General features: G+C 68.4%; 37 protein-coding genes (1 of these 37 running past the window's edge). 20 read left to right on the top strand and 17 right to left on the bottom strand.

Annotation, left to right across the window (positions count from 1 at the left end):
* The 3 genes from vioA to FJV41_RS05150 form a co-directional block, all read right to left on the bottom strand.
* On the bottom strand, nucleotides 1-467 hold the start of the coding sequence (vioA, locus tag FJV41_RS05160; protein WP_246137008.1) for a flavin-dependent violacein biosynthesis tryptophan-2 monooxygenase VioA. Its footprint begins 895 nt before the window's first position; only the first 467 of its 1,362 coding nucleotides appear in the window; its start codon is at nucleotides 465-467; its stop codon lies beyond the left edge, outside the window.
* A 240-nt stretch (nucleotides 468-707) separates the two neighbouring features.
* Nucleotides 708-1,001, bottom strand: coding sequence for a hypothetical protein (locus tag FJV41_RS05155; protein ID WP_141641275.1), 294 nt, complete (start codon nucleotides 999-1,001; stop codon nucleotides 708-710).
* A gap of 168 nt (nucleotides 1,002-1,169) precedes the next feature.
* A complete protein-coding gene (locus tag FJV41_RS05150; protein ID WP_246137007.1) occupies nucleotides 1,170-2,117 on the bottom strand; it encodes a pirin family protein in 948 nt (315 codons plus the stop codon).
* A 69-nt stretch (nucleotides 2,118-2,186) separates the two neighbouring features.
* Here FJV41_RS05150 and FJV41_RS05145 point away from each other — a divergent pair, with 69 nt between their 5' ends.
* The 4 genes from FJV41_RS05145 (at nucleotide 2,187) to FJV41_RS05125 (ending at nucleotide 24,089) form a co-directional block, all read left to right on the top strand.
* On the top strand, nucleotides 2,187-5,132 hold the full coding sequence (locus FJV41_RS05145; protein ID WP_246137006.1) for a hypothetical protein: 2,946 nt from the start codon (nucleotides 2,187-2,189) through the stop codon (nucleotides 5,130-5,132).
* Nucleotides 5,133-5,310: 178 nt separating this feature from the next.
* Entirely contained in the window at nucleotides 5,311-17,439 is a 12,129-nt protein-coding gene (locus tag FJV41_RS05140) for a non-ribosomal peptide synthetase (protein WP_141641274.1), read from the top strand.
* A 62-nt stretch (nucleotides 17,440-17,501) separates the two neighbouring features.
* Nucleotides 17,502-18,803, top strand: coding sequence for a hypothetical protein (locus tag FJV41_RS53475; protein WP_246137005.1), 1,302 nt, complete (start codon nucleotides 17,502-17,504; stop codon nucleotides 18,801-18,803).
* A gap of 207 nt (nucleotides 18,804-19,010) precedes the next feature.
* Complete coding sequence (locus FJV41_RS05125; protein WP_141641273.1) at nucleotides 19,011-24,089, top strand: tetratricopeptide repeat protein; 5,079 nt, start codon at nucleotides 19,011-19,013, stop codon at nucleotides 24,087-24,089.
* Between the two features lie 24 nt (nucleotides 24,090-24,113).
* Here FJV41_RS05125 and FJV41_RS05120 read toward each other — a convergent pair whose 3' ends face one another.
* Entirely contained in the window at nucleotides 24,114-24,851 is a 738-nt protein-coding gene (locus tag FJV41_RS05120; protein ID WP_141641272.1) for a competence/damage-inducible protein A, read from the bottom strand.
* 163 nt (nucleotides 24,852-25,014) lie between these two features.
* Here FJV41_RS05120 and FJV41_RS05115 point away from each other — a divergent pair, with 163 nt between their 5' ends.
* Complete coding sequence (locus tag FJV41_RS05115; protein ID WP_141641271.1) at nucleotides 25,015-25,638, top strand: hypothetical protein; 624 nt, start codon at nucleotides 25,015-25,017, stop codon at nucleotides 25,636-25,638.
* A gap of 9 nt (nucleotides 25,639-25,647) precedes the next feature.
* Here the strand turns inward: FJV41_RS05115 and tmk are convergent, their stop codons facing one another.
* Together tmk and FJV41_RS05105 are read right to left on the bottom strand one after the other, a co-directional pair.
* Nucleotides 25,648-26,304, bottom strand: coding sequence for a dTMP kinase (tmk, locus tag FJV41_RS05110; protein WP_141641270.1), 657 nt, complete (start codon nucleotides 26,302-26,304; stop codon nucleotides 25,648-25,650).
* Nucleotides 26,301-26,639 (bottom strand): hypothetical protein, encoded by a 339-nt coding sequence (locus FJV41_RS05105; RefSeq protein ID WP_217440105.1) that lies wholly within the window; start codon nucleotides 26,637-26,639, stop codon nucleotides 26,301-26,303. The genes tmk and FJV41_RS05105 overlap by 4 nt, the downstream gene beginning before the upstream one ends.
* A 214-nt stretch (nucleotides 26,640-26,853) precedes the next feature.
* On the opposite strand from FJV41_RS05105, the gene ribB reads away from it, so the two are divergent.
* Nucleotides 26,854-28,008 carry a 3,4-dihydroxy-2-butanone-4-phosphate synthase gene (gene ribB, locus FJV41_RS05100; protein WP_141641268.1) on the top strand — a complete coding sequence of 385 codons (1,155 nt, stop codon included), beginning with the start codon at nucleotides 26,854-26,856 and terminating at the stop codon, nucleotides 28,006-28,008.
* Nucleotides 28,009-28,077: 69 nt separating this feature from the next.
* Here the strand turns inward: ribB and thrC are convergent, their stop codons facing one another.
* The 5 genes from thrC to greA form a co-directional block, all read right to left on the bottom strand.
* Nucleotides 28,078-29,415, bottom strand: coding sequence for a threonine synthase (gene thrC / locus FJV41_RS05095; protein WP_141641267.1), 1,338 nt, complete (start codon nucleotides 29,413-29,415; stop codon nucleotides 28,078-28,080).
* Nucleotides 29,412-29,972 carry an MBL fold metallo-hydrolase gene (locus FJV41_RS05090; RefSeq protein WP_141641266.1) on the bottom strand — a complete coding sequence of 187 codons (561 nt, stop codon included), beginning with the start codon at nucleotides 29,970-29,972 and terminating at the stop codon, nucleotides 29,412-29,414. Before FJV41_RS05090 ends, thrC begins: the two co-directional genes overlap by 4 nt.
* 117 nt (nucleotides 29,973-30,089) lie before the next feature.
* On the bottom strand, nucleotides 30,090-30,734 hold the full coding sequence (locus FJV41_RS05085; RefSeq protein WP_141641265.1) for a protein-L-isoaspartate(D-aspartate) O-methyltransferase: 645 nt from the start codon (nucleotides 30,732-30,734) through the stop codon (nucleotides 30,090-30,092).
* A gap of 156 nt (nucleotides 30,735-30,890) precedes the next feature.
* On the bottom strand, nucleotides 30,891-33,893 hold the full coding sequence (gene recG / locus FJV41_RS05080; RefSeq protein WP_246137003.1) for an ATP-dependent DNA helicase RecG: 3,003 nt from the start codon (nucleotides 33,891-33,893) through the stop codon (nucleotides 30,891-30,893).
* 101 nt (nucleotides 33,894-33,994) lie between these two features.
* On the bottom strand, nucleotides 33,995-34,513 hold the full coding sequence (greA, locus tag FJV41_RS05075; RefSeq protein ID WP_141641263.1) for a transcription elongation factor GreA: 519 nt from the start codon (nucleotides 34,511-34,513) through the stop codon (nucleotides 33,995-33,997).
* Nucleotides 34,514-34,698: 185 nt separating this feature from the next.
* Here greA and FJV41_RS05070 point away from each other — a divergent pair, with 185 nt between their 5' ends.
* From FJV41_RS05070 to FJV41_RS05030, 9 genes are all read left to right on the top strand, one after another.
* A complete protein-coding gene (locus tag FJV41_RS05070) occupies nucleotides 34,699-35,229 on the top strand; it encodes an FHA domain-containing protein (RefSeq protein WP_141641262.1) in 531 nt (176 codons plus the stop codon).
* Between the two features lie 54 nt (nucleotides 35,230-35,283).
* Nucleotides 35,284-35,694, top strand: coding sequence for an MGMT family protein (locus FJV41_RS05065; RefSeq protein ID WP_141641261.1), 411 nt, complete (start codon nucleotides 35,284-35,286; stop codon nucleotides 35,692-35,694).
* A 96-nt stretch (nucleotides 35,695-35,790) separates the two neighbouring features.
* Complete coding sequence (locus FJV41_RS05060; protein ID WP_141641260.1) at nucleotides 35,791-36,333, top strand: M15 family metallopeptidase; 543 nt, start codon at nucleotides 35,791-35,793, stop codon at nucleotides 36,331-36,333.
* A gap of 186 nt (nucleotides 36,334-36,519) precedes the next feature.
* Nucleotides 36,520-37,395, top strand: coding sequence for a TIGR04222 domain-containing membrane protein (locus FJV41_RS05055; protein WP_181790402.1), 876 nt, complete (start codon nucleotides 36,520-36,522; stop codon nucleotides 37,393-37,395).
* On the top strand, nucleotides 37,392-38,237 hold the full coding sequence (locus tag FJV41_RS05050) for an MbnB/TglH/ChrH family RiPP precursor modification enzyme (RefSeq protein WP_181790400.1): 846 nt from the start codon (nucleotides 37,392-37,394) through the stop codon (nucleotides 38,235-38,237). The genes FJV41_RS05055 and FJV41_RS05050 overlap by 4 nt, the downstream gene beginning before the upstream one ends.
* Nucleotides 38,234-38,698, top strand: a complete 465-nt coding sequence (locus FJV41_RS05045) for an SCO6045 C-terminal-like domain-containing protein (protein WP_141641258.1) — start codon at nucleotides 38,234-38,236, stop codon at nucleotides 38,696-38,698. The genes FJV41_RS05050 and FJV41_RS05045 overlap by 4 nt, the downstream gene beginning before the upstream one ends.
* 109 nt (nucleotides 38,699-38,807) lie before the next feature.
* The gene (locus tag FJV41_RS05040) at nucleotides 38,808-41,051 is read left to right on the top strand and encodes a DUF4139 domain-containing protein (RefSeq protein WP_141641257.1); all 2,244 of its coding nucleotides are present in this window, start codon (nucleotides 38,808-38,810) and stop codon (nucleotides 41,049-41,051) included.
* Complete coding sequence (locus FJV41_RS05035; protein ID WP_141641299.1) at nucleotides 41,051-42,613, top strand: mucoidy inhibitor MuiA family protein; 1,563 nt, start codon at nucleotides 41,051-41,053, stop codon at nucleotides 42,611-42,613. The genes FJV41_RS05040 and FJV41_RS05035 overlap by 1 nt, the downstream gene beginning before the upstream one ends.
* Nucleotides 42,614-42,625: 12 nt before the next feature.
* A complete protein-coding gene (locus FJV41_RS05030) occupies nucleotides 42,626-43,330 on the top strand; it encodes a hypothetical protein (protein ID WP_141641256.1) in 705 nt (234 codons plus the stop codon).
* 34 nt (nucleotides 43,331-43,364) lie between these two features.
* Here the strand turns inward: FJV41_RS05030 and FJV41_RS05025 are convergent, their stop codons facing one another.
* Entirely contained in the window at nucleotides 43,365-45,593 is a 2,229-nt protein-coding gene (locus tag FJV41_RS05025; protein ID WP_141641255.1) for an MltF family protein, read from the bottom strand.
* A gap of 188 nt (nucleotides 45,594-45,781) precedes the next feature.
* Here FJV41_RS05025 and FJV41_RS05020 point away from each other — a divergent pair, with 188 nt between their 5' ends.
* The gene (locus tag FJV41_RS05020) at nucleotides 45,782-46,375 is read left to right on the top strand and encodes an HD domain-containing protein (protein WP_141641254.1); all 594 of its coding nucleotides are present in this window, start codon (nucleotides 45,782-45,784) and stop codon (nucleotides 46,373-46,375) included.
* Nucleotides 46,376-46,391: 16 nt separating this feature from the next.
* On the opposite strand, the gene FJV41_RS05015 is transcribed toward FJV41_RS05020, so the two are convergent.
* The gene (locus tag FJV41_RS05015) at nucleotides 46,392-47,240 is read right to left on the bottom strand and encodes an MBL fold metallo-hydrolase (RefSeq protein ID WP_141641298.1); all 849 of its coding nucleotides are present in this window, start codon (nucleotides 47,238-47,240) and stop codon (nucleotides 46,392-46,394) included.
* Nucleotides 47,241-47,289: 49 nt separating this feature from the next.
* Here FJV41_RS05015 and FJV41_RS05010 point away from each other — a divergent pair, with 49 nt between their 5' ends.
* Nucleotides 47,290-48,147, top strand: a complete 858-nt coding sequence (locus FJV41_RS05010) for a hypothetical protein (RefSeq protein ID WP_220137831.1) — start codon at nucleotides 47,290-47,292, stop codon at nucleotides 48,145-48,147.
* A gap of 47 nt (nucleotides 48,148-48,194) precedes the next feature.
* Nucleotides 48,195-49,052 carry a DUF3396 domain-containing protein gene (locus FJV41_RS05005; RefSeq protein ID WP_246137002.1) on the top strand — a complete coding sequence of 286 codons (858 nt, stop codon included), beginning with the start codon at nucleotides 48,195-48,197 and terminating at the stop codon, nucleotides 49,050-49,052.
* A 12-nt stretch (nucleotides 49,053-49,064) separates the two neighbouring features.
* On the opposite strand, the gene FJV41_RS05000 is transcribed toward FJV41_RS05005, so the two are convergent.
* Together FJV41_RS05000 and def are read right to left on the bottom strand one after the other, a co-directional pair.
* Entirely contained in the window at nucleotides 49,065-49,706 is a 642-nt protein-coding gene (locus FJV41_RS05000; protein ID WP_141641251.1) for a glutathione S-transferase N-terminal domain-containing protein, read from the bottom strand.
* Nucleotides 49,707-49,794: 88 nt separating this feature from the next.
* On the bottom strand, nucleotides 49,795-50,409 hold the full coding sequence (gene def / locus FJV41_RS04995; RefSeq protein ID WP_141641250.1) for a peptide deformylase: 615 nt from the start codon (nucleotides 50,407-50,409) through the stop codon (nucleotides 49,795-49,797).
* An 870-nt stretch (nucleotides 50,410-51,279) separates the two neighbouring features.
* Between def and FJV41_RS04990 the strand changes: the two genes are divergently transcribed.
* Together FJV41_RS04990 and FJV41_RS04985 are read left to right on the top strand one after the other, a co-directional pair.
* Complete coding sequence (locus tag FJV41_RS04990; protein WP_246137001.1) at nucleotides 51,280-52,224, top strand: energy transducer TonB; 945 nt, start codon at nucleotides 51,280-51,282, stop codon at nucleotides 52,222-52,224.
* Between the two features lie 53 nt (nucleotides 52,225-52,277).
* Nucleotides 52,278-52,778 carry a hypothetical protein gene (locus FJV41_RS04985; RefSeq protein ID WP_141641249.1) on the top strand — a complete coding sequence of 167 codons (501 nt, stop codon included), beginning with the start codon at nucleotides 52,278-52,280 and terminating at the stop codon, nucleotides 52,776-52,778.
* A 19-nt stretch (nucleotides 52,779-52,797) separates the two neighbouring features.
* On the opposite strand, the gene FJV41_RS04980 is transcribed toward FJV41_RS04985, so the two are convergent.
* Together FJV41_RS04980 and carB are read right to left on the bottom strand one after the other, a co-directional pair.
* Nucleotides 52,798-53,955: a fatty acid desaturase family protein gene (locus tag FJV41_RS04980; RefSeq protein ID WP_141641248.1), complete on the bottom strand. Its 1,158-nt coding sequence runs from the start codon at nucleotides 53,953-53,955 to the stop codon at nucleotides 52,798-52,800.
* A 211-nt stretch (nucleotides 53,956-54,166) separates the two neighbouring features.
* Nucleotides 54,167-57,421, bottom strand: coding sequence for a carbamoyl-phosphate synthase large subunit (gene carB / locus FJV41_RS04975; protein WP_141641247.1), 3,255 nt, complete (start codon nucleotides 57,419-57,421; stop codon nucleotides 54,167-54,169).
* Between the last annotated feature and the right edge of the window lie 250 nt (nucleotides 57,422-57,671).

The following is a 57,671-nucleotide window of genomic DNA, read 5'->3' as shown; positions in this document are numbered from 1 at the left end:
ATCTTCCTGGCCTCCCCTTCCCCCAGATAGTGGCTGACGAATTCCAGGAATGAGGCCTGGGGGTGTTCATCCAGCATGGGGAGCAGGCCGAGCAAGGTCGTCCTCAGCGTCCCCTGCATGTCGTCTTGAAATATGGCCTGAGTGAATGGGTAGGTCTCATGTTGATGTTGGAAACAGTGCATGAGCGCCTGGAAGCGTGGATGCAGCTGCGGCGAGTAGCGAGCGGCGCCCAGTTCGGTGATTTCCCCACCGTCCAGCTTTCTTGACTGGATGCGGCCTCCCACGCGGGCATTCAAATCAAACACTCTGACGCGCAGACGGTTGCTCAGGGGGGAAGTCGCCAATCCGGTGGCGCAGGTCAGCCCTCCGATTCCGGCACCAACAATGCAGACATCTGAATGATGTGTCATCTCAAGGTTCTGGACAGAAGAGGGACCGCTGGGGCGGATCCTCATCGTGCTGAGCAAGAAGCATGGCTCAACCCTCGGAATCCAGCCGACGAAGATTTGATGGTCCCTGGAGTAAGTCATGCTCGCCGGCTGGATACAATCGACCAGGCAGTACTAGGAGAATGTTGATAAACGCCGCCCCGATAGTTAACGGGCTTTGCCAATCACTCTCGACTGCTCAGGAAGCGGAAATGCGACGGCCCGCCCTGGAGACATTCCGGGGCGGGCCGTTTTCTATTCACGACGACGTCTGCTCACTCAGACCTCGGGCGGGTACTCCTTGGGGCACAGATCCGTGGCGGAGGAGTAGCTCGACGTCTGTCCCCATCGCGTCCAGCGACCACAACCGCAGCCCATGTATCCCACCATCGCCGTGTGCGCCGCGTTGGAGTAGTAGATGGTCCCCGCCGTGGAACCCGTACAATCGGGAACCAGGGCCTCGTGCGAAGTGAGGTCTGGTGCCTCGGTGGCTTCCACTGTCGGGCCACCACAACCAGCCAGCATCAATCCCACCGCAAGCAACGCACCGCTGACATACTTTCCAGCCTGCATTCGTGCCTCCAGGGACAGCTTATGGGTTGTACGGCCTTCCCAGACTGACATAGCGGGAGCGGCCTTCCCATTCCCCTGAGAGGGAATGCGACAGGGAGTCAGAAGCGAGACAGTCCGCTGCCTCCCCGGCATGACAAGGAATAGGTGGTCCCGAGCCCGCCATTAGTGTCAGGGATAGCGGGGGACGTTTGGCTCGGGCTCCGGGAGCGGAATGAATTCCGTCTCACCCGGGACCTGGCCGATGCGCCCCGCGAGCCAGTCTTCCTTGGCCTGCTCGATGCGCTCCTTCGAGCTGGAGACGAAGTTCCACCAGATGTGACGCGGCCCATCCATGGGCTCGCCGCCAAAGAGCAACAAGCGCGAGCGCGTGGCCCCGCCGCCCCGGGCGACGACGTCCGCGCCCGGACGCAGCACCAGGAGCTGACCGGGACCGAAGCTCTCGCCGCCGACCTCCACCTGCCCCTCCGCGATGAACAGGCCCCGCTCCTCATGCACTGAAGGCACGGGAAGCCGGGTGCCCACGTCGAGCTTCACGTCCGCGTAGAACAGCTCTGACTGCGTCTTCGCCGGAGAACGCTCGCCGAACAGCTCGCCTGCGATGAGCCTCAGCTCCAGGCCGTGGTCCTGGATGACCGGAAGCGCCTCCACCGGCGTGTGTACGAAGGACGGCGCGTCCTCCTCGTGCTTGCCGGGCAGCGCCACCCAGAACTGGATGCCGAACAGCCGGTTCGCCTTCACGCGCGCCTCCGGCGGCGTGCGCTCCGAGTGGACGATGCCGCGTCCCGCCACCATCCAGTTCACCGCGCCGGGCCGGATGGTCTGCACCACGCCCAGCGAGTCCCGGTGCAGGACCTCGCCGTCGAACAGATACGTCACCGTGGCCAGGCCAATGTGCGGATGGGGCCGCACGTCGAGCCCCTTGCCCGCCTGGAGCACCGAGGGCCCCATCTGGTCCAGGAAGATGAACGGGCCCACCATCCGCCGCCGCGACGACGGCAGCGCCCGGCGGACCTCGAAGCCATCCCCCAGGTCCCGCGTGCGCGGAACGATGACGGTCTCCAGCGCGGAGCCAGGCTCCGCGTCGACATAGGGTTCCTCGGGCATCTTCCAGGCCATCGGCGCACACTCCTGTAAAAATTCGCTCCGTCCGGACATGCCATGGGTAGGTCCGGACACTCCAGACCCATGAGACTGCGTCACCGTCACGGGCATTTCCACGAAAGCGAATGCCAGTATTTACGGCTCACACCGTATCCACGGAAGATTCCGCATTCCCTTCCAACCGTCACTCCCTCGACGGAGGGAGGGAAGAGTCCCTCTCCCCTGGAGGATGATGTGAAACCCCGGTGCACTGCCGTTCGAGCTGGTTCGCTGAGAAGCGTTGTCTTGACGTTGCTGCTGGCGGGAGTCTTTTCAAGCCGAGAAGCCGTGGCGGCGCCTTTCACGCTCTTCGAAAGCGGACAGGTGCGGCCCCTGGCCCTCTCCCCTGACGGCAGGCTGCTGTTCGCCGTCAACACGCCGGACAACCGCCTGGAGATCTTCCGCGTCGGCAACAGTGGCCTCAGCCACCGGGGCTCGGTGCCGGTGGGCCTGGAGCCCGTGGCCGTCGCCGCGAGGACGAACGACGAGGTCTGGGTCGTCAACCACCTGTCTGACAGCGTCAGCATCGTCCGCGTGGACGGTGAGGGAAACAGCGGCATCGTGACGCGCACGCTGCTCGTGGGTGACGAGCCTCGCGACCTGGTCTTCGCGGGCCCGGGCCGGCGGCGCGCGTTCATCACCGCGGCGCATCGCGGACAGAACGCGCCGTTCGACCCCCAGCTCACCACGCCGGGCGTGGGCCGGGCCGACGTCTGGGTCTTCGACTCGGACCACCTGGGCAGCTCGCTGGGCGGCACGCCGCTCACCATCCTGTCGCTGTTCGCCGACACGCCCCGGGCCCTGGCGACGACGCCCGACGGCTCGCGGGTGTACGCGGCGGCCTTCCACTCCGGCAATCGCACCACGGTGCTGCATGAGGCGGCCATTCCCAACGGTGGAGAGGCCGCGGGCGGCGTTCCGAGCCCCAACACCAACTTCGCGGGTGTCCCCGCCCCGGAGGTCTCCGTCATCGTCAAGTACAACGGGCAGGACTGGGTGGACGTGGTGAACCGCTCGTGGACGCCGCAGGTGCGCCTGTCCCTGCCGGACAAGGACGTCTTCGCCATCGACGCCACCTCCAACCCGCCCGCGCCGCTCACCGGCAGCGGGAGCGTCTACGCCGGCGTGGGCACCATCCTGTTCAACATGGTGGTCAACCCCGCCAACGGGAAGGTGTACGTCAGCAACACCGAGGCCCGGAATGACCTGCGCTTCGAGGGGCCCGGCACCTTCGCCAACACCACGCTGCGCGGCCACATCCACGAGAGCCGCATCACCGTGCTCGGCCCCACCAGCGTCACGCCGCGCCACCTCAACAAGCACATCAACTACGGCACCTGCTGCGCGCCCACGCCCAATCCGGAGAGCGAGAAGAGCCTCGCGCAGCCGCTGGGCATGGCGGTGACCTCCGACGGCGCCACGCTGTTCGTCACGGCCTTCGGCTCCTCGAAGCTGGGCATCTACTCCACCGCGGCGCTGGAGGCGGACACCTTCGTGCCGAACGCCGCGAACCAGATTCAGCTCACCGGCGGCGGCCCCACGGGGCTGGTGCTGGACGAGGCGCGGCGGCGGCTCTACGTGCTCACCCGCTTCGACAACGCCATCTCCGTCATCAACACGACGACTCGCCAGGAGATCGCCCACCTGCCCATGTACAACCCGGAGCCCTCGAGCGTGGTGGAGGGCCGTCCGTTCCTCTACGACGCCCGGAACAGCTCCAGCCACGGCGACTCCTCGTGCGCCAGCTGCCACATCTTCGGCGACTTCGACAGCCTGGCCTGGGACCTGGGCAACCCGGACGGCGCGGTGAAGAACAACCCCAGCCCCGTCGTCCCCATCATGCCCGAGTTCGGCAGCGATCCGACGTTCGGTCAGAGCACGGCCTTCCACCCGCTGAAGGGCCCGATGACGACGCAGAGCCTCCGAGGCATGGCCAACCACGGCCCCATGCACTGGCGAGGAGACCGCAACGGCGGAGACAGCGCGGCGAACGCCCAGCCCAACAACGGCTCCTTCAATGAGTCGGAGGCCTTCAAGCAGTTCAACCCGGCCTTCATGGACCTGTTGGGCCGCAACGCCCAGCTCACGCCGCAGCAACTCCAGAAGTTCACCGACTTCGCGCTTCAGGTCGTCTATCCGCCCAACCCCATCCGCAAGCTGGACAACTCCCTCACGACCACGCAGCAGGCGGGCCGGGACTTCTTCCTGAACACGACGACGTTCTTCCACGGGCCCTGCGGCTCGTGCCACACGCTCGACCCCAACGCGAACCCTGGCGAAGGTGTCTTCAAGGGCTTCTTTGGCACGGACGGTCGGTCGTCGTTCGACGTGGTGCCGCAGTTTCCCAAGGTGCCGCACCTGCGCAACGCGTACCAGAAGGTCGGAATGTTCGGCGCGCCTTTCGCCACGGGCAATCTGCCCGTGGACCCCTTCATGGGAGACCAGGTGCGCGGCTTCGGCTTCAACAGCGACGGCACCGTTCCCACCCTCTTCGCGTTCAACAGCGGCTTCGACTTCCACCCCATCTTCAACTCGGTGGGCATCCCGAATACGCCGGAGGGCGTCGCGGCGAAGAAGAACATGGAGCAGTTCATCTTCGTCTTCGACACGAACCTGGCGCCCATCGTCGGCCAGCAGGTGACGCTGACGGCAGCCCAGGCCGCCGTGGTGGCGCCGCGCATCAACCTGCTGGTGGCGCGAGCGAACGCGGGTGAGTGCGACCTGGTCGCCAAGGGCCGGGTGGGCCCACATGATGCGGGCTTCCTCTACGTGGGAGGAGGTCAGTTCATCGTCGACCGACAGGGTCTGCCAGGAGTGTCGGATGCGAACCTTCGCGCCGCCACCACGGCGAGCAACGGCGTGCTGACGTACACGTGCGTGCCCCCGGGCTCGGGAACGCGCATCGGCATCGACCGGGACCTCGACGGCTTCCGCGATGGCGACGAGCGGTCCGCCGGCACGAACCCGGCGGACCCGACGAGTCACCCGTAATAAACTGAAACACAACTCAACGGGGATCCGCCTCATCAGGGCGGGGAGGACCAGCCAATCTTGCGCATGTCTTGGCAAGCCTCCTAGATATGACTCACGCGTTCCGCCCCGTCTCATCGGCTGCCGTGCCCCCCGCGGCAGCCGTCGCTTTCTCATCCTGTGAGGGCGACGCGTTGACATGCTCGACGCCCTCTCCTTGTCGGCTCCCTCTCCGGCTTCTCTTCCCTCCAACATCGCGGACGCCTTCGAAGCCCAGGTGGCGCTGCGGCCTCACGCTGTCGCGGTCAGCAGCGACAGCGTGAGCCTGACGTATGCGGGACTCGACGCGCGGGCGAACCAGCTCGCGTGGCGCCTGCGCGCCCAGGGCATCTGTCGAGAGCATCCCCAGGTGGGCGTCTGTCTCCCGCGCTCGGCGGAGCTGCTGGTCACCCTCCTCGCCATCGTCAAGGCGGGCGGCGCCTATGTTCCGCTCGATCCCGACTACCCGTCCGAGCGACTGCGGTTGATGGCGGAGGACGCGGGGGTCCACGCCATCGTCACGCAGACGGGCCTGCGCTCCCGCCTGCCGTCGGGCGGTGTACCCACGCTGTGCCTGGACGCGCTGGAGGCGGAGCTGGACGCGCTTCCCGCGCATCCGCCCGAGCGGGAGGTCTGCCCGGACGACCTCGCCTACGTGGTCTTCACATCGGGCTCCACGGGCAAACCCAAGGGCGTCTGTGTTCCCCACCGGGGCGTGTTGCGGCTGGTGCTGGGCGCCAACTACGTGGACGTGGGCCCCGACGACGTGCTGCTGCAGCTCGCGCCCGTGGCCTTCGATGCGTCGACCTTTGAAATCTGGGGAGCGCTCCTCAATGGCGCGCGGCTCGCCGTGTTCACCCAGGGCGCCGCGGGGCTGGACGAGCTGGGTCCCTTCCTGGAGGCGCAGGGAGTGACGGTGGTCTGGGTGACGACGGGCCTCTTCCATCAACTCATCGAGCTCGGCCTGCCTGGAATGGGCCGCGTGCGCGAGCTGCTCACGGGAGGCGAGGTCCTCTCCGTGCCCCATGCGCGCAAGGCGCTGGAGCAGCTTCCGCACATCCGGCTCGTCAACTTCTACGGGCCCACCGAGAACACGACGTTCACCAGCTTCCACCCGATGCGCGGAGCACTGGAGACAGATGACACCACGGCCGTCGCCATTGGCCGCGCCATCTCCGGGACGCGGATGTATGTGCTGGACGAGTCGCTGCGGCCCGTTCCCGTCGGAACCGTGGGTGAGCTGTACACGGGGGGCCTGGGCCTCGCGTGGGGATACTGGGAGCGCGCGGACCTGACGGGAGAGCGCTTCCTGCCCGATCCCTGGAGCGATACGCCCGGTGGCCGGATGTACCGCACCGGAGATCTGGTGCGGCAGCGCGTCGATGGAGTCATGGAGTTCATCGGCCGTCGCGACCACCAGGTGAAGCTGCGTGGCTTCCGAATCGAGCTGGGGGAAGTGGAGAGCGCGCTGCGCCAGCATTCCTCCGTGCTGGAGGCACTCGCGCTCGTGCGAGAGGACTTACCGGGAGACCGGAGGCTGGTCGCGTACGTCGTCGCGCGAGCGTCCTCCGTCGAGCTGCGCGAGCACGTGCAACGCCTGCTCCCCGGGTACATGGTGCCCGCCGCCATCGTGGTGCTGGACGCACTGCCACTCACGCCCAACGGCAAGGTGGACCGCGCGTTGCTGCCCACACCCCAGGCGCACTCCGAGGACTTCATCGCGCCGGAGTCGGCCCTCGAGACCGCCGTCGCGCGCATCTGGGCGGAGGTGCTGGGCATGGACGCCGTGAGCGCCACCGCGAACTTCTTCGACCTGGGGGGCCACTCGCTGCTCGCCACGCAGGTCATCACCCGGATGCGCGAGGAGACACGGTTCCACCTTCCGCTGCGTGCGCTCTTCGATAGGCCCGTCCTTCGCGAGCTGTGCGCCAATCTCGAGGAGACCACGAGCGCGTTCTCCGAGGACCTCATCCGACCCGCCCAGGGCGAGGCGCGCCTGAGCCCATCGTTCGCGCAGCAGCGCCTGTGGTTCCTCGACCGGTGGATGCCGGACACGGCCGTGTACTCGCTGCCCATGGCGTTCCGGTTGGAGGGGCCTCTCGACGTCACGGCCCTGGAGCAAAGCCTCCAGGCACTGGTTGACCGTCACGAGTCCCTGCGCACGACCTTCCCGGGCGAAGGCGCTCCCGTGCAACTCGTGGCGGAGTCCGTGTCCGTGCGGCTGGAGCGGAGCGCCGTGAGTTCAGTCGAACAGGCCCACGCCCTGCTGCATGCCGCGGCGGAACGACCGTTCGACCTCGCACGCGGTCCGCTCTTTCGAGCGCTGCTGGTGACGACCGCTGCTCACGAACATGAGCATCTGTTGCTGCTCAACCTCCACCACATCATCTCTGACGGCTGGTCCTTCGGCGTCCTCTACCAGGAGCTCTCCGCCGAGTACCTCGCTCGCCTCCAGGGTGTGGCCTCACCTCTGCCCCCGCTCTCCATCCAATACGCCGACTTCTCCTCCTGGCAGCGTCACTGGCTCTCCGGCGACACCCTCTCCTCCCAGCTCTCCTTCTGGACTCTCCTCCTCGACGGCGTCCCTCACGTCCTCTCTCTTCCCTCTGACTTTCCTCGTCCCTCTCTTCAATCCTTCGAGGGCTCCACTCACCGCTTCTCTCTTCCCCTCCACCTTCGCGACTCCCTCGATTCCCTCTCTCGTCTCCACGGTGCCACCCTCTTCATGGCACTGCTCTCCTCCTTCCAGCTCCTTCTCTCCCGCTACTCCGGCCAGCTCGACTTCCTCGTCGGCTCTCCCATCGCCAACCGCACCCGTCCTCAGCTCGAATCCCTCATCGGCTTCTTCGTCAACACACTCCCTCTCCCCGCTCGCCTCTCCGGCAACCCTTCCTTCCTCGACGTCCTCCTTCGCACTCGCGACTCCTGCCTCGGGGCCTACTCCCACCAGGAGCTTCCCTTCGAGAAGCTCGTCGAGGAACTCCACGTCCAGCGCGAGCCCGGACGCAGTCCGTTGGTCCAGGTCCTGTTCGCGCTCCAGAACGCTCCCGGGGGACAGCTTCAGCTTCCAGGGCTCCAGGTCGCTCCGCTGGAGCTGGGAACACGGACGTCGCGGTTCGAGCTGTTCCTCGCGCTGGAGGAATCCCCCGAGGGACTCCGGGGCTCCATCGAGTACTCCACCACGCTGTTCGCTCCGCGCACCATCGAACGGATGGCGGAGCACTTCGTGCGACTCGTCGAGGCGTTCGTCCGGGAACCCGAGCGTCCTTGCGGACAAGTGCCGCTCCTCTCCGACGACGAGCAACGCCAGTGGCTCATCGACTGGAACCACACGGCGCGCGCCTACCCGTCCGAGTCGTCTCTCGTGCGCCTCTTCAATGCACAGGTGGCGCTGCGGCCCGAAGCCGTGGCGGTTCGACATGGAGAGAGCGCGCTCACCTATGCCCAGCTCGATGGGCGCGCCAATGCGCTGGCCCGGGTGCTGCGAGCCCAGGGCGTCAACCGCCGGCATCCGCAGGTGGGCGTGTGCCTGCCTCGGTCCCCGGAGCTCATCGTCGCGTTCCTCGCGAGCCTCAAGGCTGGCGGAGCGTACGTTCCGCTCGACCCCGAGCACCCCACGGAGCGACTGGCCTTCATGGCCCATGACGCCCGACTCGCGACCATCGTCTCTCACGATGCGCTGAGCACGCGGCTTCCCGAGGGACCGTGGCACGTGGTGAACCTGGATCGGCTCGGGGATGCGCTGGAGGGTTCGGCGTCAACCCCGTGGGTGGATGACAGCACCGCCGATGACCTGGCGCACATCATCTACACCTCCGGGTCCACGGGGCGTCCCAAGGGTGTCTGCATTCCACACCGGGGTGTGGTTCGCATGGCGCTCGACCCGGACCAGGTCCGCCTGGGGCCGGACGACCGGGTCGCCCAGGTGACCACGGTGACGTTCGACCTCTCCACCTTGGAGATCTGGGGTGCGCTGCTCAACGGCGCCGCTCTCGTCATCTTCGACAAGGAAGACGTCATCCAGCCCGACGTCTTCGCGCGCCGACTGCGGGAGGAGCGCATCTCCGCGCTGGTCGTCGCGACCGCCATCTTCCACCACACCGCGCGCACGCACCCTGATGCGTTCGCGGGGTTGCGCTGGGTCATCTTCGGAGGAGAGGCCGCCGACGCAACGACTGTTCAACGCGTGCTCACGCACGGAGCACCGGTCGCATTGGTGAACGGCTACGGCCCCACCGAGAACACCACGTACAGCACCTGGTATCAGGCCCAGCCCTCCACCGAGCTGTCGGTCCCCATTGGAAGGCCTGTCTCCAACAGCACCGCCTATGTGCTCGATGCGAATCTGCAACCTGTTCCTCAGGGTGTCGCGGGTGAGCTGTTCGTCGGAGGCGACGGCCTCGCCTGGGGCTATTGGGACAGACCCGACCTCACCGCCGAGCGCTTCATTCCCCATCCCTTCAGCACGACTCCGGGTGCGCGCCTCTATCGCACGGGCGACCTCGTTCGCTTCCGTCAGGACGGAGAGCTGGACTTCATCGGCCGCCGCGACAACCAGGTGAAGCTGCGCGGCTTCCGCATCGAACTGGGTGAAGTCGAGGCCGCGCTGCGTGCCCATCCCGACGTACGCGACGCCGTCGTGCTCGTGCGAGAGGACTCGCCGGGTGACAAACGATTGGTCGCATACGTCGTGACGCGAAGCGCCGGGACACTGTTGCGTGAGCACCTGGGACAACAGCTTCCCAGCTACATGGTGCCCTCGGCGGTCGTCGTCCTCGACGCGCTTCCACTCACACCCAATGGCAAGGTGGATCGCCGCGCATTGCCGGCGCCTGAGTTCGGAGCGTTGGAGACGGACTCGTTCGTCGCTCCACGCACGGAGCTGGAGTCGCGGCTCGCGGCCATCTGGGCCGCTGTGCTTCAGCTCGACAGCGTCAGCGTCACCGCGAACTTCTTCGACCTGGGCGGGCACTCATTGCTCGCCACCCAGGTCATCTCTCGCATCCAGGAGCACCTGGGCACGCTGATTCCCGTTCGCGCGCTATTCGAGGCACCCTCCATCGAGGCCCTTGCTCGCGTCGTCGAGCAGCGCCGAAACGCCGTTTCTGCTCCGACAGACGTGGCCCTCGTCCCGACGGTGAGCAGAGATGCGCCGCTACCGCTCTCCTTCGCGCAGGAGCGTCTCTGGTTTCTCAGCCAGCTCCATGAGCAGCAGGCCGTCTACAACATGCCTTTCGCGCTTCGTCTGGAGGGCGCTCTCGACGTCGCCGCGCTCCACGACAGCCTCCGCGCGCTCGTCCTTCGTCACGAGGCTCTCCGCACTCACTTCCCCGGCGAGGGAGCTCCCTTTCAGCACATCTCCGACGCTCCCGACTTCGACTGGGGACTCGTCGACCTCTCGTCGTCTCCCAACCCCGACGACGAAGCCTTTCGCCTGCTCCAGTTCGATGCCGAGGCTCCCTTCAACCTCGCCCTCGGTCCTCTCTTCCGTGCGCGCCTCTTCCTCCTCGCGCCTCAGCGGCATCTGCTGCTGCTCAACCTCCACCACATCATCTCCGACGGCTGGTCCTTCGGCGTCCTCTACCAGGAGCTCTCCGCCGAGTACCTTGCTCGCCTTCAGGGCGTGGCCTCTCTTCTGCCTCCTCTGTCCATTCAGTACGCCGACTTCTCTTCCTGGCAGCGTGACTGGCTCTCTGGCGACACCCTCTCCTCCCAGCTCTCCTTCTGGACTCGTCTCCTCGACGGCGTCCCTCACGTCCTCTCTCTTCCCTCTGACTTTCCTCGTCCCTCTCTCCAATCCTTCGAGGGCTCCACTCACCGCTTCTCTCTTCCCCTCCACCTTCGCGACTCCCTCGACTCCCTCTCCCGTCTCCACGGTGCCACCCTCTTCATGGCACTGCTCTCCTCCTTCCAACTCCTCCTCTCCCGCTACTCCGGCCAGCTCGACTTCCTCGTCGGCTCCCCCATCGCCAACCGCACCCGCCCTCAGCTCGAATCCCTCATCGGATTCTTCGTCAACACACTCCCTCTCCCCGCTCGCCTCTCCGGCAACCCTTCCTTCCTCGACGTCCTCCTTCGCACTCGCGACTCCTGCCTCGGTGCCTACTCCCACCAGGAGCTTCCCTTCGAGAAGCTCGTCGAGGAACTCCACGTCCAGCGCTCCTTGAGCCATGGCCCTCTCGTCCAGGTCATGTTCGCTCTCCAGAACGCGCCCGGTGCACCGCCGTCCTTCCCGGGACTCCAGGTCGAACACGTCGAACTCCATCCCCGAACTTCCAAGTTCGACCTCACGCTCTCCTTGGAGGAGTCCTCGGATGGCCTTCACGGCGTTTTCGAGTTCGCCACCGCGCTCTTCGCGCCAGCCACCGTCGCGCGCATGGCGGACCACCTTCGCAGGCTGATGGAGCAGGTCGTCCGGACTCCGCACGTCTCCATCCACTCACTGGACCTGCTCTCCGCCGACGAGCGTCGCCAGTGGCTCGTCGAATGGAACGACACCGGCCGGCCGTATCCGGCCCACTCGTCCATCGTCGAATGCTTCGCCACCCAGGCCGCGCTGCGTCCCGACGCCATCGCCGTGCAGTACGGCTCCGACTCGCTCTCGTACGGCGAGCTGGATGCTCGCTCGAACCAGCTCGCTCGCATCCTTCGTGCTCACGGAATTGGCAGGGCGAGTCCTCAGGTCGGGGTCTGCCTGCCCCGCTCTCCCGAGCTGATTGTCACGCTGCTCGCCATCCTCAAGGCGGGCGGAGCCTACGTCCCGCTCGATCCGGATTACCCCTCCGAGCGTCTCGACTTCATGGCTCGCGACGCACAAGTCGTCGCCGTCGTCACTCACGAGTCGCGCAGAGAGAGCGTGCCTTCGGGTGATTGGCGACTCCTGTGTCTTGACCTGCTTCGCGAAGCGCTGAGTGCGAGCAGCAAGGCGCCGTTGGAGTGCGACCTCGGTCCAGATGACCTGGCGCACATCCTCTACACCTCGGGTTCGACGGGCCGCCCCAAGGGTGTCTGCATCCCCCACCGAGGCGTCCTCCGCCTCGTCCTCAACTCCGACGACGTGCAAATCGGCCCCGACGACCGCGTCGCCCAGGCCGCCACCGTCGCCTTCGACGCCTCCACCTTCGAAATCTGGGGCGCCCTCCTCAATGGCGCCGCCCTCGTCATCCTCGACAAGGATGACGTCATCGACCCGGCTGTCCTCGCCCGTCGTCTCCGCGACGAGCGCATCTCCGCCCTCGTCCTCACCACTTCTCTCTTCAACCTCGTCTCCCGCTCCGAGCCTTCCGCATTCTCTCGCCTCCGTTTCGTCCTCATCGGCGGGGAGAACGCGGACCCCTCCTGCATCAACCGCGTCCTCTCCTCCGGGCCTCCTCAGCGACTGGTCAACGGCTACGGCCCCACCGAAAACACCACCGCCAGCACGTGGCACCCCGCCCTCTGCCACCAGGAACTCTCCGTCCCCATCGGCAGGCCCATCGCCAACAGCACCGCCTATGTGCTCGACGTGCATTTTCAGCCCGTGCCCATGGGCGTCACAGGGGAACTCTTCGTCGGAGGTGATGGCCTCGCCTGGGGCTACTGGAACAAGCCCGACCTCACCGCCGAGCGCTTCATTCCCCATCCCTTCAGCGCGGCTCCCGGCGCTCGCCTCTACCGCACTGGTGACCTCGTCCGGCTTCGCACTGACGGTGCTCTCGACTTCATCGGCCGCCGCGACAACCAGGTGAAGCTGCGTGGCTTCCGCATCGAGCTGGGTGAAGTCGAGTCCGCCATCCGGGCTCACCCCGACGTGCGCGACGCCGTCGTACTCGTGAGGGAGGACGCGCCAGGTGACAAGCGACTGGTCGCCTACGTCGCGACGGAGCTCGCCGGCTCCGTGTTGCGCGAGCACCTGGGGAAACAACTTCCCAGCCACATGGTTCCCTCGACGGTCATCGTCCTCGCCGCGCTGCCCCTCACGCCCAACGGGAAGATCGACCACCGCGCACTCCCCACGCCCGAGGCGAATCGCCTCGACGGTGAGGCGTTCGTCGCTCCACGCACGGAGCTGGAGTCGCAGCTCGCAGTCATCTGGGCAGCGGTGCTTCAGCTCGACAAGGTCAGCGTCACCGCGAACTTCTTCGACCTCGGTGGGCATTCCTTGCTCGCCACGCAGATCATCTCGCGGAGCCAGGAACGTCTCGGTGTTCCGCTGGCCGTGCGGATGCTCTTCGAAGCACCGACCATCGAGTCCTTCGCACAGGCCGTCGAGCAGCGCCTCCAATCAGCGCAGACGGTTCAGAACACCTCGCTCATTTCGACGGTGAGCAGGGATGCGCCGCTGCCGCTCTCCTTCGCGCAGGAGCGTCTCTGGTTTCTCAGCCAGCTCCATGAGCAGCAGGCCGTCTACAACATGCCCTTCGCGCTGCGTCTGGAGGGCGCTCTCGACGTCGCAGCACTCCACGACAGCCTCCGCACGCTCGTCCTTCGTCACGAGGCTCTCCGCACTCGCTTCCCGGGCGACGGCGAGCCTTCCCAACGCATCTCCGACGATCCCGACTTCGACTGGGAACTCATCGACCTCTCGGCCGCTCCCAGCCCCAACGACGAAGCCCTTCGCCTCCTCCAGCTCGATGCCGAGGCTCCCTTCAACCTCGCCCTCGGTCCTCTCTTCCGCGCGCGTCTCTTCCTCCTCGCGCCTCAGCGGCATCTGCTGCTGCTCAACCTCCACCACATCATCTCCGACGGCTGGTCCTTCGGCGTCCTCTACCAGGAGCTCTCCGCCGAGTACCTCGCTCGCCTTCAGGGCGTGGCCTCACCCCTTCCCCCTCTCTCCATCCAGTACGCCGACTTCTCCTCCTGGCAGCGTCATTGGCTCTCTGGCGACACCCTCTCCTCCCAGCTCTCCTTCTGGACTTGCCTCCTCGACGGCGTCCCTCACGTCCTCTCTCTTCCCACTGACTTTCCTCGTCCCTCTCTTCAATCCTTCGAGGGCTCCACTCACCGCTTCTCCCTTCCCCTCCACCTTCGCGACTCCCTCGATTCCCTCTCTCGTCTCCACGGTGCCACCCTCTTCATGGCACTGCTCTCCTCCTTCCAGCTCCTCCTCTCCCGCTACTCCGGCCAGCTCGACTTCCTCGTCGGCTCTCCCATCGCCAACCGCACCCGTCCTCAGCTCGAATCCCTCATCGGCTTCTTCGTCAACACACTCCCTCTCCCCGCTCGCCTCTCCGGCAACCCTTCCTTCCTCGACGTCCTCCTTCGCACTCGCGACTCCTGCCTCGGTGCCTACTCCCACCAGGAGATTCCCTTCGAGAAGCTCGTCGAGGAGCTCCGCGTCCAGCGCTCCTTGAGCCATGGCCCTCTCGTCCAGGTCATGTTCGCTCTCCAGAATGCTCCGGCTGGACAGCTTCAGCTCCCGGGACTCGTGGTCGACACCCTGGAGTTGCACCCGCGCACCTCGAAGTTCGACCTCACGCTCTCGCTGGAAGAGACGCCTCACGGACTCAACGGTGTCTTCGAGTTCGCCACCGCGCTCTTCACGCCGGCGACCATCTCGCGCATGGCGAACCATCTCCGCGGCTTGATGGAGCAGGTCGTCCGGACTCCGCACGCCTCCATCCACTCCCTGGAGCTGCTCTCAACCGACGAGCGTCGCCAGTGGCTCGTCGAATGGAACGACACCGGCCGGCCGTATCCGGCCCATTCGTCCATCGTCGAGCGATTCGCCACCCAGGCCGCGCTGCGTCCCGACGCCATCGCCGTGCAGCACGGCTCCGACTCGCTCTCGTATGGCGAACTCGACATGCGCTCCACTCGACTCGCGCGCATCCTCCGTGCTCAGGGGGTCGACAGAGCACGTCCCCAGGTCGGGGTCTGCCTGCCCCGCTCTCCCGAGTTGATCGTCACGCTGCTCGCCATACTCAAGGCAGGCGGCGCCTACGTCCCGCTCGACCCTGACTACCCTTCCGAGCGCCTCGACTTCATGGCTCGCGACTCACAGGTCCAGCGCATCGTCACGCAGACCTCGCTGTCCGTGCGCGTTCCCCACAATGACACCGAGCCGCTGTGCATCGATGCCCTGCCACCTGTCTCCGATGACGAGCTTCCTCGGCTCACTCACGACATGGGGCCCGACGATCTCGCTTACGTCACCTACACCTCGGGCTCGACGGGTCGCCCCAAGGGTGTCTGCATTCCCCACCGCGCCGTCCTTCGACTCGTCCTCGACTCCGACTACGTCCAGCTCGGACATGATGACCGCGTCGCCCAGGCCGCCACTGTCGCCTTCGACGCCTCTACCTTCGAAATCTGGGGCGCCCTCCTCAACGGCTCCTCCCTCGTCATCCTCGACAAGGATGACGTCATCGACCCCTCCATCCTCTCCCGCCGTCTCCTCGATGAGCGCATCTCCGCTCTCTTCCTCACCACCGCTCTCTTCAACCTCGTCTCGCGCTCCGAGCCCTCCGCCTTCTCCCGTCTCCGCTTCCTCCTCTTCGGCGGCGAGAACGCGGACACCTCCTGCGTCAACCGCGTCCTCTCTCTCGGGCCTCCTCAGCGTCTCCTCCACGTCTACGGCCCTACCGAGAACACCACCTTCAGCTCATGGCACCCCGTCCTCCTCCACCACGAGCTCTCCGTTCCCATCGGCAGGCCCATCGCCAACAGCACCGCCTATGTGCTCGACGTGCATTTGCGGCCTGTCCCCACGGGCGTCACCGGGGAACTCTTCGTCGGTGGCGATGGCCTCGCCTGGGGCTACTGGGACAGGCCCGACCTCACCGCCGAGCGATTCATCCCCCATCCCTTCAGCTCGGCTCCTGGCGCTCGCCTCTACCGCACCGGTGACCTCGTCCGCCTTCGCCACGACGGCGCTCTCGACTTCATCGGTCGCCGCGACAACCAGGTGAAGCTGCGCGGCTTCCGCATCGAGCTGGGCGAAGTCGAGTCCGCGCTCCGCTCACACCCCGACGTGCGCGATGCCATCGTCCTCGTGCGCGAAGACACGCCGGGAGACAGGCGCCTCGTCGGCTACGTCGCGACGGAGTTGGAGCTGTCCTCCACGGTTCTTCGCACCTTCCTCCAGGGGACCCTGCCTTCGCACATGGTCCCCTCCGACTTCGTGGTCCTCCCCGCACTCCCGCTCACGGCGAACGGCAAGGTCGATCACCGGGCGCTGCCCCGACCCTCCGCTGCAGGGGATGACTCGAATGCACGCGTGGCGCCGCGCACGCCGCTGGAAGAGGACATCGCATCCCTGTGGGCCCAGGTCCTCGGCCGCGAGTCCATCAGCGTGACGGCGAGCTTCTTCGACCTGGGTGGACACTCGCTGCTCGCCGCACAGCTCGTCGCGAAGCTGTCCGAGCGCTTCGGCTTCAAGGTCCCGCTCCAGGTCCTCTTCCAGAGTCCCACCGTGGCGGCGCTCGCCTCCTGGGTTCAAGACAAGCTGACGCCCGGTGAACCCGACACCGCGCCCGCCCTTCCCGACGGTATCGTCTTGCTCCAACGCGGACGCGACGACCTCCCGCCACTCCTGTGCATGCACCCGATTGGCGGAACCGTCTTCTGCTACCAGGACCTCGTGCGCGCGCTCGGTCCGGAGCGCTCCGTCTACGGCTTCCAGGCCCCGGGCGTGAATGGCGAATGCGAGCCACTGCAGACCATCGAGCAGCTCGCCTCCGTCCACCTGAACGCCCTGCTCCAACTGCGTCCGCGCCCGCCGTACTACCTCGTGGGCCTGTCGATGGGCGGCACCATCGTCTACGAGATGGCGCAGACCCTGCGACGTCTGGGAGTCCCTCCCTCGCTGCTCGTGTTCCTCGACACGCCAGGGCCAGGTCAGCTCCCCAAGCGATTCGAGGACGACGCGGAGCTGCTCGCCGCCACGTTCGGTGACTCGTCGGAGGCGCTCATCACCCTCCTGCGCGGACTGGACCCGCCGGCCCAGATGCTCGAGGTGCTGCGACGCGCCCGCGACGGCGCCGTGGTACCCGACTCGTTCTCCCTCGTGGACCTCCAGGTCTTCCTCTCCGTCTGGAAGGCCCATATGCGCGCGCTGTTCAGCTACGCGCCGTCGCCCACCGAGGGCACCGCCATCTACCTGCGCGCCCAGGAGTACGTCCCGCCACACCCTCGACACCCCGAGCGGCCGTGGCAGGAACTCGTCAAAGGCGGACTGGAACTCATCGGCGTCCCCGGCAATCACCAGACGATGATTGAGCCGCCCCAGGTCACCGTGATGGCCCGGCACCTGAACGACTTCATGCGGAGACTCGAAGAAGCGGTCCTCCCGAAGTCGACGGGGACTTGAGCGCCCCCTCGCGAGTCGACTCACCCGTTTACCCCTCCCGCGTCCCGTGCGAAAAATCACCCATGCCCAACTGGAAGCACCTGCAGAAGCTCAACAATGGCGAGGCCATCTGGTACTCCGACCCCCAGCTTTCACTGAAGGGCGAGGTCTGGCTCTACTCGGCGGGTGGTGAGCTGCGGGTCTGGAGCGACGGAACCCTCTCCAAGAATCAGCCCGAGGCGTTGAAGCTCACCACGCCCGTGAAGGCGCGATTCACGCTCTTCAAGCCCATGTCGTTGCTCTTCGTCGACGTGGAATTGCGAGGAGCCCAGGCCGTGGTCCGACGCGGCACCATCAACGGCGCCTTCAACGTCTCGCTCCTCGACGCGACCACGGGCGAAGCCCTGGTGGCCCGCTATCGCGCGCTCGGCTTCCGCGATGCCAACCCGTGGAACGCGACGAAGAAGCGCGTGGTGATTCGCGAATACATCAAGGGCGACTCCACGTTCTGGGCCATGAAGGTCGATGGGCCTGTCATCATGGACGGCTACGACAAGGAGACCGCCACCGAGAGCCATGAGGCGGCCATCGAGCGCGCGGAGAAGCGCATCCGAGCCAAGGAGAAGGCCGGCTTCGTCCTGCGGACCATCGATCTCCGGGATGCCTCGCATCCCAATCCGGAACCGAAGGCGCCCAAGGGCGCGCCCAAGAAGCCCTCCTCGCCCAAGGGCCCGTCGTTCACGAAGCCCAAGAACGCCTACGAGGCCGTCGACACGGCCATCGCGATGCTGAAGGACCTCCACGACCGCTACCCCAAGGCACACTTCGTCGCGGAGCACCTCGACGTGAAGAAGGAGCCCGAGCGCATGGACTCCCTCGACCAGCAGCTGTCCATCTTCAAGCGCCAGTACAAGCACCGCATCGGGAGCTGGAAGGGAACCCGGGCGCTCAAGCCCCTGAAGAAGGAGTCGAGCTGGGACTACTTCCAGCGCGTGTACGGCACTGTCACGTGGATCGTGGACAACGCCATGGACCGCGGCCTGCCCACGTTTCCCTGCGGCAACGTCACGGGTGGCGGCTGGAGCTGCCTGGAGATCGCCGACGACGTGTACGACATCGACGGGCTCGTCGAGGCCACCGAGAACAAGGACCTGGAGAACCTCTTCGTGTTCCACGGCGGGTGGCACGTCGGCCGGTCCTTCGCCTTCGACCAGCGCACGACGTCCCCCACGGGCGAGCACGCCGTCATTTCCTTCGACGAGGGCATCCAGGACCTCCCCAAGAAGACCCCGGCGGGTCGAATCCAGCCCTTCGGGCTCTGGCTTCACAAGCATGTGACCCGGCTGATCGACATCGCCGAGGAAAACCTGCGCGAAGGGCTCTGAGCTTCACGGGCCTGAAGCCGACAAGAGACGGTGGGCGCAAGCGAGGCGCCCACCAGGAGTCCAGAGCGGGGGCCTGCCTGCTCCCCGGGTATCCGGACACCCAAATCGCCAGGAAAGACGGGAAGTTGAGGGACCGGCCAAGCGCGTGTTACGACCGCTTCCGGCCATTCTCCTCCTCTCAGAACTGGCCCCCGGAGCCGGCCTTCCATGAGCGAGCGCAACGACATCCCGCGACCCCCCGTCACGGTCGCCCCTCCTCCGCCTTCAGGGGCGCCCGCGAAGTCCGGCCCCAGCGCCACCGAAGTGCTGACGCAGTCCGTGCAGGCCGCGCCCCAGGCGACGCCCGCGCCCAGTGCGGAAGACGAGGCCCGCGAGCGCATCGCCTCGCTGGAGCGCGAGGCACGGACGCTGAGCACCACTGATGGTCCCGCGGCCGCCCAGCTCTTCCATGAGGTGGGCCTGCTCTGGGAGGAGCCGCTCAAGAACCCCCGCAACGCGGCGGTGGCCTTCCAGAACGCGTACAAGCTGGCGCCCCGGTACCTGGTCAACATCCGCGCCGCGCGGCGACTCTTCGCGGACGTGGGCAACTGGCAGATGGTCATCCAGCTGCTCGACGCGGAGCTGGCCGCCACCGAGGACGCGCGCCACCAGGCCGCCCTCCTGTTCGAGAAGGGCATCGTCCTTCAGGAGCGGCTGTCTCGCGACGACGAGGCCAGCGCCTGCCTGCGCCAGTGCCTGGAGCGGCGGCCCACGGACGTCGTGGTCCTCACGCAGCTCGAGTCCGTCTACGCCGCGCGCAACGACGCCGCCGCGCTGGTGGAAGTCTACCGGCTGCTCGCCGCCACCATGCAGCAGCCGTCGCTGCGCGCGCACTACCTGACCTCCGCGGGCCTGCTGCTCGACGAGCGCCTCAAGCAGCGCGAGCCCGCCGCCGCGCTGCTGCGCGAGGCCTTCGCGCTGGACCGCTCGGATCCGCTGCTGCTCGCCGCGCTCAAGCATGTGGCCGAGCGAGAGGGACGCACCGAGGAGCTGCTCGCGGCGCTGACCGCCGAGGCCACCGCGCTGGGCTCCCAGGCCGCGCCCGCCTATCTGCAGATCGCCAAGGTGCATGAGCGCCTGGGCCAGAAGGAAGAGGCCCTGGCGGCGCTGCTGGACGCACGCCACGCCGCGCCCCACGAGCCGCTGGTGCTCAGCGAGCTGGCCGGCATCTACGAGACGCAGGGCCGCTACGAGGAGCTGGCGGACGTGCTGCTGGCGCGCGTGGGTTCGCTCAACGACGAGAGCGAACTGGTGGCTACCAACCTGCGACTGGCCGCGCTGTACGAGGAGGTCCTCAAGCGTGAGGTGGACGCGGCGGCGCGGTATCAGGCCATCGTCGCGCGCATCCCCGGCCACGCGGCGGCGCTCGCGGGTCTGGGCAAGCTGAACTACCGGATGCAGAACTGGGAGGGCCTGGTCGCCGTCTTCGACGCGGAGGTCGCCGCCGCCGAGGACGCCAAGCAGAAGGCCGCGCGCATGTACAAGGCCGCGGAGATCCTCGAGGAGCGGCTGGGTCGGCAGGAAGACGCCATCTCCCGCTACAACTCCTGCCTCCAGTTGCAGCCCGGCTACCTCCCCGCGCAGAAGGCGCTCACCCGCCTCTACGAGCGCCAGGGCCGCTTCGCGGAGCTGGTGGCGATGTTCGAGCAGGACCTGCTCCAGACGTCGGACAGGGATCAGCTCATCACCACGCTCAACAAGATGGCGGGCGTGTACGAGGACCGGCTGGGAGACCTGGACCACGCCATCGAGTGCATGAAGCGCATCCTCGACCTGGCGTCGGACCACCTGCCCACCATCCGCAACCTGGCGCGGCTGTACGAGCGCGCGGGCCGTTACCGGGAGCTGCTGGAGTCGCATGACCTGGAGGCGTCGCTCGCGGGCGACACCAAGCAGGTGCTGTCGCTCCTGCACCGCAACGCGGAGATCCTCGACGAGAACCTGAAGGACCGCCCGGGCGCCATCTCCGCCTACGAGCGCGTGCTGGCGCTGTCCCCGTCGTACCTGCCCGCGCTCAAGGCGCTGGGCCGGCTGTACGCGCAGGACGGCCGCTGGGCGAAGCTGGTGGACATGTACCGGGCGGAGTCGGAGAGCTCGCCCTCCACCGACCAGGCCGCGGCGCTCATCTACAAGATTGGCGAGCTGTACGAGCAGCGGCTGTCCCAGGAGAACGAGGCCATTGCGTCGTACCAGGAGGCGCTGATGCTGGCGCCCAGCTACTTCCCGGCGCTGCGCGCGCTGGCCCGCATCTACCGGGCGCAGGGCGCGTGGGAGAACCTGGTGGAGATGCTGCGCGAGGAGGCCGCCAACCGCACGGACCCGCTGGAGCGCGCCAACGCGCTCTTCCAGGCCGCCGCCATCTGGGAGGACGCCCTCAAGCGGCCGGAGCTGGCCATCGAGACGTACCAGGAAGTGCTGCGCCTGACGCCCGGTCACGCCGCCACCCTGCGCGCCCTGGAGCGCCTGTTCCTCGCGCAGGACAACGTGAAGGAGCTGGTGTCCATCCTGGACCGCGAGACGCAGGTGGGCGGCACGCCCACGGCCAAGGTGACGGCCTACCTGAAGCTGGCGCGGCTGTACCTGGACCGCTTCCAGGAGCCCTCGCGCGCGGCGCTGTGCTGCGAAGCGGTGCTCGGCCTGGACGCGGGCAACCTCACCGCCCTCACCCTGCTGGAGCGCATTCGCGCGTCGGACCGGCCGCGCCGCGCGGAGCTGCGTCAGCGCATCGCCGAGCGCGTGAATGATCCACGCCTGGCCACCGCGCTGAGGCTGTCCGCCGCGGTGGACCTGGACAAGGGCCCCGCCGAGGGCACGCTGGAGGCGTACAAGCGCGCCTTCGAGGCGGACCCTGGCGACGCGCGGCTGGCCTTCGCGCTGGAGCGCTCGCTCAAGCTCGCCGGTGACGTGTCGGGCCTGGCCCGGCTCTACACGCTGCGACTGGCGCACGCGCGCGACGCGGAAGAGGCGCTGGAGATGCTCCTGCGCACCGCGGAGCTGGCGGAGATCCGCTTCGGCGACCTGGAGCGCGCGGCGGCCCTCTACAAGCAGGCGCTGGAGCTGCATCCGCAGTGCCTCCCGGCGCTGCAGGGCACGCGGCGCGTGGCGATGCGGCGCGGAGACGCGGCCGAGGCTCGGGCCGCGCTGGAGACCGAGGCCCGGCTCAGCAAGGACCCGCGCGGCGCCATCGATGCGTTCATCGGCGCGGCGCGGCTGGCGTCGTTCGTCCAGAAGGACACCGACGGCGCGGCGGCCCTCTACAAGCAGGCGCTCGAGAGAGATCCGCTGCACCCGGCCGCGCAGGCGGGCCTGGAGGAGCTGCTCGCCCACCGTGGAGGCTCCGCGGACCTGGCCGCGCTGCACGAGCGGCGCGCCGACGCGAAGCTGGCGCAGAAGGACCACACCGCGGCGGCCACGGGCTTCGTGAGCGCGGCGCGACTGCACCACGCGGCCCTGGGAGACCGGACGCGCGCGGTGGCGCTGCTGGAGAAGGCCCTGGCCGCGCAGCCGGGCCACATCGAGGCGCTGGAGCTGCGCGGCTCGCTGCTCCTGGAGGCACAGCAGTACGCGGAGGCCGCGGCCATGCTGAGCCAGCGCGTGCAGCAGGGCGGAGACGCCCGGACGCTCGCGCCCTTCCACCTCACGCTGGGTTCGCTGTACCAGACGCACCTGAATGATCCGGGCCGCGCGTCCTCGCACCTGATGACGGTGCTCTCCGCGCAGCCGCGCCATCTGGAGGCGCTGGAGCGGCTGGCCACGCTGCATGCCCACGGCCGCAACTGGTCGGGCGCGGTGGACTGCCTGCACAAGCTGCTTCAGCAGGAGCTGCCCGCCGAGTCGCGCGCGCGCTTCACGCTGGAGCTGGCGCGCACGTATGACGAAGGCCTGGGCGACGCGGGCGCGGCCACGCCGCTGTATCGCCGCGCGCTGGAGCTGACGCCGGGAGACCCGACGCTGGTGGACCGGCTGGTGACGCTGTACGAGCGCGCGCGTAACCTGCCGGAGCTGGCGCAGTTGCTGGAGGCGCAGGCGCAGACGACGGCGGCCACGGACCCGAAGCGCGCGGCGGCGCTGCGGATCCGCGTGGCGGAGCTGTTCGCCGGCCCGCTGTCCGAGCCCGCGCGCGCCACCGCGCTGTACCGGCAGGTGGTGGAAGGCGACGGCACCAACCTCACGGCGCGCACCGCGCTGGCGGGCCTGTATGCACGGGACACTTCGTCCGTGCCGCTCGCCGTCGAGGAGCACCGGCAGATCCTCCGCCAGGACCCGACGCGGGTGGACAGCCTGCACGCGCTGTTCAAGCTGTGGGAGGGCCTGAAGCAGCTCGACAAGGCCTTCTGCGTGGCGTCCGTGCTCCAGTTCCTGCGCTCCACGAACGAGGCGGAGCTGGCCTTCTACACGGAGGGCCGCACCCGGCTGGCGCAGGAGGTTCGCGAGGGGCTCACGTCGACGGACGTGGACTCCATGCTGCTGCACCCGGGCGTCCGGGGGCCGCTGCTGGAGGTGCTGCGCGCCATGGGCGACCAGCTCGAGAAGGTCTACCCCCCGAGCTTCGACATCGTCGGCGTCAACCCCAAGACGGACAAGCTCAAGACGGACAGCGCCGTCTACAAGGCCATCCGCACCGTCGCGCAGGTGTTCGGCGTGGAGGAGTTCGACGCATACCAGGCGCGGCGCGGCCTCACGGTGCTGGAGACCACCGAGCCGTTGTCGGTGTGCATTGGCCAGGACGTGGTGCGGCGCTTCAACGCGCGCGAGCAGAAGTTCCTCCTGGGCCGCGCGGCGCTGGGCCTGTTGAACAAGGCGGCCGTGCTGGAGAAGCTGTCGCAAGGCGAGACGGCGGAGCTGTTCGGCAGCGCCATCCGTATCCACGCGCAGCAGTTCTCCGCGCTCGGCCGTCGCAACGACGAGACGGTGAAGCAGCTGCGCAAGGCCTTCTCGCGCAAGGCCATCAAGGCGCTGGAAGGGCCGGCGATGGCCCTGGGCGACGTGCAGAAGCTGGAGCTGGCGCCGTGGCTGGACGCGCTGGACTACTCGGCGGACCGCGCCGGTCTGCTCATCGCCGGCGACGTGTCCGTGGGCCTGGGCATGGTGCTGCGCGAGGACCCGAACTTCGCGGGCGCCCGGTTGGACACCCCGGAGCCCATGATTCAGGCCGTGCGCGAGGGTGAGCGGCTGCGCACCCTGCTCGCCTGGTCCTTCACCGACGACTTCTTCCGGCTGCGTCAGCGGCTGGGACTGTCGCTGTAGTCGAGGCGCACGGCGGGAGGACTGCTACTCCCGCCGCAGCACCGCGCCCTCGGGGAGCCCGCCGATGATTCGCGCGACGGCTTCCTCCACGGGACCACCCTCCGCGGCCTCCACCGTGATCTTCACCCGGTAGTCCTTCCCCGGGTCGAACTCCGGATACGAGCCGATGGCCACGTGCGGCATGTTCAGCGCCACGTTGTCCAGGACGGCGGCGATGTCGCTCTCGCCCAGTCGCAGGTACAGGCAGCTGAGCACCACGGGGGTGCCGCTCAGTCGCCCCAGCACCGTCTCCAACTGCATCCGGAAGAGCTGGGGCACGCCGGGCAGGAGGAACACGTCCCCCACCGTCAGCACGGGGTACCAGGTGCCCGCCTGGGGCAGCAGCACCGCTCCCTCCGGGGCGTCCGCCAGCCGCATCCCCTCTGGCGTCACCTTGCCATCGGGCGCTCGCGCCTCGATGAGGGACACCATCTCCGGCAACCGCACCACGGGCTTGCCCAGGGCCAGCGCCACCGCCCGCACCGTGACGTCGTCGTGCGTGGGGCCAATGCCGCCGCTGGTGAACACGTAGCGAGCCCGCTGACGCGCCCGGTTCATCGCATCGACGATGGCGTCCACGTCGTCCAGGATGGTTTCCACCGAGCGCAGGACGATGCCCACCTCGCGCAGCCTCTTGATGAGGTGCGGGCCGTTCTGGTCCTGGACCTTCGCCGTCAGGACCTCGTTGCCGATGATGATTGCCGCCGCGCCAGTGCGCTCCATAGGAAGGGCGGACTGTAGCGCAACGGCCGGGGAGTCCGCCGCGCGAGTCACGAGGATCCGTCGTCGCGTCAGAATTCCGAGGCGCGGCAGACCCCCTCCGGAGGGCCTCTCTCCCTGGGGGGACAAGGGCATCCGGATTGCATTTCCTGGGGGCATGCGATCCATGCCCCCCCGGTCCGCCCGACGTCCGTCCGCCCTGCTCCTCGCGTCGCTGCTGTCGCTCGCCGCCTGCGGTGACGACGCGGTGAGCGACCCACCCCTCGACTCGTCCATCGAGCACTACGAGGACTCGGGCGAAACGTTTCGCGTGACGTACGACGAGGGCTGGATGGCGTTCGACGAGCACCGCTCCGCCGAATTCGAGAGCGGAGCACCTCGGACGCTTCGCCTGTGCGGGCTGAACGACCCGTCGAGCGTCGTGGCCGACGACGAGACCTCCGCATGTGTCTCCGTGCGCTTCGACAAGGAGGTCCTCGGCGCGGGCCCCGTGACGCTCGCGGTGGCGGGCGACGCCATCGCCGCCCCCACGGACTCGTTCCGGGACATCACCTTCACCCCACGCAAGGGACATTCCCCGGAGATCCTGGCGGTCTTCGTGGCGACGGGCTGCTACGGCACCGTCCCCAAGGAAGCCCTGACGCAAGAGGTGGCCGGGCAGCTCGTCCTTGAGGAGAACAGCGACACCCGGGTCCGCGGGCGCCTGGTGCTGCGCAGCGTCGGGAAGACGGCGGGCCGCTGCTCGGGAGATGGGGCGGAGGTCGCGCTGAGCTTCGACGTCGCGCGCTGACCCGCTCCTTCAGCGCTTGCGGCCCAGCAGCTTGCGAATCTCCGCCAGCGACGCCGCCGTCACCGCTTCAATCCCCTGCTCACCGTCGATGTGGACGATGCGCTCCTTCTTCGCGCGGCGGCGGATGGCGGCCAGGTACTGCTTGGCGATTCGCCGCTGGGCCTCGTCCGCTTCGAACAGCTCCGCGGCCCCGCCACGCGCCGCCCGGCGCTTCGCCGCCACCTCTGGCGCCACACCGACGAACAGCGTCAGGTCCGGGGACACCGCGTACCCGTTCACCGCCTCCACCCAGGCCATGGGCAGCGACGCCCCCTGGTAGGCCAGCGAGGACAGGACGTACCGGTCGCACAGGACGAGCTTCCCCTCCTCGAGGGCGGGCAGCACCCGCGCCGCGAGGTGGTCCGTCCGGTCCGCCGCGAAGAGCAGCGCCAGCGTCTCCGGCGCCAGCGGGCCCGCGCCATTCGGCAGGCCCAGCCGTCCGGTGAGGGCCTGGCGAATCAACGTTCCCACGGGGCCATCCGAGGGCTCACGCGTGGTGAGCACCGCGTGCCCTTCGGCGCGGAGGGCGGAGGCCAGCCGCTCCGCCTGCGTGGTGGTGCCTGCTCCGTCGAGCCCCTCCAGGACGATGAACCGCCCCCGTCGGGCGGACTTGCGGGCCGCGCTCACCGGGGCAGCAGCGCCGCGGGGTCGTCGAGCCGCAGCTGGCTGCGCAGCTCCAGCAGCGTCTGGAAGCGCGTCAGCTCGTCGGCCAGCACGCGTCGCCCCACCACGTAGCGGCGCAACGCGTACGCCAGCAGGCCCAGCGCCAGCAGCGTCACGCCCCAGGCCATCAGCGGGGTGCGAAGGGAGTCATAGAACAGCTTGCCAGCGGCCCCCGCGAACATGAGGGCCGCCAGGGTGGCGACCCCCGTGTGGGCGAAGTGGGTGGTGCTCTGGCGGACGGACAGGCTCTCCTGGAGCTGGTCGAGCTGCGTCCTCAAATCCTGGGTATCGGCGCTCATCACGGAGCCGGGCACCCTACAGCAGCCTGTCCCACGCGTCGAGTCACTCGCCCCTGGCGACTCCAACCTTCTGGGTCCCAACTAATTCCAGCGACACCGCAACGGGCGAGCAAGGGGGCCCTCGCGAATGGCTCATCCACCCCATCACCCGAGCGCACGGCGTCAAGCAGGTTGGCTTGCCAGCCCCGGACGCAGACGCTACATGCGCCAACACATGCAGACTCGCGAGCGGACCGAATCCTCCATGCGCCCTGACGACCTCCAGATCTCCTCCATCGAGGACGCCATCCGCGACATCCGCGACGGCAAGTTCGTCATCGTCGCGGACGACGAGGACCGGGAGAACGAGGGCGACCTCATCATGGCGGCGGAGAAGGTGACGCCGGAGCACCTGGCCTTCATGGTGCGCCACACCAGCGGCATCGTCTGCATGCCCATGCTGGCGGACCGGCTGGACGCCCTGCGGTTGCCGCAGATGGTGGCGGACAACAACGAGTCCCACCGCACCGCCTTCACCGTCTCCGTGGACTACCGGCATGGCACGACGACGGGCGTGTCAGCGGCGGACCGGGCGAAGACCATCCTGGCCCTGGCGGATCCGGAGAGCCAGGCGAACGACTTCCTGCGCCCCGGCCACATCTTCCCGCTGCGTTACCGCGATGGTGGCGTGTTGCGCCGCGCCGGCCACACCGAGGCCACCGTGGACCTCTCGCGGCTGGCGGGCCTGGGCTCCTCCGGCATCCTGTGCGAGCTGGTGAAGGACGACGGCACCATGATGCGGATGCCGGACCTCAAGGCCTTCGCCCTGGAGCACAAGCTGGCCGTCATCACCATCGCCGACCTCATCGAGTACCGCCGCCGCAAGGACCGGCTGGTGCGCCGCGAGCCCGGCCAGCACACCGTCACCACGCGCTACGGCGACTTCACCGCGCTCACGTACACGTGGCTGCCGGACGGCGCCAAGTCGCTGGTGCTGGTGAAGGGTGACCCCGCCTCCCGCCCGAGCGCCCTGGTGCGCCTGCACGCCGCCTGCACCCTGGGCGACGTGTTCGGCTCCCCCACCTGCAACTGCAACGTGCTGTTGGACCAGTCGCTCGCGCGCATCGCCCGCGAGGGCACCGGCGTCCTGGTCTACCTGCCCGGAATGCACGGGGGCGACTTCGGCATCAGCCATAAGCGCAACACGGACGGCAGCGCCGACATCCGCACCGGCCCGCACGAGACGAGAGACCTGGGCATGGGCTGCCAGATCCTCAATGACCTGGGCGTGCGCTCGCTCCAGGTGATGACCAACACGGACATCACCTACCGCGGGCTCGCCGGCTTCGGCCTCACCATCGACAAGCGCGTCCCGCTGCTCGCGGACTGAAGCACCCGCGCCCGGAAAACCCGGGGGCTCCCCTCCTACGGGAGCCCCGCCCTGCCGCACCGAGCGTCGTCAGCCCAGGTCCGACAGGGCCTCGCGCACGGCGTCCAGGTTCGCGGGCAGTTGCACGGGAGGGTTCGCATAGCGGCTGGTGACGTCCGCCAGCGTGCCCCGGTGGTAGCCCACCTTGAAGTCCGAGAACTTCAGGCCGTGCGCAGTGGACACCACCACCACGCGGGAGCCCTTCGCGATGACTCCCTGGGCCACCAGCTTCTCCAGCGCCGCGAGCGCCACGCCCGTCTGGGGACAGGTGAAGGTGCCCTCCTTGTCCGCGCGCGCGGCGGCGTTGGACAGCTCCGACTCGGTGGCTTCCTCCACCACGCCGTCGAAGGCCTTGAGGATTCGCACCGCGCGTCGGAAGGACACCGGGTTGCCAATCTGGATGGCGGACGCCAGCGTGCTCCGCGCCTGCATGGGCACCAGCTCCTTGAACCCGCCCCGGAAGGATTGGGTCAGCGGATTGGCGCGCTCCGCCTGTGCGACGGCGATGCGCGGCCGGCGGGTGATGAGCCCCAGCTCCAGCATCAGCTCGAAGCCCTTGCCCAGCGCGCTGGCGTTGCCGAGGTTGCCGCCCGGAATCACCACCCAGTCCGGAGGCTCCCAGCCCAGGTCCTGGCACAGCTCCACGGCGACCATCTTCTGCCCCTCGATGCGCAGCGAGTTCATCGAGTTGGCCAGGTACAGGCCCGTGTCCGCCGTCACCGCCTGCACCAGTCGCATGCAGCCATCGAAGTCCGTGTCGAGCGACAGCACGCGCGCGCCATTGGCGATGGGCTGCACGAGCTGCGCGAGGGAGACCTTGTCCCGGGGCAGGAACACCACCGCCGGAATGCCCGCCGCCGCGCAGTAGGCGGACAGCGCCGCGGAGGTGTCACCCGTGGACGCGCACGCCACGGCCCGCAGCGGCACGCCCTGGGCCCGCATGTGCTTCACGGCGGAGACGAGGACCGTCATGCCCCAGTCCTTGAAGCTGCCCGTGGGCGACACGCCGCATTCCTTCAAGTCCAACGCGGCCAGCCCCAGCTCGGACGCCATGCGCGGCAGGGGCTTCAAGGGCACGCGGCCCTCGCCCAGGGAGACGATGTCCTCCACGGGAAGCTGGGGGTAGGCCCACTCACGCTTGCCCCACACGCCCGAGCCATCCGGCAGCCGCGCCGAGCCGAAGCGCGACTCGAAGCGCCGCTTCCACTCCGCCGCGGGCACGGCTCGCAGGGCCGCCACGTCGTGACGCACCTCCAGGAGCCCCTCGCAGCGAGGGCACCGGTAGACGACGTCCAGGAGCGAGGCGCGGAAGTCACAGCCCTCGCTGCACGCGTACTCCGCCCGGAAGCCGGGCTCCGAGGCGCTCACGCCCCCTCCTGGAGCCGGGTGCCGCACTCGGAGCAGGCGCGTCCGGGCCGCCCTCGGGTATGGCACGAGGGGCAGGCCATCCACCCGTCCTCCTCCCCCTTCGCCGCCACGGAGGTCGCCGCGATCCGAGCGCGCGGCAATCGCATGCCACAGTTGTCGCAGAGCAGTCCCACCGCCTGCACGTTGCGGCAGTAGCGGCAGGTGACGGCGCCCAGCGGGGCCGGGGTCCTCACGCCGTCATCCTGCGCGCGCCCCGTGTCCAGTTCCTCGAGCGCCGCCACGGGCATCTCACCCGTCGGTGCCGCGCGCGTCAGCTCCAGGTCCTGCACCACCTGGGCCGGCAGGTCCGGCCCACTGCGCAAGCGCGTTCCGTCCAGCTCCGGCAGCACGGGCGCGTCCACCGCGTCACGGCCCCCCGCGTGCGGCGTCAGCTCCAGCTCCGGCAGCTGTGCCACGGGGGGAGTCGCCACATTCACGGCGGTGGGAAACCGCTTTCCGCAGACGTCACATTCGGTCCCTTCGGGCTGAACGTGGTCGCAGACCGGGCAGATGATCATTGCGCGACGTTAGCGGGCGGCCCTGCTCGGGGGCAACGCGCCTTCGAGGGCCCTGACGGCATTCAAGCATCCGGGCGGACCATCCCTTCCTCCGCGCCAGGCCAAGGCCGACAGCTTTCAGGGGAGAACCGGACGAGGCGGTCCCCCCGTCATCGGGACGAAGCGGACGGGAAGCAGGGACTCCACCTGGGGCAAGGCCCCCGGCTCTCGTGCTCGATGGATGCGCAGCAGCTCCTGGGTGCCCCCCGTGGGCCCCACGGGGATGACCATCCAGCCACCGCGATGGAGCTGGCCAAGCAGCGTGCTGGGAACCTCGGCCGGCGCGGCGGTGACGAGGATGGCATCAAAGGGCGCCTGCTCCGGCCAGCCCTCGGTGCCATCGCCTTGGCGGAAGTAGATGTTCTCGAAGCCCAGTCGCAGCAGCCGCCATCGCGCCGAGCGGGCGAGTTCTGGGACGATCTCCACCGTGTACACCTCGCGGCAGAGCAGCGACAGGACCGCCGTCTGGTAGCCGGAGCCCGTGCCTATCTCCAGGACGCGCTCATGACCCTTCAAGGCCAGCGCTTCGGTCATCAGCGCCACGACATAGGGCTGGCTGATGGTCTGGCCATGGCCGATGGGGAGCGGCACGTCGGCTCCGGCCTCGAGACGCTCTGCCTCCGACACGAAGTCCGCGCGCGTCAGTCGCGAGATGGCTTCCAGCACCCGTCCATCACGGATGCCCTGACTCGACAGGTACTCGGCGCGTCCCCGGTCACCCATGCCTTGAGTCTAACCATGTCGGGATGGGCGGGCAGGGACTCCGGCGCCCTACCAGGGTCGGTGCGTTGCGTCCCCACGGTGTTCGAGCCCCGGGCCTGTGCTTCCCGCAGCAGCTCGGCCAGTGGGTGGGGGGACGGGCAGCGCGAGGCGAACGCCCTACCCCACCCGAGCCAGCGCGAGTCGTCCTTCCCAGCGTTCATCGAGTGCCTTCACGAGACTCTGGTGCTCGGGAGACTCCATCTCCGGGTCTCTGGCGAGGATGCGTCGGGCCTCGACCTGCGCCATCGACAGCAGGTCTCCGTCCCGCGCCAGGTTGGCTACCGCCAATTCCGGCAGGCCGCTCTGCCGCGTGCCCATGAACTCGCCGGGCCCGCGAATCTCCAGGTCCTTCTCCGCGATGACGAAGCCGTCGCTGCTCTGCTCCATCACCGCCAGCCGCTCGACGGACTCCATCGAGCGCGCGCTGTTGGCCACCAGGTAGCAGAAGCTGGCCGCCGCGCCACGGCCCACGCGCCCCCGGAGCTGGTGGAGCTGCGACAGGCCGAAGCGCTCCGCCGCCTCCACCACCATCACCGAGGCGTTGGGCACATCCACGCCGACCTCCACCACCGTGGTGCACACGAGGACCTGCAGCCGCTTCTCGCGGAAGTCCTCCATCACCGCGTCCTTCTCCTCGGCCTTCATCCGCCCGTGCAACAAGCCGACGCTCGCCTGGGGGAAGGCCAACCGCAGCTTCTCCACGCCGCGCGTCGCGTCCTCCAGGTCCAGCTTCTCCGACTCCTCCACCAGCGGATACACGACGTAGGCCTGGTGCCCCTTGGTCAGCTCGGTGGCGATGGCTTCGTAGACGCGCGCGCGCTGTTTGTCGTTGAAGACGCGCGTGTTGATGGGCGTTCGTCCCGGTGGGAGCTGGTCGATGATGGAGAGGTCCAGGTCCCCATACAGCGTCATGGCCAGCGTGCGAGGAATGGGGGTGGCCGTCATCACCAGCACGTCCGGCTTGGGGCCCTTGCTCATCAGCGAGTGACGCTGAAGCACGCCGAAGCGGTGCTGTTCGTCGATGACCGCGAGCCCCAGCCGAGCGAAGGCGATGTCCTGCTGGATGAGGGCATGCGTGCCCACTGCCAGGTGGATGTCGCCTCGGGCCACGGCCTCGCGCACCTGTCGCTTCGACTTCGCCGTCCCCGCCGCGCTGAGCAGCCCCACCTCGAAGCCCAGCGGCGCCAGCACCTTGCGGAAGGTGCGCTCGTGCTGCTCGGCCAGGATTTCCGTCGGGGCCATCACCGCGACTTGATAGCCGTCCAGCAGCGCGACAATCGCGGCGACCATCGCCACTGCCGTCTTGCCGCTGCCCACGTCACCCTGCACCAGCCGGTTCATCGGCTCGGCGCGGGCCATGTCCCGACTCAGCTCATCCACCACTCGTGCCTGGGCGCCGGTGAGCTGGAAAGGCAGCGCGGCGCGGGCCTTCTCCAGGCGAGGCGCGGACACATCGAAGCAGATGCCTTCCTCCGCCTTGATGCCCTGACGCTTGAGGGCCATGCCCAACTGGAGGAAGAACAGCTCGTCGAACGCGAGCCTGCGATGGGCCGGGCTCTGATGCGCGTCGAGGGACTCCAGGTCCGCCGCGTCCGGTGGGAAGTGGATGAAGCGCAGCGCCTCCGGCAACCCCATCAACTCCAGCCGGCGACGCAGGTCCGCGGGCAGCGGGTCCTCCAGTTCGTGCGCGTACTGCTCGCCGACGCGCGCCGCCAGTTCGCGGAAGGAGCGCTGCTCGCCTCGCTCGAAGCCGGGGTACACGGGGACGATGCGGTTGAAGTGGACCGAGGTGGCGGACTCCATGTCTTCCGCGGGCTCGATTTCCGGGTGCGCCATCTCGCGACCATTCATCGTCGCGCGCACTTCACCGGAGAGGACGATGCGCTTGCCCACCGTGAAGCGGCTCTTGAGCCAGGGGCCCGCGTGGAAGTACGTCGCGGCGATGCTGCCCGAGCGGTCTCCCACCACGGCGCGGAACATCCGCCGCCCCTGCTTGCCCGGGACGTAGTCCGCGACCTTCACCATGCCCACGGTGACACCGCGCTCCCCAGGCTCCAGTTCGGCGATGGTGCGCAGACGTCTGCGGTCCTCGTAGCAGCGCGGCAGCAGGAAGAGGATGTCGCCCATCCGGCGAAGGCCCTTCTTGTCCAGCGCGGAGATGAGCCGAGGCCCCAGGCGCTTACCGAGCGTCTTCAGCGGCGAGGACAGCGGACCGGAACGAGGCGCGATGGACAGAAGCTTCGCCTCGGAGCGGGACGCCTCCGCCGCCACGGCGCGCTTCTTCTTGCGCTGCTCCTTCTTCGCCTTGGCTGGAGGGGCCCCGGACTCCGCGCCCGTGTCGAGCGAGGCCTGTCGGGCGCCACGTCCCCCCGGGCGCATCTCTCCCCGAGCAGGTTGCACGTTGCCGGGTCGTGCAAGGCCCGCCTCCGCGCCATAGGACCGAGGGTTCGCCGTCGGCGACGCGACACCGGTCGCCGAGCGGGGCGCGGGAGCCTTCGCGCGAGGCGAGGGAGGCAGTGGGTCGTTCGACTTCCACGGAGGAGTCTGCACGTAGCCCGGAGGCGGCGCGACAGGGCCACTCTCCGCCACCACGCGCGTTCGGCCACGGGCGGCAGGCTCCAGCAAGGACTCCTGTCCGCGAGCATTCACGGGGTCGCCACCGCGCCCCAGCGCACTTGCAGGCGCCCTGTCCTGTCCGCGTGTCCGAGTGGCGTCTCCGGTTCGCCCGGGCTCACTCGCAGGCGCCCTGTCCTGTCCGCGCGTCCGTGAGGCGTCTCCGGTTCGCCCGGGTTCACCAGGTCCCTCGGACCTCGGAGCGGCCTGGGCGATTCCGTCCAGTTCGACGGGCAACACGACGCCGCTGAGCTTCAGCGCCATGACCACGCGACGCAGCGCGGCCTTGCGGCGCTCGGGCGTGGGATGGTCCACATAGGGCAGCGCCGCGCGCAGGTGCCCGAGCGCCTCGGAGTCCACACCACTGGCTCCCGCCAGCGCGCGCTCCATGACGGACGTCAGGTCCTTCAAGGTCGCGAGCATGGCGAAGTCACGCTGGCACGCGTACCGAAGGGGTCCCACAAGACTGGCGAGCGGATGGTTCACGCGTGAGTCACGTCCATCCATCCTACGGAACGGGGGTGACGTCTCCCAGAAAACGCGACCGGGGAAGCGAGCTCAGGCCCGCTCCCCCGTCGGCTTTCTCTCGAGAAGGATACCGCTGACGTTCAGCCCTCGCTGGGCGGGGCCTCGTCCTCGGGGTCTTCGAAGCGAATCTCCTGGACCTCCAACTCACGCGTCCCACCCGGACTCTGCACCGTGGCGATATCGCCCTTGCGCTTGCCGATGAGAGCCCGAGCCACCGGCGACGTGACGGCGAGCCACCGCTTCTTCAGGTCGGCCTCCAGCTCACCCACGAGACGGTAGGTGACGGGCTTGTCCGTCTCCGTGTCCAGCAGGTCCACGGTCGCCCCGAAGACGACCTTGTCGCCACCCAGCTTGCTGGTGTCGATGACCTCGGCGCGCGCAATCCAGTCGTTGAGGTCCAGGATGCGACCCTCGATGTGCGACTGCTTCTCCTTCGCCGCGTGGTACTCGGCGTTCTCGCGCAGGTCCCCATGGGCCCGGGCGACCTCGATCTCCCGTGAAATTTTACCCCGCTCGACAGACTGCAAATGCTTGAGCTCCGTCTTGAGCTTGCGCAGTCCTGAGGGGGTCATCGGGATGTTGTCGCTCCCGCTCGCCATCGACACAGCTCCTTCCACCACTCCCTGGTTCACTAAAGATTGAGGGCCGGCGCTCCTCCCGGAGCCCGGCCCCCACCATGAAGTGCTCAATGTAGGGAACCCGTGACATGCAGGTCAACGAAAGCCGTACATGACACCCTCCGGGCCGCTGGGCGCACGCGGGGTGACCCGCTAGGCTGCCCCGCGTGCTGTCCGTCCAGGAACTCCGCGCGCTCGCCGCGTCACTGCCCGCCAAGGACTTCGAGCGGCAGCTCGGGCCCTTCGCCCTCATCCAGCGCCCTCCCTCGGAAGCCTCGGCGGCGGTGCTCGCGCCCACCCGCATGGCGGACCCCGAGGACATCAGCCTCGGAATGATGACCCTGCTGTTCGAATTCGAACACCTGCGCGTCGTGACGCTCCCCCCGCTCCACTCGACGGACCACCTGAGCATCGGCCGGCGCATGGACTGCGACTTCGTCATTGACGACGCGTCCGTCTCCAAGCAGCACGCGGAGCTGCGCTGGGACGAGGCCGAGAACCGCTGCACAGTGAAGGACCTGGGCTCCACCAACGGCACCTTCCTCAACGCCGGCACGCTGGGAACCCGCGTGGCCACGCTCCGCGACGGCGACATCCTCAGCTTCGGCAACGTCCAGTTCTGGTACCTGGAGGCCAGGACGCTGCACGAACGGCTGCGAGCAGGCGAGGCCACGGGCCTGGGCTCGCGCAGCGGTTAGCGCTCGCGTCGAGACGCGCTGGATGGGTAGCTTTCCCCCAGGAGCCCGAACGTCATGACGCAGAGTCCGCCGCGCGACGAGCGCGACTTCTACGAGCGCATCTACACGCTCGTCGAACAGGTACCGTGGGGCAAGGTGGCCACGTACGGAGACATCGCGACCCTCCTCGGCGAGGAAGGCTGCGATGCCCGCGTCGTGGGCCATGCGCTGGGCGCGCTGGGTGCTCGCTCGGCCACCGTCCCCTGGCAGCGCATCATCAACCGCACGGGTGGCATCAGCCTGGACGGACACAGACAGCGCGAGCTTCTGGAAGCCGAGGGCGTCGCCTTCGACGAGAAGGGCCACGCGAAGATGGACGCGCACCACTGGAGCGGCCCGAGCGAGGAGTGGGCTCGCGCCCATGGCTTCAAGACGCTCCCACGCCCCGTGGAGAAGCCGTCGTCCGCGCAGCTCTCCTTGTTCTGATCGCCGGAAACTCCGACGAGGGCTCGGTTTCCCGCCTGCTTGCCTGCGGGAATAAACGCGCGAGAGTCAGGTCCTTTCCCCAGACCGGATTCCGCCATGTCGCTCGCGCTCTTCCGCTGGAGTGTCATCCTCACGTGCCTGTTCACGACCGTCGCCTTCGCCGGTGAGTCCCGTCCCCGGCGGCAGAAGGTGAAGGCCGCGAAGCTCGTGCGGGTCGAAGGCGGCCACCGGCTGCATCGCGACACGGCGACGGCCCTCGAACGCATGGCCACCGAAGCGACGAAGGACGGCCTGGTGTTGCGAGTCACCAGCGGCTACCGCTCCCTGCGCGAGCAACGGTGGCTCTACGAGGAGTACCGCCGGGGCCGTGGCAACAAGGCGGCGCGGCCCGGACGCTCCAACCACCAGCGAGGCCTCGCGGTGGACCTCGTCATCGGTCAGCGCACCTCGAAGCGCTACCTCTGGCTGGAGGCCAACGCGTGCCGCTTCGGCTTCCGCCGCACGGTGCCCTCGGAGCCGTGGCATTGGGAGTACCGCCCCAGCAGCACCTTCCCTCCCGTGGTCGGCTTCGACTGCCTGGGCAATCCCACGCGCCCTCCCGCGTCCCCTGAACCGGTGGCGCGCAAGGACCCGAGCTGAGGCCCGCGCGCGCGTCGCGATTCGACACAGCGCGGCGTCGCGGCTCCACGGTAGACTGCCACTCCAGGGCGCGGACTTCGGACGCTCGCGTGACACCGGGACGTCACGAAGACGTCACGGGCCCCCGCTGTCAGCGGCTTCGCGGTGCGTTTCATGAGGGGGTGAACCAGCATGGAGGCCGCCACGATGAATCCCCTGGAGATGTCGGGCCCGCAGTTCCTCGGACTGTTCGCCGCTCTCTTCGCGCTCGCGTTCCTGGTGGGACTCCTGCTGCGCTACCTGCTGCGCCAGCCCGGAGGCGCCCCCGGTGCGCTGCCCCGGCACCCGGACCCCTATGAAATCGCCATGCTCTCCGGGCCGAAGGCCGTCGTCCACGCGGCCCTGGCAAGGCTCCTCCACGACGGCTCGATTCGCATGGACGGGGCGCGACTCGAGTCCACCGGTTCTCGCCCCCCGGACGCCGCCTTCATCGAGCGCGTCGTCTGCCGCGCCGTCACCGATGGCGAGGTCAAGTCGTCCGAGCTGCTGAAGCGCGCGGAGCCCGCCATCCAACAGCTCAAGCCCGCACTCATCGAGCGCGGATGGCTCGTCGATGACGCCTGGGGATGGCGCGCCCGCTGGTTGCCGCCGCTCCCCTGCCTCGCGGTGCTCCTGCTGGGACTGACGAAGATCTCCGTGGGCCTGGAGCGCGACAAGCCCGTGGGCCTGCTCGTGGTGTTCTGCTGTGTGGCCACGGTCGGTATCGGGTTCCTCGCGCAGAGGGTCTGGACGAGCCGCCGGGGAGCCTCGGTGCTCCAGAAGCTGCGCTGGCAGGAGCGGCCACTGAGGACCGTCGCGGGCAGTGCCGAGTCCCCCGCCATGTTGAACGGGCACGAGGTCGGCATGGCCGTGGCCCTCTTCGGACTGGGCGCGATGTCCACGAGTGACTTCGAGCTGCTGCGCCGGGAAGTGGATCCTGGGAGCAACTCCTTCGGGTTCGGCGATTCGTCCAGCGGAGGAGATGGCTGCGGCGGAGGCGATGGCGGCGGGGGTGGCTGCGGCGGCTGCGGAGGTGGCGATTGACGACCCTGTCGCTCCAGGGTGTCGGCATCGGCTGGCGCAGGGAGCTCGCGCTGTTCATCGACCGGCTGCCAACCCCGGGCTTCGTGGAGGTCCTCGCCGAACACCTGCCCGACTCGGGCGCCGTGCCCGAGCCCCTGATGCGCCTGCGCGAGCGAGGAGTGCCGGTGGTGTTGCACGCCGTCTCGCTGGGACTGGGCTCCGCGGAGCCACCCGACTCCCGGCGCCTCGCCTGGCTCGCGCGACAGGCGGAACGCGTGGGCGCCGTCTGTGTCAGCGAGCACCTCGCGTTCGTCCGCGCCGGAGGGCTCGAGTCAGGACACCTGCTGCCCCTGCCCCGCTCCGAGGAGGCGCTGGACGTGCTCGCGGAGAACGTGCTGCGCGCCCAGGCGGCGCTGCCGGTGCCGCTGGCGCTGGAGAACGTGGCCTCGCTGTTCGAGTGGCCCGACGCCGCGTTCTCGGAGGCGGAGCTGCTCGCCGGAGTGCTCGCGCGCACCAGCGCCTCGCTGCTGCTGGACGTGGCCAATCTCCACGCCCACGTGCTCAACCACGCCACCGATGCCGACGCGGTGCTGGCCTGTATGCCGCGCGAGCGACTGGCCTATGTCCACGTGGCGGGCGGCGTCCAGCGGGACGGCCTGTACCACGACACGCATGCGCACCCGGTGCCGAGTGGCCCGCTGGCCTTGCTGGAGCAGTTGTCGGCACGGCTCGGGCCGGTGCCGGTGATGCTCGAGCGCGATGACCGGTTTCCCGCTCCAGCGGAGCTCGCGTCGGAGCTCTCCGCGATGGAAGCCGCGCTCCGGCGCGGAGTCTCGCGATGGCATGCGGAGTCCCACGGATGACCGCGCGCGAGCGGCTGGCCCAGGCCCAGGCGGAGCTCGTCAAGGCCCTGGGCGTGGGCGCGCCCGTGCCCTCCGGCTTCGACACGGCTCGCGTGCTCGCGGCGTCCGAATCCCTGCTTCACAAGCGCCGTCGCGGTGTGGAGCGTGCATGGCCTTCGCTCGCGGCGGCGCTGGGCACGGACTTCAGGGCCCGCTTCGAGCCGTGGGCACGCGCACATCCCATGTCCGTGGAGCCCGACTCGCTCGCGGAGGGTCGGCGCTTCGCGGCATCGCTCCAGGAGGAGGGACGACTGCCTCCCTCGATGTCCGGGGTCCTGATGGACTTCGATGCGCGCTGGCGGCTGACCTCGGCGGGCGAGCGGGTGCGACGCCGGGGCTTCTGGCTCGTGGTCCGGCGGGGCGTCACGACGCGGCGCTTCCGGGTGGCCTTGCGTCTGCCCGGAGGACGGGTGCTGCGGTGAGCGTGGAGCGTCAACACCGCCCCTCCCGCCGGAACGACACCGTGGGGGGGCATGATTCTGGCGCCCATCTCGACTAGCCTTGCGACTTCATCCCGAGCCGAGGGGGCGCATGCTCGTCGTGCCATCCATCCTGGATGCAGTCACCGTTCACGCAGAAGGGGCGCTGTGTACTCGCATCGCCACCTTGCAGCTCGTGGAGGACCGCGTCCCCACCGAAATCCAGCTCAACGGACTTCCGATGTCACTGCGCCCCGGAACCCTCCGGGCCGCGATACGACAGGGCCCTCCCGGGCTCTCCATCCGCGCCATCCGGCCGACTTTCGACGTCCAGCTCCCGCCAGAGGTCGACGTCCCCGGTGAGCACCGCGCCCTCGAGGAGGCGCTCGCGCGAGTCTCGGATGTAGTGGCGCGGCTGGAGGGCGTTCAACGCGAGCTTCAGTCCATCGGCAAGCTCAAGCCCACCTTCGCGCCGCAGAAGAAGGACGCCTACGTCCCTCACGAGGCCCCGCTGGCAGCGCTGCTGGCGCTCACGTCCTTCGTGGACACGGAGCTGACGTCCCTGAACGCGCGGAGACTGGAGCTGGAGCAGGCGCACCGTGACGCGGAGGCCGATGTCCGGCTGCGGCGCCAGCGACTGCACGAGGCCTCTTCATCCGTGCGGGGCGAGCGGGCCCGCGTGTACCGCGCCGCCGTCCTCACCTTGTCCGGCAACCCCTGGCCCCGGGAGACTCCCGCGCTCATCTCGCTGGAGTACGCCGTCCCGGGCGCGCGCTGGGTGCCGACCTATGACCTGCGCCTGCCTCGGACGCTGGAGGAAGGCACGCTGCGGATGCGCGCCTCCATCATTCAACGCACGGGCGAGGACTGGACGGGCGTGAAGCTCGCGGTGTCCACGGCCGCACTGGACCGCAAGGCCGAGGTCCCCGAGCTGAAGGCGCTGCGCATCGGCCGCCGCCAACCCCCGCCGCCTCGCTCTGGCTGGCGCGAGCCGCCTCCCGGCCTGGACGAGCTCTTCGCCGGCTACGACACCCTCCGGCAGGCCGCCACCAGCCCCCAGTCCGCGCCGAGGGACGAGCCCGTCTCCGGTGGCCTCTACGATTCGTCTGGCATGGAGAAGGAAGCCGCGCCCAAGGGCGGGCGCGCACTCCCGAAGCCCATGGCTTCGAAGGCACGCTCCGTGGGTAGCGCCTCCTCCGCGCCGCCTCCACCGCCCGCGCCCGCGGCGGCTCCCCGCAACATGGCGCCAGGCTCTCGGGGAGGTTCGACCCAGGCCGGGGAGTTTGAGTCGCTCAGGCGCTCTCGCGGCTCGGTGGCCCCCGCGGAGATGGATGACGAGCAGCTCGACATGCCGCAGGACGCGGAGGAGGAAGGAGGCTCCTCGCGCGTGTACGCCGACATGGCGGATGGGAGCCTGGGAGGAGGCGGGGCGCAGGACCGCCCGAGCGCGGTGCCCCGACTGGAACCCTCGGACTCGCTGCTGGACTATGACCGCCTGTCGTTGACACCCGCGGACGACCTGGACGGACGTGGCCGGCTGCGTCCCCGCCCGTCGCACGTCACCCGGGAGATCCTCGCGCTGTCGGCCGTGCAGATTCAGGTCAACATCCTCTCGTTCATCGCGGTGAGCGAGCAGGAGGTCAACAGCCTCTGGCGCGTCCCGACGCCCACGTGGACGGTGCCGCCCCGCGAGTCCGCGATGCACTTCGATGCGCGCTTCGACCTGGAGACGCGCGCGGATGTGCCTTCGGACGCGGCGTGGCACACGCTGCCGGTGCTGTCCGTGCCGGTGGGCCTGTCCGCCGAGTACGTCTGCGTGCCCTCGGTGGAGTCCCGCGCGTTCCGCACGGTGCGGGTGGAGAATCGGACGCCCTATCCGCTGCTCGCGGGCCCGGTGGACGTCACGCTGGGCGATGAGTTCCTGATGACGTCGCCCTTGCCCACCATGCCCCCAGGCTCCACGCAGCGACTGGGGCTGGGCGTGGAGGAGTCCATCAAGGTCGCGCGCAACACGCGCTTCGACGAGGCCACCGGTGGCATCTTCGGTGGCGCGACGATGCTGACCCACCACATCTCGGTGGAGCTGGCCAACCGGATGTCCAACCGGATTCTCGTCGAGGTGTGCGAGCGAGTGCCCGCCGTCCCCACGGGGTTCGAGAAGGACATCAAGGTGGAGGAGACGGAGGTCGCGCCGGTCTGGCAGAAGCGCACGCCGTTGCCAGGAGAAGTCCCGGTGGAGGGCGAGCGCGCGTGGCGCGTGGTGCTCCAGCCGGGTGAGGCCCAGACACTCAAGGCGACGTGGACCGTGAAGATTCCCGCCAGCAAGATGCTCGGCGGCGGAAACCGGAGGACATGATGAGCACGCCCCTCACCCTGCCGGTGGTCAAGGTCACCGTCCTGGAAGACCGCGCGCTCGTCGAGCGCCGAGGTGAAGTTCCCCTGGTGCCAGGTGCCCAGCGCCTGGTCATCGCGGGGTTGTCTCCGCTGGCGGTGGACCGCTCGCTCCAGGCGAAGCTTGCCGGAGGCACCGTGTCCCAGGCGCGCGTGCGGCGCGCGAAGAAGCCCCAGCCTCCCGAAGCCCGACGCGAGCACGCCACCGAGCTGGGCCGGCGCGTGGCGGAATTGGAGCGACAGGAGCGTCAGGCCCGCGCGGACCGGGAGCGACTGAGCACGCGCCAGGGCCTGCTGACCACGGCGCACGCGGACGTGTACCGCGCCATCTCCGAGCAGGCCGGTGGTGGCAAGGCGCAGGCGGAGGAATGGAAGCAGCAACTGGACACCGTGCGCCAGGCGCTCGAGGTCGCGGACGAGGCACTTCGCGGTGCGCTGCGCGAGGAGCAGCGGCTGCAGCGGCAGCTCGAGGAAGCGAAGCGAGCGCTGGCGGGGACGCAGCAGGCGGAGGCGAAGCTGGACGTCCACGCCGAGCTGGAAGTGGGCCACCCCGCGGGAGGCACCGCGCTCCTGTCCATCACATACCTGGTGCCGTGCGCGGCGTGGCGTCCGGCCTATCGCGCGACGCTGGAGCAAGCCGCCAGCGGCACGGGCCAGACGGTGCGGCTGGAGTGCGAGGCGGTGGTGTGGCAGCGCACGGAGGAGGAGTGGAAGGACGTGGAGCTGGCGTTCTCCACGGCGCGGCCGACACTGGGCGCCACCCCTCCCCGGCTGGAGACGGACTGGCTCTTCCTGCGCGACAAGACGGAGCGAGAGAAGCAGGTGGTGGAGGTCTCCATGCGCGAGGAGGTCATCCAGACCACCGGCGAAGGTGGCGGAGGAAAGCGCGACGAGGGCCTTCCGGGCATGGACGACGGCGGCGAGGCCCTGACGCTCGCGGCGACCCACCGCACCACGGTGCCCTCGGACGGTGAGCCTCACCGCGTCCCCATGTTCCACTTCACCGCGCCCGCGGCCTCCGAGCTGCTGGTCTGTCCGGAGCTGTCCCCGCTGGCGCACCGCGTGGCCCGCTTCGACAACGTGGGGCCGGCGGTGTTGCTCGCGGGTCCCGTGGACCTGGTGCGCGTCAGTGGCTACGTGGGCCGCTCGCAGTTGCGCTTCACGGGCAAGGGCGAGCGCGTGCGACTGGGCTTCGGCAGCGAGGATGCGCTCCGGGTGGCCCGGCAGACGGACCTGCAGGAAGAGACGAGCCGCCTGACGGGGCGCAAGGTGAAGACGCACCACGTGAAGATGTTCCTCTCCAACATGAGCGCGCAGCCCGCGTCGGTGGCGCTGGAGGAACGGATTCCCGTGTCCGAGGTGGAGACCGTGGAGGTGAATCTCCTGAAGGACGGCACGAAGCCAGCGCCCACGCGGGTCAGCGCGGACGGCATCGCCCGGTTCGAGGTGACGGCCGCGCCGCGTTCCCAGCAGGAATTGACCTTGGTCTATACGGTGTCCAGCGCCTCGAAGGTCGCGGGGCTGTAGAGGAGGTTTGTCATGCGTACCCTGTTCGGCCTGCTGTTCGCCCTGGGCCCGGCCTTCACGGCCGGGGCCTCCTCGCCACCGCCGGGCACCGCGTCGGACATGGCGCAACGGCCCCCGCAGCTCTCGGTGGAGTTCGGGGGCTCGTGGGCGCGGGTGCAGCACCCGACGGCCTACATGCTCGATTGGAGAGACAGGACGAGCACGCTGGGGGCTCGCGCCAGCGCGATGCGCCTGGCGGGCGGGCTGCACTTCAACATGGTGCGGAGCTCGGACCGGAGCGACTGGTGGTGGACCAACGGCGTGGAGTGGTACCTGACGGGGGGTGACCTGCAGGTCCTCTCGGTGCGGCCGGGGTTCGAGAAGCGCTTCGCGCTGACGGGCAAGCTGCTCCTGGGCCTCAGTCTCTTCGGCGCGGCGTCCGAGGTGAGCCTCGCCTCCGGGCGCATGTTCGCAACGGAGCCTGACGGGACGGCGGCCCCGGAACCCGACTCGGGCGCCTTCCAGCGTCGCGTCCGGAAATGGACCTTCGGTGGAGGCGGCTCGGCGGCGCTCCAGTACCAGCTCAACCGCTGGGTCCACACCCGCGTCAACGTGGGCTACACGCAGTACGTGAAGCAGGCCCGGAACTTCGGAATGGTGGCGGACTCGGAGCCCGACACGTTCTCCGTCTCGCTCAGCGGCCCCTGGGCCGCCGCGTACGTGGGCGTGAGTCTCTGAGTCACGACTGAAACCCCGAGCCGCGCTTGGGGCGTCAGTGCTGCACGACGGCGATGTAGTTGCCGTAGCGCGTCTGGATTTCGGAGACGTACTTCACCGGCTCGGAGCCTCGGCAGTAGCCGTGTCGCGCGCGGCGATAGTGCTGGGGCTTCTCCAGCAGGAGCATGGCCTTCTCCACGTTGCCGAACCAGCGGTTGGGGTCCCAGCCCTGCTCCTGCGCCAGCCGCCGCGCGTCCAGCACATGGCCCAGTCCCGCGTTGTAGGAGGCCAGCGCGAAGCGCAGCCGCTGCTTGAAGGGAATCTCCGGAGCGATGCGGCCGATGAGCTGGTGCATGTACTTCACGCCCGCGTGGATGCCCTGCTCCGGGTCCTCGAGCTTCCGGAAGCCCAGCTCCTTGCCCGTGCCGGGCATCACCTGGAAGAGACCCTGCGCGCCCACCCAGCTTCGCGCCCGAGGGTCGAAGCGGCTCTCCTGGAACATCTGCGCCACCATCAATCGCCAGTCCAGGCCGTAGCGCTGCGAGTAGGATTGCACCAGCACGTCATAGGGAGAGATGGCACCGGTGAGGACCGCCTCTTCCGTCGTCGCGGGCGCCTCGCTCCGGTGGCCCTCGAAGTAGCGGCGCCGGGCCAGGTTGTACTCGGTGCCCCGGTAGGTCTTCTGCACGAAGCCATCCAGGAAGGCGCGCAGCTTCACGTTCTGCGGACGCACGGCGAAGGCGATGCCGTGGTGCCCCTCCGTGCCGGCGCGAGGCCCCTGCCCCGGTAGCGTCACTCCAGCCTCCACGTCATCGCGGTACACGCGCTCGGCGGCGAGGATGTGGCTGTCCGTCACGGTGAAGGGAATCTCTCCGCGCGCCACCTGGTCGATGAGGGTCTCGGCGTCCTGGTCCTCGGGTGCCTCGACGACCGTGAAGCCGTGCTGGGTCGACGCGTCCTTGAGCGTGGCGAAGTGACTGGATGAGCGCCGGACGTGGACAGCCTGGCCCTTCAGGGCCGCCAGGGATTCGAGCTTCGGCGCCCCCGCGCGCTGCACGATGACTTCGTCCACGAAGAGGTAGGGGCGGCTGAAGGCCACCTCGCGCTGACGCTCCGGCGTCACGGTGAGCGCGGCGGCGACCACGTCTCCTCGGCCCTCCTTCAACCAGGTGAGGAGTTCTTCATACGAAGGAGGCACCACGACCTCCAACCGCACCTTGAGCGCGGCGGCAGCGAGCTTCGCCATCTCGTAGTCGAAGCCCGCCTGGTCGCCTCGGTGGAGGAAGTACGTGACGGGGCTGTTGCGAGTGAGGACCCGCAGCACGCCGCGCTTGCGAATGGCGTCGAGGTCCCCCGTGAAGCGCTGCTCCCTGTGGTCGGTGAGCGCGCGCTCCACGAGGAAGGCATCCAGGGCACCGCGCAGCGCGGGGTTCTCCGGCCGCACGGCCCAGGCGAGGGCGCGCTTCTCCGCGATGGGAAAGAGGCCCTCCACGTCCGGGTTGTACGTCTCGATGGCGGCGAGCAGGTGGCTGTCCACGACGGTGAGCGGGACTTCTCCCCGCGAGACCTTCCAGGCCAGTTCCTCGGAGTCGGTGCTCTCGGGCACTGGCTCGATGGTGAGCCCCGAGGCCTTCTCCTTCGCGAGAGCGGCGAGCGACGCGGCGAAGGTGGAGCTGGCGCGAACGTGCACGGCGCGGCCCGCGAGTTCCTCTGGCTTGCGAGGCAGTCCGGCGGCACCCCGCTTGCCAACGACGACTTCGTTCACCAGGGCCAGGGGACGGGTGAACGCGAGGTCCTTGGAGCGCTCGGGGGTGACGGTCAGGTCCGCGGCGATGACATCTCCGCGCCCCTCTCGCAGCGAGGGGATGAGCTGATCGAAGCGCTCCATTGCGAGGAACTCGACGGACATGCCGTGCTTCTCGGCGAAGCGCTCCAGCAGCGCGCGGTCCTGCGACCGGGGCGTGCCCTGACGCGGCAGGAAGTCCTCGTCGGTGCCTTCCACGAGGACACGCAGCACACCGCGCTTGCGCAGCGCGGGGAGGTCTCCGGTAAAGGGAGGTTCGGGCGGCTTCGCGGGCTCGGCGGCGACCTGCGCCACCTCGGCGGGGAGCGGCAGGGCCTGCTCGGGGAACGGAGGGTCCTCCGGCTCCACGGCGGCGACAGGCGGGGGCGGTGCTGGCGGCGGAGCGGGCGGCTCCTGCTTGCAGGCGGTGACACTCACGAACAGCGCGGCCACAAGCAGCCACTGCGACGCGCCTCGGCACTGACGAGAAGAAGACTCCATGGGTGCTTCCCCCTCCTCCGGACCGTGTCCAACGTCGCGGACCCGACCCTCGTCCCCCGTCTAGCCGAGGTCGTGGGGTGAAATCACGCAGGCCCCTGAAATGCGCACCGGGAGGGCCATGCGAGGCCACTCAGCCTCACCTGGAGTACGGGAGTGCGCGGGCCCGTGGGTGTAGCGTGGAGGGACGCATGAAGACGAAGAGCTCGCCACCCATCGCCCTGCTCGGAGGGCGCAAGACGCTCCCGATCATCGAGACGTACTTCGAGCTGAATCACCTGAAGCAGCTCTTCCGTCAGGGATGGTTGCGTGTGGGGATTGCGCCGGAGCGATGCGAGAGCGTGGCCGAGCACTCGCTGTTCGTCGCGCTGCTCTCGCTGTTCATCGTGGACAGTCACTTCCCGGAAGCGGACGCGGGGCGGGCGATGCGCATTGCCCTGTTGCATGACCTCGGCGAGGCGTATGTCGGCGACCTCACGCCCCATGACGGAGTGGGACGCGAGGACAAGCACGCGATGGAGCGCCGGGCGATGGAGCAGCTCGTGGGCAAGCTACCGCGGGGCGCGGAGTACCTGGCGCTGTGGGACGAGTACGAGCAGGGCAGCTCGTTCGAGGGACGGCTGGTGCGGCAGGTGGACCGGCTGGAGATGGGCCTCCAGGCGTGCGTCTACGAGTACCAGGGAGCAGGAGACCTGTCGGAGTTCTTCGCGTCGGTGGAGAAGGCGCTGGAGGCGCCGGAGCTGCGTGCGGTGCTCGCGGAGCTGGAAGCACTGAGGCCCGACTGAGTTTGTAACGCGAGGCTCAACCGAACCAACGACCGGACTCTGGGGCGAAGACACGCACGCGCTCGGCGAGCGTGGGCGGGAGGCGCTCGCGAATCAGGGCGTGCACTTCCTGTGGGCCGAGTGACTGGCTGAAGTGCATGAGGACGATGGCTTCGTTGTGGAAGCGATCGGCCTGGGCGATGAGTTCGTCGAGGTGGAGGTGGGCGCGGTCTCTCGCGTCCTGCACGGGGCGCTTCGGGTCGACGAAGGTGGCTTCGAGGATGAGGACGCGCGAGTCGAACAGGGACGGCTCGGTCTCCAGCACGCGGGCGAGCGTGTCGGTGGCGTAGGCCAGCTCCAGGTGGTCCACCTCGGTGAGGAGGTTCTCGCCGGCCCTGCGACGCTGGGCGATTTCCTGCGGTGGCAGGCCGAGGAACTCGGGGCGCAGCTTGGAGACGCGGCGGATGAACTGGTAGCCGAGCGAAGGGACGGGGTGGTGCGTGCGGAAGGCGCGGACGTGAAGCCCCTGCCCGAGCGGCTGGACGTCACCGGGGAGCATGGGGACGGTCCGCACATCCATGGACGTGTGATGGAGGCGGGTGAGCACGCCGAGGGCCTCACGGATGGGGGCCTCGATTTCGGCGGGGAGGAAGACTTGAGGTTCGCCCTTCCCTAGCAGCCGACGGATGCCCATCAGAGAGCCGAGCCCGCTGGCGTGGTCCGGGTGGGCATGACTGAGGAAGATGCGGTCGGTGCCCGCGAAGGAGCGGATGGGGATGCCCGCGTCGAGCACCACGTCCAACTCGGGGACCTGGAGGGAGGTGTAGACGCCGCCGACAGAGATGCCTCGGACGGTATAGGGGCCTGCCTGGACCTCGGTGAGCATCGCCATGTTTATGGCGTGACTGCCCCCTGGTCGCAACCCACGTTGGGGCGTGGGTGTCATCCGCGTCATGATGGGTGAGGAAGGAGGATCACGGATGGAGCGATCCCGACGACGGCGAAGGATGTGGGCCTGGGCGCTGCCGCTCGCGGCCTGCGCGGGCACGCCTGAGCGCACGTCGACAGGGCGCTACGAGTTCGACTCGGCATCCAACAGTTGCCGACAGCGGCCGGAGCTGTGCGCGCGCATCGCTGGTGAGGAAACGGTCGTCCCTCCTGTCCGGCCGATTCAGGCCATGGCCTCCGCCACCCGGACCGCCGCCGCCGCGATTCGCGTGCTCGACTCCGCCACTCAGGCGCTCATCGAGGAGCGCCTCAAGGAGTGCGCGGACCAGGCTCGCTCTTCCGTGCTTCTCGAACACCGGGGAGGTCGGGCCCCCACTCGCAACGAGTGCAATGAGTCGCGCATCGACGAAGCATCCAACCGCCGCATGACCCTGGCCATGCAGCTCGGGTGCCTCATGCATCGCGTGGCACTCGATTGTAGTGAAGCGGCGCTGGAGAAAATCATCCCAGGAGGCTTCAGCCGCGAGCAGCGCTACCGTTACGACAGATCACGCAGGGCTCTCGCGATGGTCAGCGAGGAAGAAGCTCGCGGTCTCCTCAAATCGGGCTGCGGCAATGAGCTGAAGGGAACACTGGTTCCCGATCTCGTCATCCACAACGGAGATCCACTCAGCGCCCATGCCATCTACGACTTCAAGTTTCCCTGCATCGCAACGAACGTGACACCGTGGAGCGAGTACCCCGTAGGCCACGAATACGAAGAATTGACTCAGAAGGCGATTTATGAGGAAGCCTTGGGTGCCCCTGCCGCACGAGTCCTTCCTCGCTGGGGAATTCTGCCATGAGTGATCATTACCCGCGGATTCGCCTCACATATGGCGAGCTCCTTCTGGTGCGCGAAGGGTTGAGCCTCGTTTTCTTCATGGACCACCCTCATCAGGAGATTGCTCAAGCGGTCGTCGCGGCAATGGAGGCGTATCTGCAGGCGGTCGGCCCCAACGCCATCGGGAGATATGCCAGCGAGGATGGCGAATGGATTGACCTGACAGAACAGGAGTGGTCATTCGTCCGCGCGAAGCTGCTCGAACGAAAAGCGCCGCTGCTCCTGCTGCACGATTCTGAAGACGGACGCTATCAATACCGGTTCGAGTACTTCGGCAAACCGCACGACGCCACGCTAGGCCCTGAAAAACGCCACCCTGTCTGCGCGATGCGCTGCTGGCTTCCGACCGAATACCTGGAGCAGCACGGTCCCGCCGAAGTGCGAGAACTGGCGCTCAAGCTCGCGAACCTCCTGCCGTTCTGCTCGGGGCATGTGGGCCTCGCCTTCAATGGTGAACTCGATGTCGCCGGGATGGTGGCCGAGGTCCGCAAGGGGTGCTTTCGCTACCCAGGGCTCGACCTGCTTCCCCTAGAGCACGTCTCCTGGGAGCTCGGCACCCGCGTGCGAGGACCTTCCTGGCTCACCTTCCTCGGCCAGCCGGCACTCGCGGGCCTTGGTGGCGTGTCGGCACTCCGTGAGCAACTCCGCGCGCCAGGCACCACCGTCGACGCCCTTCCCGGAGACAGCGCCATCATCACCCTGGGCTCCTGGCCCGAGGCCGGTGACACCCTGCACGACAACACCCTGCCCGCATACCGCGAGCTGGCACGCGTCCTGGAGCCCTGGCTCTTTCACGAGAAACATCCCTACAGCCTCGGACTCCCCGCGGACGAGTTGCTTCGATGGGAGCGTCGCTTCCTCGATTGAGGCACGCCGAACTCACGTGTCGAAACGAAAGGTCGTCTCCTGGCTGGAGGCTCGCGTCTCGAACCGCTGACAGAACGCGTTGAGTTCTTCGTAGGAGGCCGTCGGCAAGACCTCCCGAAACTCCAGGTGCTTCACGAGGCAGAAGAGCGTGACCTCCAGAAAGCTCAGGTCCCGATCCGGTGGAAGCGCGGCGAGCACCGGCGTCGTGTTCTCCTCCAGCCACGACATCATGCTGACCAGCCCCGTTCGCATCTTCGACTGATGGGCACTCTCTCCCGTGCCCCCCAGCTTGGACATGATCAACGTCACTTCCGTCGACATGGCCTGAAGGACAAGCTCCTGCGCATTCGCAAGCACCGGCGCCTCCAGGTCCTCGGGCCAGACCACGCGAGGCGTGAGGCTCGACATCCGACGAAGCTCCCGGCAGACGTTGAGCGCCCCGAACCAGACACCTCGGGACGTTTGCATGACCGGAATCCGCAGTGCGGGGTTGCCCCCATAGTCCTCCGGATTCGAGGACAGGAGGTCTCGCAGGACACGGAAGGAGTAGTCGACACGCAGCTCCGCGGCGAACATCCGCGCGATGCGTGTGAAGTGAGAACTCGAGCGACCGATAATGACAGGCGTGGTGACGTCTTCGCGCGCGACAGGCATCCGTGTTCCTCCGAGCCAACGAGCAACCTGCTGCCAGCGACAACCCCACACCCAGGCCGAGGGCCTCACCCACCCCAATGAAAGCCGTTCAGGTCGACGACTTCTCGCGCCCCGGTGCCAGCCCGAGTGCAGCCCGCACGTCGGCGGTGGTGCGCCCCGCCCAGTAGCGCCGGTGGTTCTCCGCCGTCGCGAAGCTGCGCGTCTCCATCCGGTCCACGTAGAGCGTGCCATCCAGATGGTCCAGCTCGTGCTGGAGGATGCGCGCGTACCACCCCGTCGCCCGAATCGTCACCGGCCTGCCCTGCTCGTCCAGCGCATCCACCCGCACGCCTCGCGCCCGAGCCACGAGCGCCGCGAAGCCCGCGACACTCAGGCAGCCCTCATGAAACTCGGCGGGCGTCGCATCTTCCACCGTCAACCTTGGATTGATGAGCACGTGGAATGGCACCGGCGTCCGCTCCCGGTCCGACAGGTCCGAGGGCGACACACCGGCCTGGTACTCGGCCCGGTCCTCGACAACCACCAGCCTCAGGCCCACACCGACCTGCGGCGCAGCCAGTCCTACTCCTGGCGCATCTCGCATCGTGTCGCGCATCAACACGATGAGCCGCTGAATCTCGGGACTGCCAATCTCCTCCGGCGTCAGGTCTCGCGCCTTCTGCCGAAGCACGGGTTCTCCTGCCTGGACGATCTTGAGCACCATGACGCAAGCGTAGCAGGGCCCCTCACGACGACCTCAATCGAAAGCGCGACCTGTCGGCCATCAACCCGCCACGATTCCCGCACGCCCTAACAACCACGCGTCACGCCAGGAAGCGTTCTGCAACACACGACTCCAGTCCGCGGGAACGCGTGGGCACGCAATCCCGAAGCCTCTCTTCCGTAGGGCTCGCGACCCGGGAATTGAAGCCGGGTAGACTTTCGAGGACAGAGGGCCGGCTCTGGAAGCCCCCACGGCGGCAACCCGTGGACCTTGCCAGGGAATGTGGGAGTCGCGATGCAGCGGTTTCGGCGCTTCGGGTGGGCCGCCCTGGTCTCACTCGTCATCCACGCGGCCCTGCTCGCCCTGCTTTGGGACGAGACGCCGCCTGTGCGTCCCACACCGGCTCCCTCGCGCCCGCCTCCCGTGTTCGTGGAGGTCATCACCGCACCGCGAGCCGAGCCTCCCGCACCCGCGAACCAACCCCCATCGACGACGCCACAGCGGCCCTCCCTTCCCTCCATCAAGCCTCCGCCCGCCGAGCCCCCTCCTCCTGCTCGAGAGAACGCTGAAGCCTCAGCCCAGCCCCCGGAAGCGGCATCGAACAGCGTCGTCTCGCGGCCCGGCACACCGCCCGATGCCGTGACCGAGGGGCAAGTGCAGGCGCCCGAGGCCGTATCTCCGGACGAGTTGTCCCACCCGACTGCTGCACGTGGCTCCCCGACGACAGCCCCATCCGAGGGCTCCCTCGATGCGCGACCCGAGGCACTCTCTCTCGCGATGGGCCCCACGGAGGCCAGTGCCGCTCCGCACAACACCCCGCCTCCTGTCGCCGCGCGCGAGGAGCCCGAATTTCGGCACGCGGATACCCCCATGGGTTTGCTCGCCGGAGAGACCGCTCCTCGCGGTCCACGTCGTCCGGCGGACCACCTCTTTCCCCTGCCCTCCCCTCTCACGCCCGGAGGCGACTCCAGGCCCTCGGGCATCCCCATTCAGAGCGGGCGCACCCTTCGCCCCGGAGACGCAGGCCCGTCGCGCGAAGCCCTCGCCGCCGAGGAACGCGGACGTGTCAGTGGCCGAGTACAAGGCGTCATCGACGACCAACAGGCCACCCTGCGCGTGGCGAACGGGTTGATCGACCCGTACTTCAGTCGACTGCGCAAGGCGCTCGAGAAGGGCCTCGAGGACGCTCCGGTGTTCCCGGGCACGAGCCTGCTCCATCAGGCCAAGACCTCCTGGGCCTCGCAATCGAAGAACTACGGAGCCACGGGCAACCCGGGCGGCCCCACCCCCAACGCTCCTACCGGGTCAGAGCAACTCCAGGCCCTCCAGAACCGATTGGGCGACTCCTCCGGCGACTATTCGATGGAGGGCCTGCGCGGTCGCGTCCAGGCGGGCGACGAGATGCAGAAGCTCGCGGGCGGTGGAGGGGCGAAGCTCATCGTCACCCTTGAGTTGCATCAGGACTCGGATGGCACCTTGCGTGACGCGAAGCTCGTGACGCTGAGCGGCAATCCGGCCTACGACGCCTTCGTGCTGAATGGCGTGCCCTTCTCGCTCGCGAAGCTCGGTGCTCCTCCCGATGGGGCGCGAGGCGTGAAGGCCACTGGCATCCACACGCTCTGGTCCGTCGAGGGGCGCGTCGTCTACTTCCGCAAGCTCAAGGAGCTCAAGGGACAGGACAGCCTCTACGTCGCCTCAGCCGTGGCCGCGGGCCTCCTGGCGGGCCGCTTCGAGGAGACCACGGGCGAAATCGAGGTCATCGACTTCCGCAACCCGCGCTTCGTCTGTCAGCCCAGGCTCCTGCGAGTCTACTGACCCAGCGGCCCCCCATTGGCTCGACTCGGGCGGGGGGACTAGGCTGTGCGGCCATGGCTCGCCGCAAGAAGGCCGATGAAATAGCCGATCGCGTCCGCAACCTGCTTGCAATGGACGCCGCCGGCATCATGCGCCGGCTGGAAGCTCGGCGTGACGAGATGTTCGCCCTCTTCTCGCGCCTGCGCAGTCGAGAGCCGCTGCTCGACACCATCGCCTCGCGCTACGCCGACGGCGCGTTCGAGCAGCTCATCCACCTTCCTGAGCAGGAACAGGCCGTCATCGACCGGTACTACAGCAACCTGGACGAGCTGCGCTGGTACTTCACGTACACCGAGGACATGCCCGGCACCGCGCAGGTGAACTTCATCAAACTGCACAAGCGGCTGGAGGAGGCGTACCGGGTGTTGGTGGTGACGCTCGGCCCCCCTGCCTCCGCGGATGGCGCACGAGTCGTCGACGTCGAGGTCCTCAGCCGCGAGGACAAAGAGAGCGTGCCGGAGAAGACCCTGGTCCGGCGCACGCTCCCCAGGCAGCGCCGCGCATCACCGGGCTGACACGCGGCGGGCACGGCACTCAGGCCACGTGGGCCTGGAGCACTTCCTCGGCGTCAACGGGCGCTTCCGAGCGCTCACGAGGCGCGAGCTTCCGCATGGAGGCCTTGCCCACCACCACGTCGATCATCTTCCGCACGCGCGTCCAGACACTCTCCTGCACGTAGGGGATGCCGTACTTCTCGCAGAGGGCACGGACCTTCGGCTGCGCCTCGCGGTACTTGAGCATCGGCAGGTCGGGCCAGATGTGGTGTTCAATCTGGTAGTTGAGCCACAGGTGCGCGAAGTCGTTCAGGTCTCCGCCCGTCCGGTAGTTCGCGCTGCCGATGACCTGCTGGACGTAGCGCTCGCCCTTGTTCGCGGGCTTGTCGTCGAAGCGGTACAGGTCCTCGCCGGTGTGGTTGGGACCGACCACCAGGAAGGTGTGGACGCTGGTGAGCACGTCCGCCATCAACGAGTTGCAGAACGCGCTGAACGCGGCCCACGGGCCGATGACGAGGAACAGCGCGGGGAAGAGTACGAACTGGACGGCGGCATACGGCAGGTAGCACTGGAGCAGGAGTTCCTTCCACTCGGCGCCCGTGAGGGCCCCACCGTCACGGCGGCCCTTGCGGCGCAGGGCGCTCAGCGTCTCGGGGGCGTAGTACGAGGCGCGCCAGGTGAGCGCCAGCAGCGTGAGCTGGATGTAGCGCAGCGCTAGCAGCCGGGACGGGTTGCGCAGCGTGCCTTCGGCGTTGCGCTCCAGGAGGTCCGGGTCCGCGTCTTCACCGGTGTGCGAGTGGTGCAGGACGTTGTGCTCGAAGACCCAGGCCTCGGGCAGCATCCAGTCGAGCCAGTCGAGGTAGCGCCGGCCGCCCTTGGCGAAGCCCTTGCCAGTGCGTGACGCGGGAAGGCCCGGGACGCGGTCATAGCCCCTGTGCCCCACGTGGTGCATGAGGAGCCAGCGTGTCGAGCGGCCCAGGCTGAGCGCGGCGGCGCTGAACGGATTGGGGGCCAGCCAGCAGGTGGCGATGCCCAGCAGCGTGCCCACGCGGCCCCAGCGCTCGATTTTACGAAGGTGCTTCGCGTCCGCTTCCCCCAGGTTCGCGTCGAGCTCCTGCCGCAACGCCTTCAGCTCTCGGTGGAAACCCTCCACGTCCACGGACGCGGGATTGAAGGCGGGGGGCAAGGACGACGACATGCGGCGGGCTCCTCGGACGAGGCGTCAGACGGGGGACGGAGCAACGCGTCAACGGTAGCCGCGCCCGGGAGCCACGGGAAGTGGTTCCGCTCAGTCCCCCTGTCGCGTGCCTTTAAAACCCGCTTGGGAGAGCCGATGCGCGGAGGCATCCACGCAAACGGCCCCGCTCCCACGGGGGAACGGGGCCGTTCGGAACATCCCGAAGCGCGTCCTACCGTCGAGTCTTGCCCGGCACCGTGCTGGTGATGCCCAGGTACTCCTGCAGCGGCTTCACATCCAGGTCCGTGCGCTTGAGCGCCTCCAGCGCGCCCACTGCCATGCGCGCCGCCTGCACCGTCGTGTAGTACGGCACCGAGTGCATCAATGCCTCACGGCGGATGGAGAAGCTGTCGGAGATCTCCTGCTTGCCGAAGGTCGTGTTGATGACCAACACAATCTCCCCGTCGACAATCTTGTCGACGATGTTCGGCCGGCCCTCCTTCACCTTCTGCACCACCTGCGCGTCGATTCCCTTCGTCGCCAGGTACTTGTGCGTCCCCGCCGTCACGATGAGCGAGAAGCCCATGGACCGCAGCCGCCGCGCCAGGTCCACCACCGCCGGCTTGTCGTCATCCTTGACCGAGATGAACACCTTGCCGCTCTTGGGCAGCTTCACCCCCGCCGCCAACTGGCTCTTGGCGAAGGCCGTCGCGTAGTCCTGCGCCAGCCCCATCACCTCGCCCGTGGACTTCATCTCCGGCCCGAGAATCACGTCCACGCCCGCGAAGCGCGCGAAGGGGAACACGCTCTCCTTCACCGCCACGTGCCGCATCTCCGGCTCCTGCGTCGCGTTGAGCTCCTTCAGCGTCTTGCCCACCATGCACAGCGCGGCGATCTTCGCCATCGCCACACCCGTGGCCTTCGAGATGAACGGCACCGTGCGGCTCGCACGCGGGTTCACTTCCAGGATGTAGATGGTCTTCCCCTGGATGGCGAACTGCACGTTCATCAGGCCCACCACGCCCAACTCCCGCGCGAGCGCGATGGCCTGGTCCTTCATCCGCTCCACCAGGTCCGGCGGCAGCGAGTGCGGCGGCAGCGTCGCCGCCGCGTCACCCGAGTGCACACCCGCCTCCTGGATGTGCTCCAGCACTCCGCCAATCATCACCGCACCCGTCCGGTCCGCAACCAGGTCCAGGTCCACCTCAATCGCGTCCTTCAGGAAGCGATCAATCAGCACCGGATGCTCGGGCGACGCACTCACCGCCTCGCGCATGTACCGCTCCAGGCTGGACGCGTCGTACACCGTCTCCATCGCGCGCCCACCCAGCACGTACGAGGGACGCACCATCACCGGGTAGCCGATGCGCTCGGCCACCTTGAACGCCTCCGCGTGGCTGCGCGCCACCCCGTTCTCCGGCTGCGTCAGCCCCAGCTTCTCGATGAGCGTGCTGAAGCGCTCGCGGTCCTCCGCCCGGTCGATGGCGTCCGGCGACGTGCCGAGAATCGGCAGGCCCGCCTTCTCCAGCGGCACGGAGATGCGCAGCGGCGTCTGGCCGCCGAACTGGACGATGGCGCCCACCGGCTTCTCGCGCTGCGAGACCTCCAGCACGTCTTCAATCGTCAGCGGCTCGAAGTAGAGCCGGTCCGACGTGTCGTAGTCCGTGGACACCGTCTCCGGGTTGCAGTTGACCATCACCGTCTCGTACCCGGCCTCGCGCAGCGCGAAGGCCGCGTGCACGCACGCGTAGTCGAACTCGATGCCCTGACCGATGCGGATGGGCCCGCTGCCCAGGATGAGCACCTTCTGGCGGTCCGTCGGCGGCGCCTCGTCCTCTTCCTCGTAGGTCGAGTACAGGTACGGCGTGAAGGCCTCGAACTCCGCGGCGCACGTGTCCACCCGCTTGAACACGGGACGGATGTTGCGCGCGTGCCGGTGCGCCCGCACCTCCTCCTCCGGGTAGCCGAGCAGCTTGCCCAGGTACTTGTCGGAGAAGCCGTGCGCCTTCGCCTGCCGGAGCACCTCGTCCGGGAGCTGATCCAACCGGCCGTACTCCTGGATGGACTGGCCCTCGCGAACCAGCATCTCGATGTAGCGCAGGAACCACGGGTCGATGTTGGACAGCGCGTTCACGTCCTCCACCGTCAGGCCCTCACGGAACGCCTGGGCCACGAACCAGGGCCGCTCCGGGCGCGGAATCCGCAGCGCCTCGCGCAGCACCTTCTCGCGCTCCTCCTTCTCCACGGGCAGCTCGGGCGGCTCCAGCCCCACGCGCCCCAGCTCCATGGAGCGCAGCGCCTTCATGTACGCCTCGGGGAAGGTCCGGCCAATGGCCATCACCTCGCCCACCGAGCGCATGCTCGTGGTCAGCGTCCGGTCCGCGTGCGGGAACTTCTCGAAGTTGAAGCGCGGAATCTTCACCACCACGTAGTCCAGCGTCGGCTCGAACGAGGCCGGCGTGTCACGGGTGATGTCGTTGCGCAGCTCGTCCAGCGTGTAGCCCAGCGCCAGCTTCGCGGCGATCTTCGCGATGGGATACCCCGTCGCCTTCGACGCCAGCGCGCTGGAGCGCGACACGCGCGGGTTCATCTCGATGACCACCATGCGGCCATCTTTCGGATGGATGCCGAACTGGATGTTCGAGCCACCCGTCTCGACGCCAATCTCCCGGATGATGGCCAGCGACGCCTGCCGCATCCGCTGGTACTCGCGGTCCGTCAGCGTCTGCGCGGGCGCCACGGTGATGGAGTCACCCGTGTGCACGCCCATCGGGTCCAGGTTCTCAATCGAGCAGACGATGATGACGTTGTCCGCCGTATCGCGGACCACCTCCAGCTCGTACTCCTTCCAGCCGAGCACGCTCTCCTCCACGAGGATGGTGGAGTTGGGGCTCGCCTTCAGGCCCGAGCGGCAGATGCTCTCGAACTCCTCGCGGTTGTAGGCGATGCCACCGCCGGTGCCGCCGAGCGTGAACGAGGGACGGATGATGGCCGGGAAGCCAATCTCCTCCACCAGCGCCATCGCCTCCGTCAGCGTCGTCGCGTAGCCGCTCTTCGGCAGCGCCACGCCGATCTTCTGCATGGCCGCCTTGAAGAGCTTCCGGTCCTCCGCCTTGTTGATGGCCTCCAGCGAGGCACCAATCAGGCGCACCCCGTACTTCTCCAGAATGCCCTGCTCGGCCAGGGCCTTGGCCAGGTTGAGCGCCGTCTGACCTCCCATCGTCGGCAGCAGCGAGTCCGGCCGCTCGGCGGCGAGGATGCGCTCCGCCACTTCCACGGTGATGGGCTCGATGTAGGTGCGAAAGGCGAATTCTGGGTCGGTCATCACCGTGGCGGGGTTGCTGTTGAGCAGCACCACCTCCACGCCTTCATCCCGGAGAGCCTTGATGGCTTGAGTACCGGAGTAGTCGAACTCGACGGCCTGGCCGATGACAATCGGGCCCGAGCCAATCACCAGAACCTTGCGGATATCGGTACGCTTAGGCATCGGGGCGCCCCAATACCAACGTCTGACTCCGCATGCACGGATGTTATGTGGCACGTGACGTCCGTCCGCCCGGACGCCCGGTTTCCACAGCCGACTCCCAGACGCCCGGTGCCCAGGCTCTGCTACGCTCCGCCCGTCCTCGGAGGTCGCATGCGTCGCTGGTCCCTGGCCCTCATCCTCTCCCTCTCCGCGCCCGCGCTCGCCCAGGCGCCGGAGACTCCCGAGCCCGCCGCCGCGCCGCCCGCCCAGG

This window comes from Myxococcus llanfairpwllgwyngyllgogerychwyrndrobwllllantysiliogogogochensis (assembly GCF_006636215.1).
Classification (GTDB): Bacteria; Myxococcota; Myxococcia; order Myxococcales; family Myxococcaceae; genus Myxococcus; species Myxococcus llanfairpwllgwyngyllgogerychwyrndrobwllllantysiliogogogochensis.
The sequence above is the reverse complement of the archived record's forward strand: the minus strand, read 5'-3'. Positions and strand labels throughout refer to the sequence as shown.

What these genes read in the sequence shown, in the direction of transcription:
- FJV41_RS05115 (WP_141641271.1), top strand. Translation starts at nt 25,015, where the DNA reads ATGCCCCCCCGGTCCGCCCGACGTCCGTCCGCCCTGCTCCTCGCGTCG.
- recG (WP_246137003.1), bottom strand. Translation starts at nt 33,893, where the DNA reads ATGGATGGACGTGACTCACGCGTGAACCATCCGCTCGCCAGTCTTGTG.
- FJV41_RS05055 (WP_181790402.1), top strand. Translation starts at nt 36,520, where the DNA reads ATGAATCCCCTGGAGATGTCGGGCCCGCAGTTCCTCGGACTGTTCGCC.
- FJV41_RS05025 (WP_141641255.1), bottom strand. Translation starts at nt 45,593, where the DNA reads ATGGAGTCTTCTTCTCGTCAGTGCCGAGGCGCGTCGCAGTGGCTGCTT.
- FJV41_RS05020 (WP_141641254.1), top strand. Translation starts at nt 45,782, where the DNA reads ATGAAGACGAAGAGCTCGCCACCCATCGCCCTGCTCGGAGGGCGCAAG.
- FJV41_RS05035 (WP_141641299.1), top strand. Translation starts at nt 41,051, where the DNA reads ATGAGCACGCCCCTCACCCTGCCGGTGGTCAAGGTCACCGTCCTGGAA.
- FJV41_RS05090 (WP_141641266.1), bottom strand. Translation starts at nt 29,972, where the DNA reads ATGATCATCTGCCCGGTCTGCGACCACGTTCAGCCCGAAGGGACCGAA.
- greA (WP_141641263.1), bottom strand. Translation starts at nt 34,513, where the DNA reads ATGGCGAGCGGGAGCGACAACATCCCGATGACCCCCTCAGGACTGCGC.
- FJV41_RS05155 (WP_141641275.1), bottom strand. Translation starts at nt 1,001, where the DNA reads ATGCAGGCTGGAAAGTATGTCAGCGGTGCGTTGCTTGCGGTGGGATTG.
- FJV41_RS05150 (WP_246137007.1), bottom strand. Translation starts at nt 2,117, where the DNA reads ATGGCCTGGAAGATGCCCGAGGAACCCTATGTCGACGCGGAGCCTGGC.
- FJV41_RS05125 (WP_141641273.1), top strand. Translation starts at nt 19,011, where the DNA reads ATGAGCGAGCGCAACGACATCCCGCGACCCCCCGTCACGGTCGCCCCT.
- def (WP_141641250.1), bottom strand. Translation starts at nt 50,409, where the DNA reads ATGGTGCTCAAGATCGTCCAGGCAGGAGAACCCGTGCTTCGGCAGAAG.
- FJV41_RS05120 (WP_141641272.1), bottom strand. Translation starts at nt 24,851, where the DNA reads ATGGAGCGCACTGGCGCGGCGGCAATCATCATCGGCAACGAGGTCCTG.
- FJV41_RS05085 (WP_141641265.1), bottom strand. Translation starts at nt 30,734, where the DNA reads ATGGGTGACCGGGGACGCGCCGAGTACCTGTCGAGTCAGGGCATCCGT.
- FJV41_RS05045 (WP_141641258.1), top strand. Translation starts at nt 38,234, where the DNA reads ATGACCGCGCGCGAGCGGCTGGCCCAGGCCCAGGCGGAGCTCGTCAAG.
- FJV41_RS05105 (WP_217440105.1), bottom strand. Translation starts at nt 26,639, where the DNA reads ATGAGCGCCGATACCCAGGATTTGAGGACGCAGCTCGACCAGCTCCAG.
- FJV41_RS05000 (WP_141641251.1), bottom strand. Translation starts at nt 49,706, where the DNA reads ATGCCTGTCGCGCGCGAAGACGTCACCACGCCTGTCATTATCGGTCGC.
- FJV41_RS05060 (WP_141641260.1), top strand. Translation starts at nt 35,791, where the DNA reads ATGTCGCTCGCGCTCTTCCGCTGGAGTGTCATCCTCACGTGCCTGTTC.
- FJV41_RS05015 (WP_141641298.1), bottom strand. Translation starts at nt 47,240, where the DNA reads ATGCTCACCGAGGTCCAGGCAGGCCCCTATACCGTCCGAGGCATCTCT.
- FJV41_RS05145 (WP_246137006.1), top strand. Translation starts at nt 2,187, where the DNA reads ATGAGACTGCGTCACCGTCACGGGCATTTCCACGAAAGCGAATGCCAG.
- FJV41_RS04990 (WP_246137001.1), top strand. Translation starts at nt 51,280, where the DNA reads ATGGGTTTGCTCGCCGGAGAGACCGCTCCTCGCGGTCCACGTCGTCCG.
- FJV41_RS05140 (WP_141641274.1), top strand. Translation starts at nt 5,311, where the DNA reads ATGCTCGACGCCCTCTCCTTGTCGGCTCCCTCTCCGGCTTCTCTTCCC.
- FJV41_RS04980 (WP_141641248.1), bottom strand. Translation starts at nt 53,955, where the DNA reads ATGTCGTCGTCCTTGCCCCCCGCCTTCAATCCCGCGTCCGTGGACGTG.
- ribB (WP_141641268.1), top strand. Translation starts at nt 26,854, where the DNA reads ATGCAGACTCGCGAGCGGACCGAATCCTCCATGCGCCCTGACGACCTC.
- FJV41_RS04985 (WP_141641249.1), top strand. Translation starts at nt 52,278, where the DNA reads ATGGCTCGCCGCAAGAAGGCCGATGAAATAGCCGATCGCGTCCGCAAC.
- FJV41_RS05030 (WP_141641256.1), top strand. Translation starts at nt 42,626, where the DNA reads ATGCGTACCCTGTTCGGCCTGCTGTTCGCCCTGGGCCCGGCCTTCACG.
- FJV41_RS53475 (WP_246137005.1), top strand. Translation starts at nt 17,502, where the DNA reads ATGCCCAACTGGAAGCACCTGCAGAAGCTCAACAATGGCGAGGCCATC.
- FJV41_RS05040 (WP_141641257.1), top strand. Translation starts at nt 38,808, where the DNA reads ATGCTCGTCGTGCCATCCATCCTGGATGCAGTCACCGTTCACGCAGAA.
- carB (WP_141641247.1), bottom strand. Translation starts at nt 57,421, where the DNA reads ATGCCTAAGCGTACCGATATCCGCAAGGTTCTGGTGATTGGCTCGGGC.
- FJV41_RS05065 (WP_141641261.1), top strand. Translation starts at nt 35,284, where the DNA reads ATGACGCAGAGTCCGCCGCGCGACGAGCGCGACTTCTACGAGCGCATC.